At 69.4% G+C, this 56054-nt stretch carries 51 protein-coding genes, 2 tRNA genes and 1 pseudogene (1 of these 54 running past the window's edge); 19 read left to right on the top strand and 35 right to left on the bottom strand.

The window, feature by feature from the left end; all coding sequences use genetic code 11:
* Both GGQ63_RS19115 and GGQ63_RS19110 read left to right on the top strand, forming a co-directional pair.
* Window positions 1–1015, top strand: partial view of an undecaprenyl-phosphate glucose phosphotransferase gene (locus tag GGQ63_RS19115; RefSeq protein ID WP_183858212.1) — the 3' portion only. 479 nt of this gene lie to the left of the window's left edge; 1015 of the gene's 1494 nt are visible here — the last part of the coding sequence; its start codon lies off the left edge, out of view; the stop codon is at window positions 1013–1015.
* Window positions 1012–2268: an O-antigen ligase family protein gene (locus tag GGQ63_RS19110; protein WP_210308589.1), complete on the top strand. Its 1257-nt coding sequence runs from the start codon at window positions 1012–1014 to the stop codon at window positions 2266–2268. Before GGQ63_RS19115 ends, GGQ63_RS19110 begins: the two co-directional genes overlap by 4 nt.
* Here the strand turns inward: GGQ63_RS19110 and GGQ63_RS19105 are convergent.
* Window positions 2232–3035: a glycosyltransferase family 25 protein gene (locus GGQ63_RS19105; RefSeq protein ID WP_183858211.1), complete on the bottom strand. Its 804-nt coding sequence runs from the start codon at window positions 3033–3035 to the stop codon at window positions 2232–2234. The genes GGQ63_RS19110 and GGQ63_RS19105 overlap by 37 nt on opposite strands.
* Before the next feature lie 153 nt (window positions 3036–3188).
* Here GGQ63_RS19105 and GGQ63_RS19100 point away from each other — a divergent pair, with 153 nt between their 5' ends.
* Window positions 3189–3524 carry an FxLYD domain-containing protein gene (locus GGQ63_RS19100; RefSeq protein WP_183858210.1) on the top strand — a complete coding sequence of 112 codons (336 nt, stop codon included), beginning with the start codon at window positions 3189–3191 and terminating at the stop codon, window positions 3522–3524.
* Window positions 3525–3725: 201 nt separating this feature from the next.
* On the opposite strand, the gene GGQ63_RS19095 is transcribed toward GGQ63_RS19100, so the two are convergent.
* The 7 genes and pseudogenes from GGQ63_RS19095 to GGQ63_RS19065 form a co-directional block, all read right to left on the bottom strand.
* Window positions 3726–3802 (bottom strand) — tRNA-Pro (locus GGQ63_RS19095).
* 718 nt (window positions 3803–4520) lie between these two features.
* A pseudogene (locus tag GGQ63_RS22435) lies at window positions 4521–4773 on the bottom strand (MerR family transcriptional regulator); the annotation flags it as partial.
* Window positions 4774–4822: 49 nt separating this feature from the next.
* A complete protein-coding gene (locus GGQ63_RS19085) occupies window positions 4823–5149 on the bottom strand; it encodes an integration host factor subunit alpha (protein ID WP_183858208.1) in 327 nt (108 codons plus the stop codon).
* 138 nt (window positions 5150–5287) lie between these two features.
* Window positions 5288–6265 carry a beta-ketoacyl-ACP synthase 3 gene (locus GGQ63_RS19080; protein WP_183858207.1) on the bottom strand — a complete coding sequence of 326 codons (978 nt, stop codon included), beginning with the start codon at window positions 6263–6265 and terminating at the stop codon, window positions 5288–5290.
* Window positions 6262–7350, bottom strand: coding sequence for a phosphate acyltransferase PlsX (gene plsX, locus GGQ63_RS19075; protein WP_183858206.1), 1089 nt, complete (start codon window positions 7348–7350; stop codon window positions 6262–6264). The genes GGQ63_RS19080 and plsX overlap by 4 nt, the downstream gene beginning before the upstream one ends.
* Before the next feature lie 103 nt (window positions 7351–7453).
* The gene (locus tag GGQ63_RS19070; RefSeq protein WP_183858205.1) at window positions 7454–7993 is read right to left on the bottom strand and encodes a DUF177 domain-containing protein; all 540 of its coding nucleotides are present in this window, start codon (window positions 7991–7993) and stop codon (window positions 7454–7456) included.
* Window positions 7990–8553, bottom strand: coding sequence for a ubiquinol-cytochrome C chaperone family protein (locus GGQ63_RS19065; protein ID WP_183858204.1), 564 nt, complete (start codon window positions 8551–8553; stop codon window positions 7990–7992). The genes GGQ63_RS19070 and GGQ63_RS19065 overlap by 4 nt, the downstream gene beginning before the upstream one ends.
* Before the next feature lie 172 nt (window positions 8554–8725).
* Here GGQ63_RS19065 and GGQ63_RS19060 point away from each other — a divergent pair, with 172 nt between their 5' ends.
* On the top strand, window positions 8726–9238 hold the full coding sequence (locus tag GGQ63_RS19060; RefSeq protein ID WP_343061215.1) for an outer membrane protein assembly factor BamE: 513 nt from the start codon (window positions 8726–8728) through the stop codon (window positions 9236–9238).
* 430 nt (window positions 9239–9668) lie between these two features.
* On the opposite strand, the gene puuE is transcribed toward GGQ63_RS19060, so the two are convergent.
* Window positions 9669–10583, bottom strand: a complete 915-nt coding sequence (gene puuE, locus GGQ63_RS19055; RefSeq protein ID WP_183858203.1) for an allantoinase PuuE — start codon at window positions 10581–10583, stop codon at window positions 9669–9671.
* Window positions 10584–10678: 95 nt separating this feature from the next.
* Window positions 10679–10813 carry a hypothetical protein gene (locus tag GGQ63_RS22270; protein ID WP_281380232.1) on the bottom strand — a complete coding sequence of 45 codons (135 nt, stop codon included), beginning with the start codon at window positions 10811–10813 and terminating at the stop codon, window positions 10679–10681.
* A gap of 161 nt (window positions 10814–10974) precedes the next feature.
* Here GGQ63_RS22270 and GGQ63_RS19050 point away from each other — a divergent pair, with 161 nt between their 5' ends.
* Entirely contained in the window at window positions 10975–11169 is a 195-nt protein-coding gene (locus GGQ63_RS19050; protein ID WP_183858202.1) for a hypothetical protein, read from the top strand.
* Here the strand turns inward: GGQ63_RS19050 and pssA are convergent.
* The 3 genes from pssA to GGQ63_RS19035 all read right to left on the bottom strand — a co-directional run bounded on the left by pssA (window position 11166) and on the right by GGQ63_RS19035 (window position 13145).
* Window positions 11166–12020 carry a CDP-diacylglycerol--serine O-phosphatidyltransferase gene (gene pssA, locus GGQ63_RS19045; RefSeq protein ID WP_183858201.1) on the bottom strand — a complete coding sequence of 285 codons (855 nt, stop codon included), beginning with the start codon at window positions 12018–12020 and terminating at the stop codon, window positions 11166–11168. The genes GGQ63_RS19050 and pssA overlap by 4 nt on opposite strands.
* Window positions 12020–12721 (bottom strand): phosphatidylserine decarboxylase, encoded by a 702-nt coding sequence (locus tag GGQ63_RS19040; RefSeq protein ID WP_183858200.1) that lies wholly within the window; start codon window positions 12719–12721, stop codon window positions 12020–12022. Before GGQ63_RS19040 ends, pssA begins: the two co-directional genes overlap by 1 nt.
* 97 nt (window positions 12722–12818) lie before the next feature.
* Window positions 12819–13145 carry a YnfA family protein gene (locus GGQ63_RS19035; protein ID WP_183858199.1) on the bottom strand — a complete coding sequence of 109 codons (327 nt, stop codon included), beginning with the start codon at window positions 13143–13145 and terminating at the stop codon, window positions 12819–12821.
* A 111-nt stretch (window positions 13146–13256) separates the two neighbouring features.
* On the opposite strand from GGQ63_RS19035, the gene thiL reads away from it, so the two are divergent.
* Both thiL and GGQ63_RS19025 read left to right on the top strand, forming a co-directional pair.
* Entirely contained in the window at window positions 13257–14249 is a 993-nt protein-coding gene (gene thiL, locus GGQ63_RS19030; RefSeq protein WP_183858198.1) for a thiamine-phosphate kinase, read from the top strand.
* A 37-nt stretch (window positions 14250–14286) separates the two neighbouring features.
* A complete protein-coding gene (locus GGQ63_RS19025; RefSeq protein ID WP_343061214.1) occupies window positions 14287–15516 on the top strand; it encodes an MFS transporter in 1230 nt (409 codons plus the stop codon).
* On the opposite strand, the gene GGQ63_RS19020 is transcribed toward GGQ63_RS19025, so the two are convergent.
* Window positions 15505–17850 (bottom strand): tetratricopeptide repeat protein, encoded by a 2346-nt coding sequence (locus GGQ63_RS19020; protein ID WP_183858197.1) that lies wholly within the window; start codon window positions 17848–17850, stop codon window positions 15505–15507. The genes GGQ63_RS19025 and GGQ63_RS19020 overlap by 12 nt on opposite strands.
* 254 nt (window positions 17851–18104) lie before the next feature.
* On the opposite strand from GGQ63_RS19020, the gene GGQ63_RS19015 reads away from it, so the two are divergent.
* From GGQ63_RS19015 to GGQ63_RS19005, 3 genes are all read left to right on the top strand, one after another.
* Window positions 18105–20246 (top strand): sodium-translocating pyrophosphatase, encoded by a 2142-nt coding sequence (locus GGQ63_RS19015; protein ID WP_183858196.1) that lies wholly within the window; start codon window positions 18105–18107, stop codon window positions 20244–20246.
* A gap of 474 nt (window positions 20247–20720) precedes the next feature.
* Window positions 20721–21407, top strand: a complete 687-nt coding sequence (locus GGQ63_RS19010) for a DUF1045 domain-containing protein (RefSeq protein WP_183858195.1) — start codon at window positions 20721–20723, stop codon at window positions 21405–21407.
* Between the two features lie 2 nt (window positions 21408–21409).
* Complete coding sequence (locus GGQ63_RS19005) at window positions 21410–22543, top strand: alpha-D-ribose 1-methylphosphonate 5-triphosphate diphosphatase (RefSeq protein ID WP_425502095.1); 1134 nt, start codon at window positions 21410–21412, stop codon at window positions 22541–22543.
* A 73-nt stretch (window positions 22544–22616) separates the two neighbouring features.
* On the opposite strand, the gene nusB is transcribed toward GGQ63_RS19005, so the two are convergent.
* The 12 genes from nusB to GGQ63_RS18945 form a co-directional block, all read right to left on the bottom strand.
* Window positions 22617–23150, bottom strand: coding sequence for a transcription antitermination factor NusB (gene nusB / locus GGQ63_RS19000; RefSeq protein ID WP_183858193.1), 534 nt, complete (start codon window positions 23148–23150; stop codon window positions 22617–22619).
* Window positions 23147–23605: a 6,7-dimethyl-8-ribityllumazine synthase gene (gene ribH, locus GGQ63_RS18995; RefSeq protein ID WP_183858192.1), complete on the bottom strand. Its 459-nt coding sequence runs from the start codon at window positions 23603–23605 to the stop codon at window positions 23147–23149. The genes nusB and ribH overlap by 4 nt, the downstream gene beginning before the upstream one ends.
* 109 nt (window positions 23606–23714) lie before the next feature.
* On the bottom strand, window positions 23715–24338 hold the full coding sequence (locus tag GGQ63_RS18990) for a riboflavin synthase (protein WP_183858191.1): 624 nt from the start codon (window positions 24336–24338) through the stop codon (window positions 23715–23717).
* 5 nt (window positions 24339–24343) lie between these two features.
* The gene (gene ribD, locus GGQ63_RS18985; protein WP_343061213.1) at window positions 24344–25477 is read right to left on the bottom strand and encodes a bifunctional diaminohydroxyphosphoribosylaminopyrimidine deaminase/5-amino-6-(5-phosphoribosylamino)uracil reductase RibD; all 1134 of its coding nucleotides are present in this window, start codon (window positions 25475–25477) and stop codon (window positions 24344–24346) included.
* A 30-nt stretch (window positions 25478–25507) separates the two neighbouring features.
* On the bottom strand, window positions 25508–26011 hold the full coding sequence (gene nrdR, locus GGQ63_RS18980; protein ID WP_183858190.1) for a transcriptional regulator NrdR: 504 nt from the start codon (window positions 26009–26011) through the stop codon (window positions 25508–25510).
* Between the two features lie 46 nt (window positions 26012–26057).
* The gene (gene glyA / locus GGQ63_RS18975; protein WP_183858189.1) at window positions 26058–27359 is read right to left on the bottom strand and encodes a serine hydroxymethyltransferase; all 1302 of its coding nucleotides are present in this window, start codon (window positions 27357–27359) and stop codon (window positions 26058–26060) included.
* A gap of 213 nt (window positions 27360–27572) precedes the next feature.
* The gene (locus tag GGQ63_RS18970) at window positions 27573–28862 is read right to left on the bottom strand and encodes a L,D-transpeptidase family protein (protein WP_183858311.1); all 1290 of its coding nucleotides are present in this window, start codon (window positions 28860–28862) and stop codon (window positions 27573–27575) included.
* Window positions 28863–29050: 188 nt separating this feature from the next.
* Window positions 29051–32755 carry a glycosyltransferase gene (locus GGQ63_RS18965; RefSeq protein ID WP_183858188.1) on the bottom strand — a complete coding sequence of 1235 codons (3705 nt, stop codon included), beginning with the start codon at window positions 32753–32755 and terminating at the stop codon, window positions 29051–29053.
* A complete protein-coding gene (locus tag GGQ63_RS18960) occupies window positions 32739–33056 on the bottom strand; it encodes a hypothetical protein (protein WP_183858187.1) in 318 nt (105 codons plus the stop codon). Before GGQ63_RS18960 ends, GGQ63_RS18965 begins: the two co-directional genes overlap by 17 nt.
* Window positions 33057–33155: 99 nt before the next feature.
* Window positions 33156–33668 carry a transcriptional regulator LdtR gene (gene ldtR, locus GGQ63_RS18955; RefSeq protein WP_183858186.1) on the bottom strand — a complete coding sequence of 171 codons (513 nt, stop codon included), beginning with the start codon at window positions 33666–33668 and terminating at the stop codon, window positions 33156–33158.
* 138 nt (window positions 33669–33806) lie between these two features.
* Window positions 33807–34235 carry a DUF6163 family protein gene (locus GGQ63_RS18950; protein WP_183858185.1) on the bottom strand — a complete coding sequence of 143 codons (429 nt, stop codon included), beginning with the start codon at window positions 34233–34235 and terminating at the stop codon, window positions 33807–33809.
* Window positions 34232–35278: an enoyl-CoA hydratase/isomerase family protein gene (locus tag GGQ63_RS18945; protein ID WP_183858184.1), complete on the bottom strand. Its 1047-nt coding sequence runs from the start codon at window positions 35276–35278 to the stop codon at window positions 34232–34234. The genes GGQ63_RS18950 and GGQ63_RS18945 overlap by 4 nt, the downstream gene beginning before the upstream one ends.
* 159 nt (window positions 35279–35437) lie before the next feature.
* On the opposite strand from GGQ63_RS18945, the gene GGQ63_RS18940 reads away from it, so the two are divergent.
* The 6 genes from GGQ63_RS18940 to GGQ63_RS18915 all read left to right on the top strand — a co-directional run bounded on the left by GGQ63_RS18940 (window position 35438) and on the right by GGQ63_RS18915 (window position 42054).
* The gene (locus GGQ63_RS18940) at window positions 35438–36733 is read left to right on the top strand and encodes a hemolysin family protein (protein WP_183858183.1); all 1296 of its coding nucleotides are present in this window, start codon (window positions 35438–35440) and stop codon (window positions 36731–36733) included.
* A gap of 128 nt (window positions 36734–36861) precedes the next feature.
* Window positions 36862–37869, top strand: coding sequence for a porphobilinogen synthase (gene hemB, locus GGQ63_RS18935; RefSeq protein WP_183858310.1), 1008 nt, complete (start codon window positions 36862–36864; stop codon window positions 37867–37869).
* 9 nt (window positions 37870–37878) lie between these two features.
* Window positions 37879–39231 (top strand): branched-chain amino acid ABC transporter permease, encoded by a 1353-nt coding sequence (locus GGQ63_RS18930; protein ID WP_183858182.1) that lies wholly within the window; start codon window positions 37879–37881, stop codon window positions 39229–39231.
* Complete coding sequence (locus GGQ63_RS18925; protein WP_343061210.1) at window positions 39212–40474, top strand: threonine ammonia-lyase; 1263 nt, start codon at window positions 39212–39214, stop codon at window positions 40472–40474. Before GGQ63_RS18930 ends, GGQ63_RS18925 begins: the two co-directional genes overlap by 20 nt.
* 117 nt (window positions 40475–40591) lie before the next feature.
* On the top strand, window positions 40592–41095 hold the full coding sequence (locus GGQ63_RS18920) for an RDD family protein (protein WP_183858181.1): 504 nt from the start codon (window positions 40592–40594) through the stop codon (window positions 41093–41095).
* Between the two features lie 173 nt (window positions 41096–41268).
* Window positions 41269–42054, top strand: a complete 786-nt coding sequence (locus GGQ63_RS18915) for an arginyltransferase (protein ID WP_183858180.1) — start codon at window positions 41269–41271, stop codon at window positions 42052–42054.
* Between the two features lie 15 nt (window positions 42055–42069).
* Here the strand turns inward: GGQ63_RS18915 and parC are convergent, their stop codons facing one another.
* The 6 genes from parC to GGQ63_RS18885 form a co-directional block, all read right to left on the bottom strand.
* Window positions 42070–44337 carry a DNA topoisomerase IV subunit A gene (parC, locus tag GGQ63_RS18910; protein ID WP_183858179.1) on the bottom strand — a complete coding sequence of 756 codons (2268 nt, stop codon included), beginning with the start codon at window positions 44335–44337 and terminating at the stop codon, window positions 42070–42072.
* A gap of 57 nt (window positions 44338–44394) precedes the next feature.
* The gene (gene recO / locus GGQ63_RS18905; RefSeq protein ID WP_183858178.1) at window positions 44395–45189 is read right to left on the bottom strand and encodes a DNA repair protein RecO; all 795 of its coding nucleotides are present in this window, start codon (window positions 45187–45189) and stop codon (window positions 44395–44397) included.
* 69 nt (window positions 45190–45258) lie between these two features.
* On the bottom strand, window positions 45259–46362 hold the full coding sequence (locus GGQ63_RS18900; RefSeq protein ID WP_183858177.1) for a porin: 1104 nt from the start codon (window positions 46360–46362) through the stop codon (window positions 45259–45261).
* A gap of 538 nt (window positions 46363–46900) precedes the next feature.
* Window positions 46901–48016, bottom strand: a complete 1116-nt coding sequence (locus tag GGQ63_RS18895) for a porin (RefSeq protein ID WP_183858176.1) — start codon at window positions 48014–48016, stop codon at window positions 46901–46903.
* Between the two features lie 362 nt (window positions 48017–48378).
* Window positions 48379–49503, bottom strand: coding sequence for a porin (locus tag GGQ63_RS18890; RefSeq protein ID WP_183858175.1), 1125 nt, complete (start codon window positions 49501–49503; stop codon window positions 48379–48381).
* 297 nt (window positions 49504–49800) lie between these two features.
* Window positions 49801–50679 carry a sulfotransferase domain-containing protein gene (locus GGQ63_RS18885; RefSeq protein ID WP_183858174.1) on the bottom strand — a complete coding sequence of 293 codons (879 nt, stop codon included), beginning with the start codon at window positions 50677–50679 and terminating at the stop codon, window positions 49801–49803.
* Window positions 50680–50811: 132 nt separating this feature from the next.
* Here GGQ63_RS18885 and GGQ63_RS18880 point away from each other — a divergent pair, with 132 nt between their 5' ends.
* Window positions 50812–52011, top strand: a complete 1200-nt coding sequence (locus tag GGQ63_RS18880) for an Mrp/NBP35 family ATP-binding protein (protein WP_183858173.1) — start codon at window positions 50812–50814, stop codon at window positions 52009–52011.
* Here the strand turns inward: GGQ63_RS18880 and GGQ63_RS18875 are convergent.
* The 3 genes from GGQ63_RS18875 to moaA all read right to left on the bottom strand — a co-directional run bounded on the left by GGQ63_RS18875 (window position 51996) and on the right by moaA (window position 54923).
* On the bottom strand, window positions 51996–52862 hold the full coding sequence (locus GGQ63_RS18875) for a sulfotransferase domain-containing protein (protein WP_183858172.1): 867 nt from the start codon (window positions 52860–52862) through the stop codon (window positions 51996–51998). The two genes, GGQ63_RS18880 and GGQ63_RS18875, sit on opposite strands and share 16 nt — an antisense overlap.
* A 47-nt stretch (window positions 52863–52909) precedes the next feature.
* Window positions 52910–53785, bottom strand: coding sequence for a DMT family transporter (locus tag GGQ63_RS18870; protein WP_183858171.1), 876 nt, complete (start codon window positions 53783–53785; stop codon window positions 52910–52912).
* Between the two features lie 106 nt (window positions 53786–53891).
* Window positions 53892–54923 carry a GTP 3',8-cyclase MoaA gene (gene moaA, locus GGQ63_RS18865; protein WP_183858170.1) on the bottom strand — a complete coding sequence of 344 codons (1032 nt, stop codon included), beginning with the start codon at window positions 54921–54923 and terminating at the stop codon, window positions 53892–53894.
* A 141-nt stretch (window positions 54924–55064) separates the two neighbouring features.
* On the opposite strand from moaA, the gene GGQ63_RS18860 reads away from it, so the two are divergent.
* Both GGQ63_RS18860 and GGQ63_RS18855 read left to right on the top strand, forming a co-directional pair.
* Complete coding sequence (locus GGQ63_RS18860) at window positions 55065–55451, top strand: gamma-butyrobetaine hydroxylase family protein (RefSeq protein WP_183858308.1); 387 nt, start codon at window positions 55065–55067, stop codon at window positions 55449–55451.
* A gap of 233 nt (window positions 55452–55684) precedes the next feature.
* Window positions 55685–55777, top strand: a tRNA-Ser gene (locus GGQ63_RS18855).
* The last annotated feature ends 277 nt before the right edge of the window (window positions 55778–56054 follow it).

Here is a 56054-nt window from a genome sequence, read left to right as displayed (position 1 = left end):
CTGGACACGGAGCGGCCGGCTCGAGCGGCGGGTCGTCATCGTCGGCGGCGGCCAGCGCGCCGCGGACCTGATCGCGGCTCTTTCCGTCTCGCCCGAGGAGGGTCTGCGCATCTGCGGCATCTTCGACGATCGCGGCGGAGAGCGGTCGCCCGACATCGTCGCCGGCCATCCGAAGCTCGGCACCATCGCGGAACTCGTCGCCTTCGCCCGCATCGCCCGGATCGACCTTCTGATCGTCTCGCTGCCGCTCGCGGCGGAGGCGCGGGTGCTCGCGCTGCTGAAGGAGCTGTGGGTTCTGCCGGTCGACATCCGTCTCTCGGCGCTCGGCAACCGGCTGCGCTTCCGGCCGCGCTCCTATTCCTATCTCGGCGCGGTCCCCCTCCTCGACCTGTTCGACCGGCCGATCGCCGGTTTCGGCTGGGTCGCGAAGCGCGCTTTCGATCTCGTCATCGGCGGGCTCGCGCTCGTCCTCTTGTCGCCCGTCATGCTCGCGACGGCCCTCGCCGTCCGGCTCGACAGCCCCGGGCCGGTGCTCTTCCGGCAGAAGCGCTACGGCTTCAACAACGAGGTCATCGAGGTCCTGAAGTTCCGCTCCATGTACCACCACCTCTCGGACCCCGGCGCGAAGGTGGCGGTGCGCCGCGAGGACGACCGCGTGACGCGGGTCGGCCGCTTCATCCGGCGGACCTCGCTCGACGAGCTGCCGCAGCTCGTCAACGTGCTGCGCGGCGAACTCTCGCTCGTCGGACCGCGGCCGCATGCGGTGACGGCGCACACCGAGAACCGGCTGTGGAACGAGGTGGTCGATGGCTATTTCGCCCGCCATCGGGTCAAGCCCGGTATCACCGGCTGGGCGCAGGTGAATGGCTGGCGCGGCGAGGTCGACACCCCGGAGAAGCTGCGCCGGCGGATCGAGGACGATCTCTATTACATCGAGCACTGGTCGGTCCTGTTCGACCTCTACATCCTCGTCTTGACGCCGTTCCGGCTGTTCGGCGCGGAGAACGCCTATTGAGCGCGCTCGCAACCACGCAGCCGCGGCCGGCGCGGGGTGTCTCCGTGCGCCGGATCGCCGACGCGACGCTCGCCGTCCTCGTCTTCCTCTCCGGCTTCGTCATCGTCGAGCCGGCGCCCTATGACCTGGCGCTCTGCGGCGTCATGGCCGTGTGGGCCTTTTGTGGCCTCTCCATCCCGCGGCCGATCCTGCCCCTCGTCCTCCTCCTGATTGTCTATTGCGCGGGCGGCCTCATCTCTTTCACCCAGCTCGACGATTTCCGCGAGCCGCTGATCTACTGGGCGACGACGCTCTTCCTCGCGCTGCAGGCGATCTTCTTCGCCGCGGTCGTGCCGCAGGACCCGGCGCGACGCTTCCTCGTCATCGAGCGGAGTTATGTCGCGGCCGCGCTCGTCGCGGCGCTGCTCGGCGTGCTCGGCTATTTCGGCGCCATCCCCTATTCAGCGCTCTTCACGCTCTATGAGCGCGCGCGGGGGCCGTTTCAGGACCCCAACGTCTTCGGCCCCTTCCTGGTCCTGCCATTGCTGGTCCTCGCCCGCGGCATGCTGACGGGACGCGGCGGCCTCGCTACGCCCGCCCGCGCGCTCGGCGTGCTCGTTCTCGTGAGCGGGATATTCCTCTCCTTCTCGCGCGCCGCCTGGGGCATGACGGCGCTCGCCCTGCCGCTCGCGGCCGCCTTCGCCTTCGCGACGGAGGAGAGCGGCCGCGCGCGCCGGCGGATGATCGTGCTCGTCATCCTCGGCATCGCCACGCTCGGCCTGCTGCTCGCGGTCGCCATCCACGTCCCCGCCGTCGAGCAGCTCCTCGTTCAGCGCGCGGCGCTCGTGCAGGACTATGATGCCGGGCGGCTCGGCCGGTTCGAGCGGCACCTGATCGGGCTCGCCCTGATCCCGGAGCATCCGCTCGGGCTCGGCCCCTTCGTGTTCGGCCACATGTTCGGCGCCGACGAGCACAACATGTGGCTGAAGGGCTTTCTCGTCTATGGCTGGCTCGGCGGCTTCGCGTATCTGGCCCTGGTCGGCCTGACGCTCGCCGTCGCTTTTCCTCTCCTCGTCCGCCGCACGCCCTGGCAGGGCTTCCTGCAATGCGTCGTCGCCGTCTATCTCGGCCACCTGGTGATCCATTTCGTGATCGACAACGACCACTGGCGGCATCTCTTCCTGATCTACGGCCTGATCTGGGCCGCCCATGCCGTCGACCGCCGCGGCCCCGCGCGTCAGCCGCCGAGGAACGGCACGCGCTTCGGCCGGTAGCCGAGCGCATAAGCGGGCAGCGGTCCGACGGCGAACCGCGCCAACTGCTCGACCGGACGGGCGATCTCGCGGGCAAGCTTGCCGAGCCCCTTGCGCTTCTCGAAGCGCGGGGTGCCCCGCGGCACGGAACTCGCGAGATAGGCGGGCGCGGTGTCCCGCATGAACCGGCCCATTTGGACGACGACCGCGGGGTCGAGCTGGTAGGTGACGAGCCGTGGCTTCCGGAACGGCGCGAGCTGGAAGACGATGTTGTCTGTGCTGACCGTCAGCCTCTCGCTGACCGCGAGGAGCAACGCCGCCGCGGCCCGGTCGAGGATATAGCCCGCCGTCCCGAAATGCAGCGAAGCGAGCCGGCGGAGTGCCAACCCGTCGACCCGGGTGACGGCTGACGAGACGATCACCCGGTGGCGGAAGGTCTCGAGCTTCACGAGCCGCGCATCGGCGGGGATCCAGCCGGTCCGGGCGAGCAGGTGCGCCGCGACCGGCGCGATCGTCACGTCGTCTTCGAAGATCGCCGCATAGGGCTCGGAGGTGTCGAGAAAGCGGCGCCAGGCGATACGATGGCTGAGCGTGCAGGCGACTTCCGGATCGGAGAGATGATAAGCGCCGGGTGTCGCCGACCGTGCGGCGGCGAGCACCCCGCCCGGGGTCTCCGCCGCATCGACGGCCGCGACCCGCTCGAAGGTGAGCCCGATCGCCCGGCCGTGCGCCTCCATCCGCGCCCGGCGCTCGGCATGACGATCGAGATTGATGAGATAGCAGATCACGGGCGCTCCCATCGCTGCCGCCCCCCGGCCGCGGCACACATTGGCGCCCGGTCGGCAATCCGGCAAGAGCCGGCGCCCGCGGCGACAGGTGCCGTTCCGGTTGCCCGGCGGGCGTGGTAAACCGCCGGCGTCTTCTTCGGTCGGGATCCCTCCATGCGCGCCGCCCTCACCTTCCTCCTTCTCCTCGCTGCGGCGCCTGCCGCCTTCGCCGCCGGCAAGCCGTTCACCACAGGAATGAGCGAGCTGACGGTCACCGGCACGGCGGCGAGCATCATGTTCGAGGTGACGAATGTCGGAACGGCGCCGGTCCGCGACGTGAAGCTCGAATGCATCTTCTACAACGCGAGCGGCTATTCCGTCGGCACGGCGACGGCCGATGGCGGCGCGATCGCCGCAGGTGCGTCGATCTACAAGAAGCTCGCGACCTCGACCACCTCGGGCGCGGCGAGTGCCGATTGCTCCGTGGCGAGCTTTGCTCCGGCGGAGTGAACGGCAGGGCCAAACGCCGCCGATTCGGCGCTCGGGGCTCGCCCGCCGCCCCCCGAGCGGCGGCGCGGGCGATCGGCTCGGCGGCATCGCCGCGCCTCGACCCTTCGATCGCGCCGGCGGTCGATGTCCGGGCGATAGCACCGCCTCTACGGCGCACAGGGCGAACCGGCGCGCGAGATCAGGCGATGCGGCGGAAGAAAATGGTCGGAGCGGCGGGATTCGAACCCACGACCCCTTGACCCCCAGTCAAGTGCGCTACCAGGCTGCGCTACGCTCCGATCCGAAAGGCCGGTTGAACCGGCGACCGGCCGAGGCCGATCCGGCGCCGTGGGGGCGGCGCCGCGGCGCCTGATTAGCACGCTTCCGCGGCCAATGCGACCCCATCTTGCGGCTTCCGAAGCGATCCCGGGCAGTCCGCAAAGGCGGCCTGTCAGCGCGCCTGATCGAGGATCCGCTTGCATTCCAGCAGATCGAACAGCGTCGTCTGGAGCTTGCGCAGATCGTCGCGGGAGAGCGTCGCAGCCGCTGGAGCCGCGGGATGACGCGACGAATCGCCCTCGGCGGGCTCGGCGCTTCGCGGGCGGATGCCGAGGGGAATCGGATCGTCGTCCTCCGCCGGCGCGTTGCCGCTGCGCCAGGCGGGCGGCGCACTCGGCTCGCCGCGCTGAGGCCGCGCTGCCGTGCCGACGATCGGCGGCGGCCGGAAGGCTTCGGCCGAGCGCTCAGGCTCGGCCGGCGCCGGCGGCAGCTTGAGCACGGTGGGTTCGCGGGGCGGCGGCGGAGCCGGTTCGGGCGCGCGCGGCGCCGCCTGCGGGGCGGGAGGACCGAAGACCGGCTCGCGCCGTTCGGGTCCGGCGCGCCGACGGCCGGACGCCGGAGCGTCCTCCTCGGCGGCCGCGGCCGCGATGTCCTCGTCGCCCTCATCCTCGTAATCCCCGGCATCGTCGAGCGCCGAGGCGGGTACCGGCGTGAAGGCCGCGCCCTGCCCTGCCGCGATCACCTGACGCGCGCCCTGCTCCTTCAGGATGCGCTGCACGCCCTTGATCGTATAGCCCTCGCCATAGAGCAGATGGCGGATGCCCTTCAGCAGTTCGACATCGTCGGGCCGATAGTAGCGGCGGCCACCGCCGCGCTTCATGGGCCGGATCTGCGAGAAGCGGGTTTCCCAGAAGCGGAGCACGTGTTGCGGCAGGTCGAGCTCTTCGGCGACCTCGCTGATCGTGCGGAATGCGTCAGGTCCCTTGGACACGAACGGCCTCGAGCATCCTCATCTGGCGAGCGCCGACGGCCGTCGGCTCTCAGTCATCGTCCTCGTCGCCGCCGTTCGGCACCAGTGAACCGTTGATCCGCTGCTTGAGGACATTGCTCGGCTTGAACACCATCACGCGCCGCGGCGCGATCGGCACTTCCTCACCGGTCTTGGGGTTGCGGCCGATCCGCTCGCCCTTCGCCCGCACGATGAAGGAACCGAAGCTCGACAGCTTGACCGGCTCCCCGCGGACGATGCAGTCGCTGATCTCCTGCAGCACCAGTTCCACGAGTTCGGCGGATTCCGTGCGGGAGAGCCCGACCTTCTGGTACACGGCCTCGCTCAGGTCGGCCCGCGTCACCGTCCTCCCCGACATGGACCGCACCCCGCTCCGTCTTTTGGAAAAGGCCTCTTGTGTCCAAGACCCTATTGCCTCGCCTGCGGACGGTCAACCGTCCGCGACACCCGGCGGAGCCGGAAAGCGACCGCTAAGCGGCCGGATTTTCAGAACTTTCTACCAGCGGACGAGGGCCGAACCCCAGGTGAAGCCGCCACCCATGGCATCGAGCAGGATGAGGTCGCCGCGGGCGATGCGGCCGTCCTTGACCGCCACGTCGAGAGCGAGCGGGATCGAGGCAGCAGAAGTGTTGCCGTGCCGGTCGACCGTCTTGACCACCTTCGCCTCGGCGATGCCGAGCTTCTGCGCGCTGCCGTCGATGATCCGCACATTTGCCTGATGCGGCACGAACCAGTCGATGTCGTCGGACGAATAGCCGGTGACGCGATAGGCATCCTCGACCACGTCGGTGATCATGCCGACCGCGTGGCGGAAGACCTCGCGGCCCTCCATGTGCACCTTGCCGACCCGCTCCGAGGAGGACGGTCCGCCGTCGACATAGAGCTTCTCGCGATGCCGGCCGTCGGAGCGCAGATGCGTCGTCAACACGCCGCGATCCTCGCGCGTGCCGGGTTGTGCCTCGCCGGCGAGCACGACGGCCGCGGCGCCGTCGCCGAACAGCACGCAGGTCGAGCGGTCGTTCCAGTCGAGGAGGCGCGAGAAGGTCTCGGCGCCGATCAACAGCACCCGCCGGGCGACGCCGGCCCGGATCATCGCGTCCGCCGTCGAGAGGCCATAGATAAAGCCGGAGCACACAGCCTGAATGTCGAAGGCGGCGCCGTGCGTCATGCCGAGCTTGCGCTGCACGGTGACGGCGGTGGACGGAAACGTGTCGTCCGGCGTTGTGGTCGCGACGACGATCAGGTCGATGTCGGCAACCGTCCGCCCCGCATCGGCGAGGGCGCGCTCGGCGGCGTGTACGGCAAGATCGGAGGTCAGTTCGCCCTCGGCGGCGATATGGCGCTCGCGGATGCCCGTCCGCTGGACGATCCAGTCGTCCGAGGTGTCCACCTTCTGCGCCAGTTCGGCATTCTTCAGGACACGCTCCGGCAGGTAGCTGCCGAGGCCTTCGACGACCGATCGGATGACGCTCACTTCACACCTGTCATGGACGATTCGGCATCCGCGGAAGGCTCGGCCGCCGCTGCGACGAAGCCGGCGCGGTGATACACGGCGAGGTCCTGCGCGATCTTGGCGAGCAGGCCGTTGCGGACCATCGAATAGCCGACCTCGACGGCATTCGCGAAACCCTCGCCGTCGGTGCCGCCATGGCTCTTGATGACGATGCCGTCGAGGCCGAGGAAGACGCCGCCGTTCGAGCGGCGCGGATCGAGCTTCTCGCGCAACTGCCGGAAGGCGCCGCGGGCGAACAGATAGCCGATCCGGGCGCTGAGGCTGCGCCCCATCGCGGCGCGCAGATAGCTCGAGATCTGCCGAGCGGTGCCCTCGGCCGTCTTCAGCGCGATATTGCCCGTAAAGCCTTCGGTGACGATCACGTCGGCAGTGCCCTTGCCGATGTCGTCGCCCTCCACGAAGCCGATATAGTCGAGCGACGTGAGGCCGGCCTCCTTGAGCAGCCGGCCGGCCGTCTTGATCTCGTCGAGACCCTTCACTTCCTCGACGCCGATGTTGAGAAGGCCGACGGTCGGCCGCTCGATGTCGAGCAGCGCACGCGCCATAGCGCCGCCCATCATGGCGAAGTCGATCAGTTGCTGCGCGTCCGCGCCGATCGTCGCGCCGATGTCGAGCACGACGCTCTCGCCGCGCATGGTCGGCCACAGGCCGGCGATCGCCGGACGCTCGATACCGGCGAGCGTCCGCAGGCAGAATTTCGACATCGCCATCAGCGCGCCGGTGTTGCCCGCCGAGACCGCGACATCCGCCTCGCGCTTCTTCACCGCCTCGATCGCCCGCCACATCGAAGAGACGCGCCGGCCGGAGCGCAGCGCCTGGCTCGGCTTGTCCTCCATGCGCACGGTGACGTCGCAATGGATGAAGGTGGAAGCCGCCGCGACCTTGGGAAAGCGCGCGAGGATCGGCCGGACGACGGGCTCTTCGCCGAAGATCAGGTAGCGAATGTCGGGCCGCCGTTCGAGCGCGATGCCGGCACCCGGCAGCACCATCTCGGCACCGAGATCCCCGCCCATGGCGTCGAGGGCGATCGTGACTGGCTGAGCCATCCCATTCCTGATTCGACGGCGCGCCGGAAGGCCCAGCGACAGAGTTGGTGGAAAATAGCGGTTTCGGCCGCCGACACAACGGGCGGCGATAGGGAATTCGCCGTCAGTCCTGCCCGGACCCGCCCCGCCGCAGGGCCGAGAGGGCCGCGAAGGGCGAATCCTCGGGCGCCTGGCCGGGTGGCTCGTCGTCGAAGACGGCGCCGGGGACGCGCGGATAGGGATCGAGCGCGAGCGACAGATGCTCGGCAACGAGCGCGCCGAGATCGAGCTGGCGACCGTCGAAGGGCTCGGGCGGATCCTCCTCCGAGAGCGTCACCTCGATCTCGACGCCCGGCTCGACCCGCGGCAGCACGCCCTCGGGCATGAAGGTCGCCTCGAAAGGCTCGTCGATCGTCTGGCCGACCGGATCGAGCGTGACGACGCAGGCCTGCACCGCCTCGGCGCGCAGCCGGCCCTCGACCTTCACGCCGACGCTGCGCCAGGGCTTGAGCCGGAGCTCCGCCTCGATTCGCGGCAGGCCGATGATGCCCCATTCCGCGGCGAGGGCGGCACGCTCCTCCTCGGAGGCGACGAGGCGCTCGACATGGCCGAGCGCCGGCAGGGCACCGACATCGAAGCGGCGGCTGAAGGGAGGACGACTCATGCGGTCGCCTCCGCCGCAGCGATCGCGGAGGTCGGCGCGGGAAAATCGAGCGCGCCGGCGGCGATCCGCTCGAAGCTCTGCTTCTCGATCGCCGCGGCGGCCGCCTCGACATAGCGGGCGAGCGGACCGACACCGGTCGCCCCGGCGAAGTCCGGCCAGACATTGCGCGCGAGCGCCGCCATCAGCGCCGTATGATCGCCGGCGGAGAGCGCCGCGTCATACGCATCGACCCGGCCGTAAAAGGATTCGCCCATCTTCTTCAGCTTCTTCGGAACGGAGAGGTCGCCGACGCCGAGTTCGCGCAGCGACCGGTCCATATCCTTCACGAACCGGTCGAAGACGAGCTGGCCGAGCCGGCGGCGCGGCGCCTCCTCGCCCTTCAGGCGGTGGAACAGCAGGAAGGTGTGCAGCACGACCATGTCGAACCGCCCATCGATCGTGTCGGGCACGCCGAAATCGGCATAGAGCGCCGGCTGGCGCGCCTGCGCCACGATGGCGCCGTAAAGCCCGTCTGCTATCGCAGCCTCGCGACGGGCGCGGCCGAACAGCCGGTTGAGCATGACTGACCCTCCGGGGGAGACATGGCGTCGGCGAAGGGGCGTCGCAAGGGGGAAGCCTCGGAGCGGGGGCGCCTTCGCCGGGCCGGAACGTTGCAAGGAGCCCTAGCGCAGGCTAGGGAGGTGCACAAGCGGCGGCCCGCCAAGGCGGACGGAAGCGAAGATGGAGCACGGCGTGAGGACGAGCGTGATGGGCAAGGCAGGGTTTCGGCGCGGCCCGGGGCTCGCCGCCCTTCTGATCGCGGGGGTGGCGCTGTCGGGCTGCTCGTCGATGGGCCTCGACAGCAAGGACGCGCTCGGCGGCATCAGCGAGACCTATCAGAGCGGCTATGTCCCGCCGCCGATGGCGCTCGAACAGATTCCGGTCGGATCGAGCCGCGATCAGGTGCTGATCGCGCTCGGCACGCCGTCGACCACGGCGCAGTACGGCGGCGAGGTGTTCTACTATATCAGCCAGACCCGCCGCCGCGCCGCCCGCTTCATGCGGCCCGAAGTGGTCGACCAGCGCATCATCGCGGTCTATTTCGATCAGAAGCAGACGGTCGAGCGGGTCGCGCATTATGGCCTGCAGGACGGCAAGGTGTTCGACTTCGTCACCCGCACGACCCCGACCGGCGGCTCGGACCTCACCTTCCTGCAGCAGGTGCTGTCCGGCGGCACGACCTTCGGCAACCCGTTCGGCACCTGATCCGCGTCAGCGGCCCCGCACGGTGCGGGACCGCTTTTCGCCTCTGCACGGTCGGTAAAGCGCCGGTCTAGCCCAGGCGACAGGGTTCCATGGCCGAGCACCCGTCACCCCGGCCTCCGTGCCGGGGTCCATCATCGGGGACGCCGGGCGACGACACCGCGCCCTCGCCCTCCACACAGCCGTCGTCCCGGGGAGGCGTAGCCGAGACCCCGGACCCATCGCGCAGGGCGCGGGCCGGGTCCTATTGAAGCGACCCGCGGAGAGGCTTGATGGTCCCCGCTTTCGCCGGGATGACAGATGGGAAGGACCGGACCCAGAATTCCGACCGTCACGATTATGGAGGCCGGCATGACGGGTGGGGAGCCGCATCCGCCATGTCGGACGGCCCCATGGCTGCTCAGGCCTTCGCAATGGGATAGGCCGGGCCGCGTCACCCCATCTTGTGCTCCGCGTGCCAGTGGCGGGCGATGTCGATGCGGCGGGGGATCCAGACGCGCTCCTTCGACAGCACGTAGTCGAGGAACTTCGCGAGGCCGAGCGCACGGTTCGGCCGACCGACGAGGCGGCAGTGGAGGCCGATCGACATCATCCTCGGCGCGCCGGACTTCCCCTCCTCGTAGAGATAGTCGAAGCCGTCCTTCAGATACTGGAAGAAGTGCTCGCCCGTGTTGAAGCCCTGCGGCGTCGCGAAGCGCATGTCGTTGGCGTCGAGCGTATAGGGGATGATCAGGAAGGGGCCGTGCGGACCCTTGATCCAGTAGGGTAGGTCATCGGCGTAGGCGTCGGAGGAGTAGAGGAAACCGCCCTCTTCCGCAGTCAGCGCGATGGTGTTGATCGAAGAACGGCCCGTATACCAGCCGAGCGGCCGTTCACCGGTCACGGCGGTGTGGATGCGGATCGCCTCCACCATGTCGCGGCGCTCCGCTTCGGGCGCATATTCGCGGTAGTCGATCCATTTGAGCCCGTGGCTGGCGATCTCCCAGTCGGCATCGAGCATCGCCGCGACGACATCAGGGTTGCGCTCCATCGCGGTCGCGACGCCATAGACGGTGACGGGCACACGGCGCTCGGTGAACATCCGCCACAGTCGCCAGAACCCGGCGCGGCTGCCATATTCGTAGATCGATTCCATGTTGGCGTGGCGCAGTCCCGGCCAGGGTTGCGCGCCGACGATCTCGGAGAGGAACGCCTCCGACGCCGCATCGCCGTGCAGGATGTTGTTCTCGCCACCTTCCTCGTAGTTCACAACGAACTGCAGCGCGACACGCGCATCGCCCGGCCATTTCGGATCGGGCGCGGTTCGGCCATAGCCGAGCATGTCGCGGGGATAGGCGGAAGCGGTCATCGGCGTTCTCCGGCAGGTCTGCTGGGAACGCAATCGATCAGAGCGGCCGCGCCGGGGTCAAGCGGCTCGTCACCGGCACCGCGCGGCGGGGACGTTCAGTCGCGGACAGGCCGCCGCTCGCGAACGCGCACGGGAATCGGCTGCAGCGCCGGCTGCGGCGCGAACACCTCGCCCACCGCCTCGGCGAGCTTGCGGAACCAGTCGGACAGGGCGGAAAGCGAGCGGACCATGCTTCACCTCGAACCGGGAGGGGACGAGAACTCAAACGCCAATATGGCCATCCTGTTCCCCAATCCAACCCCTTGCGGCTTTACGGGGAGTTAACCTTCCGGCGCAACACTGTTAACGCCGCCTCAACGACGGGGCTGCAATCTTCGGAACGGAGCATGTCATGGCAGTCGGTCAATTGCCGTCGAGCGGGCACGAGATGACGGCGGACGATCCGCGCTTCGCGGCCGCGCTCGATCTCCAGATCGCGCAGATGCGCCGTCTTCTGGAACTGATGGCGCCCGCCTCCGGCGTCGACGCGCTGCGGTCGCTGCGCGAGACGCTGCCCGAGCAGCGCGCCCAGGCGTTCGCCCGCTAATCCCGCCCTTCGGCGGCTTCGCGGGCGCCGGCGCGCGCCAGCACCGCCGCCTCGTGCGCCGCCGAGAGGCGGCGTGCCGTCCGCCAGCCGATCGGCAGGGCGGCGACATAGAGGAGCGCGACGCCGGTCAGCACCTCGAAGGGGTAGCTGAGGAGAAGCGCGGTGAGCACGACCGCGGCGAGAAGAAGCGGCAGCACGAGTTCGCGCGCCACCCGGGCGCCGAGCTTCTTGCCCGAAAAGGTCGGCACCCGGCTGACCATCAGAAGCCCGATCGCCACCGTGTAGACGAGGACGACCGGCGCCGTCCAAGGGCCGTGCGGAACCCCGATCTGCTCGAGATAAACCGGCAGCAAGACGATCAGCGCGCCCGCTGGCGCCGGAACGCCGACGAAGAAATTCGCCTGCCAGGCCGGCTTGTCGGGATTGTCGAGCGCGACATTGAAGCGGGCGAGCCGGAGCGCCGCGCAGATCGCGAAGACGAGCGCCGCGATCCAGCCGAGCGAGCGCGTCTCGTCGAGCGCCCAGACGAAGAGAAGCAGCGCCGGCGCGACGCCGAAATTGACGAAATCGGTGAGCGAATCGAGTTCCGCGCCGAACCGCGAGGTCGAGCGGAGCAAGCGGGCGATGCGCCCGTCTATGCCGTCGAGCACAGCGGCAATGACGATCGCCGTGATGGCGAGCGGAAAGCGGCCCTCGATCGTCATGCGCAGCGCCGTCAGGCCGGCGCAGAGCGCCAGCAGCGTGACGAGATTGGGCAGGATCAGCCGGATCGGGATCTGGCGGAGCTGCTTCACCCGCGGATGGCGGGCCGGCTTCTCGTCCGGATCGAAGGGCGGAAAGAGCGGTTCCATCAATCGACCCGCACGACCGGCTCGGGCACGCCGCCGCCGAACCGGGCGATCACCGTTTCACCCGCGACGGCGGTCTGGCCGATCGCCACCTGCGGCACCGCCCCCTCCGGCAGATAGACGTCGAGCCGCGATCCGAAGCGGATCAGGCCGAAGCGCTCGCCCGGAGCGAGCAGCGCGCCTTCCTGCGTGAAGCAGACGATGCGGCGGGCGACGAGGCCGGCGATCTGGACGACACCGACCGGCCCGCGCTCGGTCTGGAAGACCAGCCCGTTGCGCTCATTGTCCTCGCTCGCCTTGTCGAGATCGGCGTTCACGAACTTGCCCGGGCGGTAGGCGATGCGCATCACCCGGCCGGCCACCGGCGCACGATTCACATGACAGTTGAAGACGTTCATGAACACGGAGACGCGAATGCGCGGCAGCGGCCCGAGTTCCAGCTCGCGCGGCGGCACGGCCGGGCCGACGAAGGAGACCCGGCCGTCGGCCGGGCTGACGACGAGGCCCGGATCGACCGGCGTGACGCGCTTCGGGTCGCGGAAGAAGAAGGTGCACCAGCCGGTCAGGATCAGGCCGACCCAGAACAGCGGCGCCCACAGCCAGCCGATGAACAGCGTGACGAAAACGAAGATCGCGATGAACGGGTAGCCTTCCCGATGGATCGGCACCAGGGAGTCGCGGATCGATTTCAGGACGGATTCCATTCCGGTTCCTTCGGCGGTTCACCCCTCGTTCGCCTTAAGATCACGGAACGGCGGGGATGTGAAGCGTTCGGCGGTCGCAGCCCGTCGATGGCGGGGCTCAGGCGGCGCGCGGCGCGAGGAGAATGAGCGCCGCGCCGCCGAGGCAGAGCGCCGCCCCGGCCAAATCCCAGCGGTCGGGGCGGAGCCCCTCCGCCGCCCAAAGCCAGACGAGCGAAGCGGCGATATAGACCCCGCCATAGGCGGCATAGGCCCGGCCCGCGGCCGCGCTGTCGACCTGGGTGAGCAGGATGGCGAAGAGCGCGAGGGCGGCGAGGCCGGGCGCCAGCCAGAGCGCGGAGGCGCCGTCTCGCAGCCACGCCCAGAACGCGAAACAGCCGCCGATCTCGGCGAAGGCCGCCGCGACATAGACGAATCCGGTCTTCATGCGATCCCTCCCGCCCGGCGATCCTGCACCGGAACGGACGGTCGGGATACCGGCCGGCTATCGGCGGCGGCGGCACCCGCCTATGGTAGCGCGGCGGATTCGGGAGGCGACATGGCGGAAAAAGGAGCGCGGCCGGGTGAATTCGGCCTGATCGAGCGCTGGTTCCGGCCGCTCGCGACCGACGCCGCGGCTTTCGGGCTGATCGACGACGCAGCGGCTCTCACGCCGCCGCCCGGCCACGACCTCGTGCTGACCAAGGACATGGTGGTCGCGGGGGTGCATTTCTTCGCCGACGACCCGCCCGCCGCGATCGCCCGCAAGGCGCTGCGGGTCAACCTCTCCGACCTCGCGGCGAAGGGCGCCCGGCCGCTCGGCTATCTGATGGGTCTCGCTCTGCCGGGCGACTGGACGGCGGATTTCCTCGACGGCTTCGCCGAAGGCCTGGCCGGCGATCAGGCGGCCTTCGGCATCGGCCTCTTCGGCGGCGACACGGTGCGCGCCTCGGGCGGGCTCACCATCTCGATCACGGCGATCGGCGCGGTGCCACAGGGGCGCACCGTGCGACGGCGCGGCGCGCGGCCCGGCGACCTCGTCACCGTCTCCGGCACGATCGGCGACGCCGCGCTCGGCCTTCGGCTGCGGCTCGGCACGCTCGACGGCCGGCCGGCCGGCGAAGCGGCGGCGGATCTGCTCGACCGCTATCTGCACCCGCAGCCGCGCACCGCGCTCGCCGACGCCGTGCGCGACCATGCGACCGCCTCGCTCGACGTCTCGGACGGGCTCGTCGGCGATCTCGGCCATGTCTGCCGCGCCTCCGGCGTCACCGCGCGGATCGAGGCGGCGGCGGTGCCGCTCAGCCCCGCCGCGGCGGCGCTCGCGGCGGCGGATGAGAGCGCGCTCGCCAGCATCCTCACCGGCGGCGATGATTACGAAATCCTCGCCACTATGCCCGAAGCAGATTATCCCGCCTATGCCCGCGCCGCATCGGCGGCCGGCGTCCCCGTGACCGTGATCGGCCGCATCGAGGCCGGCGCGGCGCCGCCCGTCGTGCTCGACCGGTCCGGCCGACCGATCGCCCTCCCCGGTTCGCACGACCATTTCTGAACCCCGCGCCGCGCGCCGCGGCAAGGAGCCTTCGAGCGTGACCGCTCTCGACGCCAACGACCGCCTCGCCCGCCGCAACGCCGCGGTGCTCACCGCCGCGACCGCCTTCAACGGCTCTGTCATGCCGATCGCGATGACGATCGGCGGGCTCGCCGGGCTCTATCTGATGGCCGGCGAAGCCTCGCTCGCCACCGCCCCGGTCACCGCCGCGCAGGTGGGCGCCGCGCTCGGCGCCGTGCCGGCGGCCGCGCTGATGCGTCGGGCGGGCCGGCGCATCGGCTTCATGGCCGGCGCCGCGATCGCCATGATCGGCTGTCTCCTCGCCGCCTTCGGCCTGCTCCAGGGCACCTTCCTGCTGCTCGTCCTCGGCATGACGGGCGCCGGCGCGGCGAACGCCTTCATCGCGCAGTATCGATTCGCCGCCGCCGATGTCGGCAGCCCGGCGCAGCGGACGAAGGCGATCTCCTGGGTGATGGCCGGCGGCGTCGCCTCCGCCGTGATCGGGCCGCAGGCGGTGATCCTGACGCGCGACTGGTTCGCGCCGATCCCGTTCGTGGGCGCCTTCCTCGCGGGCGCCGCGCTCGCCTTCGTCGGCATCTTCGTCGTCGGGCTGCTGCGCGCCCCGGCACCCGTCACGCCGTCCGCCGCAGAGGCTGCAGCCGCCCAGCCGGCGCGGCCGCTCGCAGCGATCGTGCGGCAGCCGGTCTTCGTCGTGTCCGTCGCCTGCGCCGTCGCGTCCTATGCTCTGATGAGCCTCGTCATGACGGCCGCGCCGCTCGCCATGGTCGGCTGCGGCATCGATCAGGACACGGCCGTGCTCGGCATCCAGTGGCACGTGATCGCGATGTTCGCGCCGAGCTTCGTGACGGGCAAGCTGATCCTGCGCTTCGGCAAGCAGGCTGTGGTGGCGGCCGGCCTCGCCCTTCTCGCGGGCTCGGCGCTGGTCTCGCTCGCCGGGCTCAGCGTCGCCCATTTCTGGCTCGGCCTGATCCTGCTCGGCATCGGCTGGAATTTCGGCTTCGTCGGCGCCACCGCGATGCTGACGGAGACCTATCGGCCGAGCGAGAAGAGCCGCGTCCAGGGACTCAACGACCTGATCGTCTTCGGCTCCGTCGCACTCGCCTCGTTCTCCTCCGGCCGGCTGATCGACACGGCCGGCTGGACGACGATCAACATCATCGTTCTGCCGATCGTCGTCGCCTGTTTCGCCGCGCTCCTCTGGGGCTGGACGGCGCTCGGCAGGCGCCCGGGCAGCTCAGCGGGGTGAGAGCGGCGGCAGGCCGAGACCGCCCCAGGCGAAGACGCCGAGATCGAACTGCGCGGCCTCCTCGGCGACCAGCGGCAGTGCAGCGCGAATATCCCCGGCGAGCAGAAGCGCCGCGATCAGACGGCGGCGCGCCCCGCCATTGAGGGGCTCGAGCGACAGCACCGCCGTGAAATCCAGGCGCGCCGTCACGACATCGCCCCGCCGCAGGGCGAGCGCACCCTGGTTGAAATAGGCCTGACTCCATTGCGGCGCGCGCTCGATCGCCCGGCCGTAGTCGGCCATCGCCTCGTCGAAGCGGCCGAGCTTCTCGAGCGTGTAGCCGCGCGCATTGTAGGCATCGGCATCCCCGGCGAACCCGTCCGGCCCTTCGAGCGCCAGCGCCGCATCGAGATCGGCGAGCGCCGCCTCGAAGCGGCCGAGATTGGCATAGCCGCGCCCCCGTGCGGCGCGTGGCACCGGATCGTCGGGCGCCATCGCCACCAGTGCATCGTAATCCTCGACCGCCTCGGCGAACCGGCCCGCTTCCATCCGGAGCCGGGCGCGTATGCCCTGCACATAGCTGTGGTCGGGCGCGAGGTCGACGCCGCGATCGCAATCCTCGAGATCGTAGCGGCCGGTCAGCAGGACACGCAGATTGCACCGGCCGGCATAGGCAAAGCCGTTGTTCGGGTCGGTCTCGATGGCGCGCTCGAATGCGGCCGCGGCGGCATCGAGATAGCCCGCCTGCATGCGCAGCACACCGAGCTGGCCCCAGGCGAAGGACTGCGCCGGATCGATCGCTACGGCGGCCATGCAATCCGCGATCGCGCCGTCGGGATCGCCCGTCAAACCCCTCTTCTCGCAGCGGAAGCCGAGCACCTCCGCGTCGGCGGGATGCGCCGCGAGGAGCGTGTCGTAATCGGCCCGCTCGCCGTCGTAATCGCCGAGAAAGGCGCGCGCCCGCGCCCGGTAGAGCAGCGCGTCGCGATGGCTCGGGTCGATCGCGATCGCCCGGTCGAAATCCCTTCTGGCTTCCTCGAGCCGGCCGCGGTCGGCGAGCAGATAGCCCCGCTCGACATAGAGCGCCGGATCGTCCGGGGCGAGCCGGAGCGCCTGGCCGAAGGCGGCGAGCGCCTCGTCGACATCGCCGCTCCGCGCGGCGAGCAGGGCGCGCCGGCGGAAGCGCAGGGCCGAAGAGGGGTCGAGCCGGATGGCCGCGTCGACGGCGGCGCGAGCCGCCGCGAGATTGCCGCGCCCCTCCTCGATTTCGGCCCGGAAATCGTCATGGGTCGGATCGTCGGGCCGGGCGGCGCGCGCACCGTCGAGCGCGGCGAGCGCCTCCTCGGCGTGCCCGGCCTGCAGATGGATCATCGCCATATTGGAGAAGGCGCCATCGAGCGTCGGGTCGAGTTCGAGCGCCTTGCGGTAGTCGGCGAGCGCCCCTTCGGCGTCGCCCGTCCTCTGCCGGCTGACGCCACGCCCGGCCCAGGCGAGCGCATCGGCCGGATCGAGCGCGACGGAGCGCTCGAGATCGGGGAGCGCCTCGGCGGAGTCGCCCAGCGCGCCCACCGCCGTGCCGCGCAACCGCAGCGCCAGCGCGAAATCGGGACGCAGGCGCAGCGCCTCGTCGGCGCGCCTCCGTGCCTCCTCCCAATCCTCGCGCCACGTCGCGACCGCCGCGATCGCGACGAGCGCATCGGCCCGGTGCGGCCCCTCGACCGCGAGCGCGCGGCGATAGGCGGCATCGGCGCTGCCGAGCATCGCGCGGTCGCGATAGACATCGCCCATGACGAGGCGCGCGATCGGATCGGCGGGATCGCGGCGGAGCACGGCCCGCACCTGGGCGAGCGCCTCCGGCGCGCGGCCCATCATGCGCAGCGTCTCCGCCCGGTTCCGCTCGAGTTCCGCGGTGCCCGGATCGAAGCGGAGCGCGATGTCGAGATCGTCGAGCGCCGCGTCATAGCGGCCGAGGCGGTAGTGGACATTCGCCCGCATCGCATAGGCGAAGCCGCGATCCGGATCGAGCTGCAGGGAACGGTCGTAATCGGCGAGCGCCCGGTCCAAATCCCCGAGCTGTTCATAGGCTCCGGCGCGCATGAGATAGGCGTCGGCATCCCTGGGATCGCGAGCGATCGCTTCATTCGCGTCGGCGAGCGCGGCCGCGGCCGGCGGCGGATCGGGCGGGATCGGGCGTACGCCGGCGGCGAACCCGGCCGACGGCACCTCGATGCAAGGCGTATCGCCACCCGACGGCGCGCAGCGCTGCGGCCCCGGGGCGGCGGCGGCCGTGCCGAGCAGGGACGCCGCGAAAAGGACGATCGCCGCGCCGGCCGAGAGGAAGCCGACCGAGCCCATCCGCGAAGCCCCCCTCCGGCAACCCTGAGACGCCATCGCCGACGATGCTAGCGGATCGCTCATCCCCGGAAAAGCCCGGAAAAACAGCGGGTTCCTGCCGCGTGAACGCGCTTGACCGGGGCTCCGCCCGCTCTCTACCTTCATGACGGGAAAAGCGCATGGAGGAGCAGGCGCTTTTCCCGTTGCACGGGGGTTCGGCCGGTGTCGACGGCGCGAGGCGCCGCCGGCACGTCGGCGAGAGGAGGAATGTCGACGTGATCTATCTCATCATCTTGTGCGGGCTCGCCGCCATCGCCTATGGCGCATGGGCGACGCGGTCCGTTCTGGCGGCCGATGCCGGGTCGGCGCGCATGCAGGAAATCGCCGCGGCGATCCAGCAGGGCGCCAGCGCCTATCTGCGGCGCCAGTACACCACGATCGCCGTCGTCGGCGTCGTCATCTTCATCATCGTCGCCCTCCTTCTGTCGATCACCGTCGCCATCGGCTTCGCGATCGGGGCGATCCTGTCGGGCCTCGCCGGCTTCATCGGCATGAACGTCTCGGTGCGCGCGAATGTGCGCACCGCCCAGGCGGCCTCGAAGAGCCTCGCCGCCGGCCTCGAACTCGCCTTCAAGTCGGGCGCGATCACCGGCATGCTGGTCGCCGGTCTCGCTCTGCTCGGCGTCGCCGTCTACTACCTGATCCTGACCGGCTTCGCCGGCTATGCGCCGTCCGACCGCGTCGTGATCGACGCGCTCGTCGCGCTCGGCTTCGGCGCCTCGCTGATCTCGATCTTCGCCCGTCTCGGCGGCGGCATCTTCACCAAGGGTGCGGATGTCGGCGGGGACCTCGTCGGCAAGGTGGAAGCCGGCATTCCGGAGGACGATCCGCGCAATCCGGCGACGATCGCCGACAATGTCGGCGACAATGTCGGCGACTGCGCCGGCATGGCGGCCGACCTCTTCGAGACCTATGCCGTGACGATCGTCGCGACGATGGTGCTCGCGGCGATCTTCTTCGTCGGCGCACCGAACTTCGCGAGCATCATGCTCTATCCGCTCGGCATCGGCGCGGTCTGCATCCTGACGTCGATCGCCGGCACCTTCTTCGTCAAGCTCGGCCGCACCCAGTCGATCATGGGCGCGCTCTACAAGGGCTTCATCGCCTCGGCGCTGCTCTCGGTCGTCGGCCTCGCCATCGCGACCTCGCTGCTCGTCGGCTGGGGCGAGATCGGCACCGCCGCCGGCATGACGATCACCGGCACCGCGCTGTTCGTCTGCGGCCTCGCCGGCCTCGCCGTCACCGGCCTGATCGTCTGGATCACGGAATACTATACGGGCATCGGCTACCGGCCGGTGCGCTCGATCAGCCAGGCCTCGGTGACGGGGCACGGCACCAATGTCATCCAGGGTCTCGCCGTCTCGCTCGAGGCGACCGCGCTGCCGACGATCGTCATCGTCGCCGGCATCATCGTCACCTATTCGGTCGCCGGCCTGTTCGGCACGGCGATCGCCGTCTCGACCATGCTCGGCCTCGCCGGCATGGTGGTGGCGCTCGACGCCTTCGGTCCGGTCACCGACAATGCCGGCGGCATCGCTGAGATGGCGGGCCTGCCGAAGGAGGTGCGCAAGTCGACCGACGCGCTCGATGCGGTCGGCAACACCACCAAGGCGGTGACGAAGGGCTATGCGATCGGCTCGGCGGGCCTCGGCGCGCTGGTGCTCTTCGCCGCCTATAATTACGACCTGTCGCACTTCATCGAGGAGGCGAACCGCGACGGCTCCACCGCCTACCAGTATTTCCGCGGCGTGGTGCCGGACTTCCAGCTCTCCAACCCCTATGTCGTCGTCGGCCTGCTGCTCGGCGGCCTGATCCCCTACCTCTTCGGCGGCATCACCATGACCGCCGTCGGCCGGGCCGCGGGCTCGATCGTCGAAGAGGTGCGGCGGCAGTTCCGGGCGAAGCCGGGGATCATGGCCGGCACCGACAAGCCCGATTACGGCCGGGCCGTCGACATACTGACGAAGGCGGCGATCAAGGAAATGATCATCCCGTCGCTGCTGCCGGTGCTCGCGCCGATCGTGATCTACTTCGTCGTCTATGCGATCGCCGGCAAGTCGGAGGCCTTCTCGGCCGTCGGCGCCATGCTGCTCGGTGTGATCGTCACCGGGCTCTTCGTCGCCATCTCGATGACCTCGGGCGGCGGCGCCTGGGACAACGCCAAGAAGTCGTTCGAGGACGGCTTCGTCGATTCGGCCGGCGTCCGGCACATGAAGGGCTCCGACGCCCACAAGGCCTCGGTGACCGGCGATACGGTCGGCGACCCGTACAAGGACACGGCGGGCCCCGCGGTGAACCCGGCGATCAAGATCACCAACATCGTCGCGCTCCTGCTGCTCGCCGTGCTGGCGCACTGAAGAGAAGGAATGACGGCTGGGATCGCTTCCCAGCCGTCATTCCCTCGCCGGCCAGGACCGATCCCGCCGAAGGGGCCGGAGCCGTCGAGCGCATCGCTTCCCCCGCTTTTCGTTTCGCGCCGCCCAGGCCGGCCATTCCGCGACGTCCGGGCCTGTTCGGCGACGGGCCGTATGGACCCCGGCACCGAGGCCGGGGTGACGGATGCTCGGGGGGGAAGCGACGCGCTCGGGCGCGGACCGCCTCGTCCGACTTCGAACCATCCTCTCCACCCGTCATGCCGGCCTCCGTGCCGGCATCCCTGATCGTGGCACCGGGCGGGCCGCGCACCGTGTCGGCCGACGCCAACCCGCTTTCATGCGGATGGCTGCCGCCCGCGCCGCCCGGTCACCCCCGGCACCGCCCGATTGTCGCCGTCGCGTCGTGGAAGATCGGCTAGTGTCGTCGCCCGCGATTCCGAGACGATCGAGCGAGCCGTGCGTTACGCCCTCTACACCACCCCCGCCCCCACCGATCCCTTCGCCGAGGCCGCCGCGCGCTGGCTCGGCCGTGATGCCTTCACCGGTGCGCTGTTCGAGCCGCCGGCGGTCGAGGGGCTCGATCCGGCGATCGCGGCGGGACTGCGGGCCGATCCGGTCCGCTACGGCTTCCATGGCACGATGAAGGCGCCGTTCCGGCTCGCCGAGGGTCGCAGCGAGGACGAGCTCGTCGCCGCGCTCGACACCTTCGGGCGAGAGAATGCGCCGGTCACCGTGCCGGAACTCGTCGTCCGCCGGCTCGGCGCCTTCTTCGCCTTCGTGCCGAACGAGCGGGTCGGCGCGCTCGACGCGCTCGCCGACCGGTCGGTGATCGCCTTCGAGGCGTTCCGCGCGCCGCTCGCCGAGGCCGATATCGCCCGGCGCCGCTCCGCCGGCCTCACCCTCGCCGAGGAGGAGAACCTCGTCCGCTGGGGCTATCCTTACGTCTTCGACGCCTTCCGCTATCACATGACGCTGACCGGCCGGGTGCCGCGCGACGCGGCCGAGACGGTCGAGCGGGCGCTCGCCGCCTGGTTCGCCGACCAGATCGGCCGGCCCTTCCGGATCGACCGGCTGGCGCTCTTCGTCGAACCCGAAGCCGGCGGGCCGTTCCGCGTCCGGCATCAGGCACTGCTCGAGGGATGACCATGCGCGAGACCGTCTTCACCAACGCCCGGATCGTCCTCGAGGACGAAGTCGTCGAGGGCTCCGTCTGCATCCGGGACGGCCTCATCGCGGCGATCGATTCCGGCCATGCGCATGGCGAGGATTTCGAGGGCGAGTATCTCGTCCCCGGCTTCGTCGAGTTGCACACCGATCATCTCGAGGGCCATTTCGCGCCGCGGCCGGGCGTTCGCTGGAACGCCATCGCCGCCGTCCAGGCACACGACGCGCAGCTCGCCACCGCCGGCGTCACGACCGTGTTCGATGCGCTGCGGGTCGGCATGGACGAGGACGCGAAGACCACGACGACCGAGATGCGCGGCCTCGCCGATGCGATCCTCGCCGCGCAGCGCGAAGGCCGCTGCCGCGCCGACCATCTGCTCCACCTGCGCTGCGAGGTGTCGGCGCCGGACGTGCTCGACGGTCTCGACCAGTTCCTCGACGACCTGCCCGTCCGGCTCGTCTCGCTGATGGACCATTCGCCCGGCCAGCGCCAGTTCGCGAGCCTCGAATCCTACCGTGCCTTCTACCAGGGCAAGATGGGCATGTCGGACGAGGTCTATGAAGCCTTCGCGGCGCGCCGCATCGCGCAGGCCGAGCGCTATTCGGCGGAGCACCGCGCCCGTATCGTCGCGCTCTGCAGCGAACGGGGCATCGCGCTGGCGAGCCATGACGACGCGACCGAGGATCATGTCGCGGAAGCCGAAAGGGACGGCATCGCGATTGCCGAATTCCCCACCACCCTGCCCGCCGCCGCCGCCTCTCAGGCGGCCGGCATGAAGGTGCTGATGGGGGCGCCGAACCTCGTGCGCGGCGGCTCGCATTCCGGCAATGTCTCGGCCCAGGCGCTCGCCGAGGCGGGGCATCTCGACATCCTGTCGTCCGATTATGTGCCGTTCAGCCTCGTCATCGCCGCCTTCGAGCTGCCGCAGCGCGTGCCCTCGATCGGCCTGCCCGAGGCGATCTCCTATGTCAGCCGCGCGCCGGCCGAGGCCGTCGGGCTGCACGACCGCGGCGCGATCCGGCAGGGCCTGCGGGCGGACCTGCTGCGGGTGCGGGCGGACGAGGGTGTGCCGCTCGTGCGGGCGGTCTGGCGCGAGGGCAAGCGCGTCGCCTGAGGTCGAGCGCGCCGTTCGGCCGGAGACGGCGCCCTCGCCTCCCCCGGCCAAGGCCGGGGCTCGGGTCGGCCTTTCAGGGCCGCTTCTCGGTCTCGGGCCGCTTCTTCGGCCCGTCGAACTCGGCGGGGCGGACCCGGCGAGCGATCGTGTCGAGCACGCCGTTCACCATGCGCGGCTCGTCGCCCGATTCGAAGAAGGCGCGCGCGACATCGACATATTCGCTGATGACGACGCGGGCCGGCACGTCCTTGCGGCCGGCGAGCTCATAGGCGCCGCAGCGCAGGATGGCACGCAGCGTCACGTCGATGCGGGTGAGCGGCCAGTCGGGCGTCAGCGAGGTATGGATCGCCGGATCGAGATCGCGCTGCCGCTCGACCACGCCGCCGACCAGATCACGGAAGAAGGCCGGGTCGGCATCGCGATATTGCGCGCCGTCGAGTTCCTTGCCGAGCCGGAAATTCTCGAACTCGGCGACCACCTCGACGAGCGAGGCGCCGCCGACATCCATCTGGTAGAGCGCCTGGACGGCCGCGAGCCGCGCCACGCCACGCTGATTGGCGGGGCGGACGATACGGGGCTCCGCCGCCGGCTTCTCGGCAGACGTCATTTCGAAAGCCCGAACTTCTCGCGCAGGGCGATCATCGCGAGCGCCGCCTCGGCGGCCGCGCCGCCCTTGTTCTTCTCGGCCACGCGGGCGCGCGCCCAGGCCTGATCATCGTTCTCGACGGTCAGGATGCCGTTGCCGAGCGCGAGCGCCTCGATCACCGCCATGTCCATGACGGCGCGGGCCGATTCGTTGGCGACGATATCGTAATGGCTGGTCTCGCCGCGGATCACGCAACCGAGCAGGACGAAGCCGTCATACTCCGCATCGCCATCCTCCATCGCGGCGAGCGCCATCGAGAGGGCGGCCGGGATTTCGAGCACGCCCGGAACCGAGACGCGGTCGAAGGTGGCGCCGGCGCGTTCGATCGCCGCGGTCGCGCCCTTCACCAGCTCGTCCGAGATGTCCTCGTAGAAGCGTGCGTCGATGACGAGGAGATGCGGTGCCGCGTCGCTCATGGTGATCCGGGGTCTGGGTGAAAACGGAGGCGAGGTGAACCATGCGCCCTCGCGCCTGTAAAGGGAAATTGGCGCCGCACCGATGCGCAGCCGCGGCGCCCGGAAGGGCTCAGGGCTGCGGCGGCGCTTCGGCCCGCGTCTCGGCGAGCCGCGCCACATAGCGCGCCATGGTGTCGATCTCGAGATTGACCCGGTCGCCGGCCCGGCGCCCGCCCCAGGTCGTGACGGCGAGCGTGTGCGGGATCAGGAGGCAGGAGAAGCGGTCGCCCTCCACCGTATTGACGGTGAGAGAGGTGCCGTCGAGCGCCACCGAGCCCTTCTGGGCGATGAAGCGTGCGAGCGCGTGCGGCGCCTCGAAGACGAAGCGCGTCGTCTCGCCGAGGTCCTCGCGCTCGACAATCAACGCCTGGCCGTCGACATGGCCCGAAACGAGATGGCCGCCGAGCTCGTCGCCGAGCTTCAGCGACCGCTCGAGATTGACCCGCGTCTCGAGATCCCAATCGGCGACCGTGGTGAGCGCGAGCGTCTCCGGCGCCGCTTCGACCGCGAAGCGGCAGCCGGTCTCGGTCGGCTCCCGCGACACCACGGTGAGGCAGACGCCGGCACAGGCGATCGAGGCGCCGATGGCGATCGAGTCGGCCTCGTAGACGCTGTCGATCGCGAAGCGGCGGACGTCGTTGCGCCGCTCCACCGTCGCGACACGACCGATATCGGTGACGATTCCCGTGAACATCGGTCTCACACCGCCTTCTCGTAGCGCAGCAGCCGGTCCTCGCCGAGGCGATATTCCTCGACCAGCCGGAAGCGCGGGCTGCGCTCGACGGCCGAAAGCGCCCGACCGGCGAGCGCGCGGACTCCATCGGCGCCGATCACCACCGGCGCGCGGATGAGGATGACCTCGTCGGCGAGGCCCGCCGCGACGAGCGACGAGGCGATCTTCGCGCCGCCTTCGACGAGGATGCGGGTGATCCCCGCCTCGCCGAGCGCGCGGAACACCGCCTCGATATCGGTGCCGCCGGAGCCGCCGCCGACCCTCAGGATGCGCACGCCCGCCGCTTCGAGGGCACTGACCGATTCGGCCGGCGCTTCGGGGCCGACGACAAGCCAGAGCGGGATCTCGCGCGCCGTCGTGACGAGAAGCGAGGAAAGCGGCAGCCGGGCGCGGCTGTCGAGCACGACACGAACCGGCGAGCGCGCCGCGAGGCCGGGCAGCCGGACGTTGAGGCGCGGATTGTCGACGAGCGCCGTGCCGATGCCGACCATGATCGCGTCGCTCTCGGCCCGCATCGCCTGGACACGATCGAAGGCCTCGCGGCCGGAGACGATCAGCCGCTCGCTATTCGCCCGGCCGATCATGCCGTCGGCGGAGACGGCGAGCTTCAGGGTGATGTGCGGCCGGCCGGCGGTGACGCGCAGGATGTGGCCGGCATGGGCGCGGCGCGCCTCCTCCGCGAGCACGCCGGTGACGAGCGGGATGCCGGCGTCGCGGATCATCGCGTGGCCGCGGCCGCCGACGCGCGGATCGGGATCCTCGAGCGCGGTGACGACCCGGCCGACGCCGGCGGCGATCACCGCCTCGGTGCAGGGCGGTGTCACGCCCTGATGGGCGCAGGGCTCGAGCGTCACATAGAGCGTCGCCCCGCGCGCCGCCTCGCCGGCGGCCGCGAGTGCGATCCGCTCGGCGTGCGGCCTGCCGCCCGGCGCCGTCGCGCCGCGGGCGACGATGACCGGCTCGCCCTCCTCGAAGCGGACGACGAGCGCACCGACCGCCGGGTTGGGAAAGGTGTGGCCGAGATGGCGCCGCCCGTAGCGCAATGCCGCCGCCATCAGCCGGCGGTCGGTCTCGGTATGGGCCGAGCGCGCGCCGCTCACGCGCCGGCCGCCTTCATCGGCGATCGCATGTCAGGATTCTCCTTCCGACGGCGGGCGGCCGGGCGCATCCCGCTCCGCGCGCTCCTGAACCGACAGCTCGCCGAGCACGGTCTCGAAATCCTTCGCCTCGCGGAAATTGCGGTAGACGGAGGCGAAGCGGACATAGGCGACGTCGTCGAGGGTCTTCAGCCCTTCCATCACCAGCACGCCGATCTGCTCGGTGGTCACCTCGTTCTCGCCGAGGCTCTCGAGCTGGCGGACGACGCCGTTCACCATCCGCTCGACGCGCTGCGGGTCGACATTGCGCTTGCGCAGCGCGACGGCGACCGAGCGCATCAGCTTGTCGCGGTCGAACGGCACGCGCCGGCCGCTCCGCTTCAGAACGGTGAGCTCGCGCAGCTGCACGCGCTCGAAGGTCGTGAAGCGCCCGCCACAATCGGCGCAGACCCGCCGCCGCCGGATGGAGGTGTTGTCCTCCGACGGCCGGCTGTCCTTCACCTGCGTGTCGTCGCTCCCGCAATAGGGACAGCGCATCAGACGACCCCGAGACCCGCTTCCTGCCCGCGGCTACTCTGCCCGATCACGCATAGATCGGGAAGCGCGCGGTGAGCGCGTGCACACGCTCCTTGACCGAGGCTTCGACGAGCGGCGCCGAACCCTCCTCCGACTGGGCGACCGCCGAGAGCACCTCGGAGATCAGCCGGCCGATCTCCTGGAACTCGGCGATGCCGAAGCCGCGCGTCGTGCCGGCCGGCGTGCCGAGCCTGATGCCGGAGGTGACGAAGGGCTTCTCCGGATCATAGGGAATGCCGTTCTTGTTGCAGGTGAGCCCGGCACGCACGAGCGCCTTCTCGGACACATTGCCCTTCAGCCGCTTCGGCCGCAGGTCGACCAGCATCAGATGGTTGTCGGTGCCGCCGGAGACGATCTCGAAGCCCTCACCCTTCAGCGTTTCCGCGAGCGCGCGGGCATTCTCGACGATGTTCTTCGCGTAGAGCTTGAAGTCCGGCGAAAGCGCCTCGGCGAAGGCGACCGCCTTCGCGGCGATGACGTGCATCAGCGGCCCGCCCTGCAGGCCCGGGAACACCGCCGAATTGATCTTCTTCGCAATGTCCTCGTGATTGGTCAGGATCAGGCCGCCGCGCGGGCCGCGGAGCGACTTGTGCGTCGTCGAGGTGACGACATGGGCGTGCTCGATCGGCGAGGGATGCACGCCGCCGGCGACGAGGCCGGCGAAATGGGCCATGTCGACCATCAGATAGGCGCCGACCGAATCGGCGATCGCCCGGAAGCGCTCGAAATCCCAGACGCGCGAATAGGCCGTGCCGCCGGCGATGATCAGCTTGGGCTTCGTCTCCTCGGCCTGACGGGCGATCGCGTCGTAATCGAGCATCTGGTCTTCGCGGCGCACCCCGTAGGAGACGACGTTGAACCACTTGCCGGACATATTGACCGAGGATCCGTGCGTCAGGTGCCCGCCGGCGGCGAGGTCGAGGCCCATGAAGGTGTCGCCCGGCTGCAGGAGCGCGAGGAACACCGCCTGGTTCATCTGGCTGCCGGAATTCGGCTGGACATTCGCAAAGCCGGCGGAGAACAGCTTCTTCGCCCGCTCGATCGCCAGCGTCTCGACGATGTCGACGAACTCGCAGCCGCCGTAATAGCGCTTACCGGGATAACCCTCGGCATATTTGTTGGTGAGCACCGAGCCCTGCGCCTCGAGCACCGCCTTCGAGACGATGTTCTCCGAGGCGATCAGTTCGATGTCGTCCTGCTGACGGCGGAGCTCCTTGCCGATCGCATCGGCGATCTCGGGATCCGCCTCGGCGAGGCTGCGGGCGAAGAAGTCGTTCATGGCGCTGGGCGCGCGATGCGAGAGCGACATCGGCGGTCCTCCTGGTGCGTCGATCGGCGGTTGCGGCGGTCCGGCAACCGGGCTGCGGATTAGCACAGGGCGCGGGGAAGCGCCAAGGGCGACGGCCGGCCGCGGATGCGGACCGGCCGTCGCCCTTGAAAACATAGGGGCGAGCGTCCTCCCCGGCCAGTGCGGGACGCCCGCTCGCGAAGCGGGGCGAGACGCCGCAGGCCGACTCGCGGCTCAGCGCAGCGCGAGCTGGTCGAGCCCGTCGTGATTGTAGATGTCGTTGCGGAAATGTACCGCGCCGTCCGGCATCGCCCAGGCGGTGATGTAGACCCAATAGAGCGGCACCGGATCGGCGATGTCGGCATCGATGCGCTCGGCGGTGCGGAACACTTCGTCGATCCGCGTGCGGTCCCAGCCCGGCGAATCGCGCAAGAGCCAGGTGATCAGTTGGCGGATGTTCTGCGTCCGCATGCAGCCGGAGGAATCGAAACGCTCCTCGCGGCCGAACAGGTCCTTCGCCGGCGTGTCGTGCATATAGACCTGATAGGGATTGTGGAACGAGATCTTCACCGTTCCGAGCGAGTTGAAGTCGCCCGGATCCTGCCGGAACATATAGTTGACGGCCTCGTCGGAGTGCCAGTTGACGGCCTGCGGCGGAATCTCGTCACCCTTCTGGGTGAAGATGCGGATGTGCTTCTTCGTCAGATAATCCGGCTGCTTCTGCATCAAGGGGATCAGGTCCTTCTTGATGATCGAGGCCGGCACCGTCCAGTAGGGATTGAAATTGATCTGATAGATCTTGCTCGAAAGCACCGGCGACTGGCGGTCGACCTTGCCGACCACGGTGGTGTGGCGCGACACGACGCGGTCGTATTCCACCGCCTCGACCTGCGCGGCCGGAATGTTGGCGCAGACATAGCGGTCGCCGAGCGGCTGCGCCGTCATGCTGCGCAGACGTTCGAGATTGGTGGTGAGCTGGCCGAGCCGGACCGCGGCCGGAATGTTCATGGCGTTGAGGGTCGACGAACCCGCCACACCATCCGCAGCGATGCCATGGCGGGCTTGGAAGCGGCGCACCGCCCCGTCGACGAACGAATCGAAGGCGTCCGACATGCCGATCGACGGGCTCAGATCGCCCGAGATCGTCAGGCGCTCCCGCAGCGCCAGCACGCTCGGATCGCGCATGCCGAGCTGCAGCGTCTTGTCGGCCGGAACGACCGGCCAGCCGCCACGGGCGACGATGTCGTTGTACTGCGCGATCGCCGCATCGACCGCCATCGTCGTCTCGGTCGACAGGATCGGCAGCGTCGTGCGCACGGTCGCGGCGCCGCTCGATGCGGCGTCGAAGCCGTCCGACCATTCGCCGCTATGGATCTGCAGCACCTGCGCAATCGGGTCTTCCTGGGCGAGCGCGCGGCTGCCGAAGAGCGCGCCGGCACCGGCGAACGCCGCCCCGCGCAGCAGCGCGCGACGGCTCAGGGAGAGAGCATTCAGCGAAAGGGTCTTGTCGTCGGAACCGGCCATCGTGCGTTCACGCTCGTCGTCAAGGCGGACGCGGAAGGTCTCGACGCGCCGCGGATCGATGTCGGTCTTCAGGGTCAAACATGGCGCTTTGATGATCCCGCCCCGATCGGGATTGCGGCCGCCGCGTGCCGGCGGACGACCGTGTCCCGCCTGCATCGCCACTGTCGTACCGTAGGGTTGCCGAAGGGTTACCGCGGTGGACCGTCCGCCCATGTGCCGGCCTTCCCGGCGGCGGCCTCGACCGCACGCAGGAACATCGCGGCGCTCTCCGTCCAGTCGAGCGACGCGACCCCGGCAGAGGACGGTGCGCTTCCCGCCGCGATCGCGCCGAGCCAGCGGTCGAGCGCGAGAGCCAGCGATTCGGGCTCGGTGCCTGAGAAATAGGTGGCCGCCTCCCCCGCGACTTCGCGAAAGACCGGCAGGTCGCGCAGGAGAAGCGGACGCCCGGAGCGGGCCGCCTCGACGATCGGCAGACCGAACCCCTCCCCTTCGCTCGCCTGGAGGAGACCCGCCGCCGCCGCGTAGAGGGCATGGAGATCGTCGTCGCCCGGAGCCTCGATCCAGTGCAGCCGGCGCCCGCGCTCGGGATGGCTGTCGAGCCGGGCGAGAAAGTCCTCCATCGCCCAGCCGCGCCGGCCGGCGATGACGAGGTCGCCCGGACGCCCCGCCGCCCAGAGCCGTTCGAAGGCGGCGAGTGCCTGCCGATGCCCCTTCCGCGGCTCGATGGTGCCGACCATGAGCACGCTCGGCACCGCCTCCATGCGCGCAAGGACCGGATCGATCTGGGGCGCCGCCGCGGCGCCCGGCGGCGCCCGATCGAGATCGCTGCCGAGGTGGAACCACTCGATCGCGAAGGCAACGTCCGCGAAGTCGGGCCGTGCCGCCCGCCATGCGGCGACGGCGTCCGCCGTCGCCCGGGATATGCACACCACGCCGTCGAAGGAGGCCGTCCGCTCCACCCAGCCGGGAAACCAAGCCTCGGCGCCGGGAAAGAAATGCGGCAGCTGGACGGGCAGCAGGTCGTAGATCGCGTGAAGCACGCAGGCGCCGCGCCGCCGCGCGGCATGGAGGGCCGCCCAGCACGCCTCCGGACGGTGCGGCACGATGTCGAGCACGACGATCACATCGCCCGGATGAATGTCGACGGGCGTCTCGGCGAGGCCGAGCCTTATCCCGGCAACGGCCTCGGCGAACCGGCTCGCGCGCAGGAAATGGCCGGACTGGTCCATCCAGACCGGTGTCACATCACAGGCGGACACGGTGGCGAAGAGGCCCCCGACCAGCCCGCGGATGACACGCTGGATGCCCGTGCCGGCGTCGCTCGCGACGATCTGGGACACATCGAGGAGCAACTGACGCCGGCGCGGTTCGGGCGGAAAGGTGCGCGCCAGCGCACATGCGAGGTCGGCGGTCGCCCCGGGCGTGGCGGCGAGCGGCGCGAGCGCCGCCGGCAGGTCGAACACCGCGGCGGCCGGTGCGGCATAGGCCGCCTCGATCACCGCCCGGTAGGCGGCGGCACAAGCCTCTGGCGCGTGCACGGCGCCGACGAGCGCACGGCCGGCGGCGCCCAGCGCGCGCCGCCGCTCGGGATCGGCGGCGAGCGCATCGAGCGCAGCGGCGAGCGCGGCCTCGTCGAAGGCGTCCGGCAGCTTCACCGCGACCCGCGGGTCGAGATCGGCCATCGCGCCATGGCCGTTGACGATCGTCGCGATACCGCTGCCGAGACAGTCCAGAAGGGCGGCCGAGCTTTCGCCGCGAGAGCGCGTGCGGAGCTGCACCGCGATGTCGGCCGCTTCGAGATGGCGCCGATAAGCGTCCTCGTCGATCCATCCGGTCAGTCCGACCGAGATGCCCAGGCGGGCCGCGTCCCGCGCCAGTTGCTCGGCCTCAGCCTTGCCGACACCGCCGACGAAAACGAGCCGTCCACGGCCGCTCGCCCCCACGGCCGATCGCACGAAAGCCCGGACGAGACGCGGGCCGAGCTTCAACGGATTGACGATGCCGAAGGCGGCGACGACGATTTCATCGGCTCGGATGCCGAGCGCCGCCTTTGCGGCGCGTCGGCGATCGTCATCGGTCAGCGGCGGCAGGACCCGGGCGAGAGGGACATGCGCGAGGGCCGCCGCAGCCCGCTCCCCATAGGCCAGAGCCGCGTCACGGCGAGCAGCCTCGTTGTGCACGATGATGCCCCGGGCCTGCTGCAGGACCGCAAGGTTGCCTGGAAGCCGGGAGACGCCGTCCGGGTCCTCCGGAACCTCCGGAGCCCGCACCAGCGCCCCGATCCCGTGGCTGGCGACGGCGGTCTCGCGCCAAAACAACCGGGACTCGTGGATGAGGAGATCCGAGAGAAAGAAATCGTGCAGCACCACCGCCCCCGGAATCTCGGCCAGGAGAGGGAACATCCAGCTGTGATGATCGGAGTTGCCGAATTGATAGAGCACCCGGTCGAACCGTCCGGCCTCCGCCTCGAACCAGGCCCGATCGTGCAGCGGCAGGTGCTGGAGCGATGCAGGCAGCGTCACGGGCCGGTCGACGATCAGTTCGATCCGGTAGTGCTCGGCGAGGGCCGGCAGAAACTCGGCGCTCCATCGCGCGATGCCCGACTGGGCCGGCGGCAGAGGCGAGAGATAGGCGAGCGTTGGACGCTCGGAAAGCCGAGGCGGAGCGGCCGGGAGCGGCTCGGCGGCAAGGCCCTCGAGCGCGGCCCACGTCCGGCGGGCGACCTTCGCCCAATCGAAGAGCGCCGACCGCGCGAGGCCGTGCGCCGCGAGAGCATCGGCGAAGGCACGATCGGTGAGCACGCGCTCGAGTGCCGCCGCGATCGCCGCCTCGTCGTTCGGGTCGAACAGGGCGTCGGTCCGGCCGACGACCTCGGGCAGGCTCGTCGCGGCTGAAGCCAGAACCGGCCGGCCGCACGCCATGCCCTCGAGCGCCGGCAGGCCGAACCCCTCCGCCAAGCTGGGAAAGACGACAGCCGCCGCAGCATTGTAAGCGGCGAGAAGATCCGCGTCCGAGACATAGCCCGTCAACACGAGCTCTCCCGCGTTGAGCCCAGCCTTTGCGGCGACCTGCCCGAGGTGCCGACGGCTGCCCTCGCCGAGGGCACAGACGATGGCGAGCGGATGGCGCCGGCGCAGCGTCTGCGGGAGCCGGGCATAGGCCCGCACGAGGGCGTCGAGATTCTTGCGGGGATCGTCGCCGCCGACGCCGAACACGAAGCCGGGCTTCAAGCCCAGCGCGGCGAGGCGCGCATCGCTCGCGGCTGTCGCCGGCACGACACGGAAGCGCGCATCGGCGGCGGTTCCGATCGCCACGACGCGGTCCTCCGCGAGGCCGAGCCGGGTTCGGGCGTCCATCCGCGTCGCTTCGGATATGCCGAGCAGCCGATCGGCTCCAGCGACCTGGCGCAGGCGATCCCGATACCAGGCGGCGACCGCCTCGCCGGCGAGATAGCGCTCCGGCAAGACGAGCGGGATGAGATCATAGAGCACCACCGCGTGACGGAAGCGGCGGGTGGCCGGGAAACTCGCCGTCGCGACATCGTCGATCCACCCCTCGAACGCGCTGCCGGTGAGCACGACATCGGGGGCGAGCGCGGCGATGAAGGCTTCGAGCGTCCGGGCGGCCGCTTCGCGCCGCGCCGCGTTGCGCGGATCGACGGCGGCGATCGGCCCCACGATGTCGAAGGTGCGGATCGCGCTCTGTGGCATGAACCCCCGCAGAAAGCGGTAGGTCCCGTCATCCGCCTCTTCGAGCCGCTCGGACAGAACCACGATCAGTTCATGACCGCCCCTGCCCTCCCAGAGCGAGCGGACGAGGTCCCTCAGATAACGCCCGATGCCGCGGTCTCGATTGGCGCCCTGCGCGCCCTGCAGATCAAGAACGAGCCGCATCGGGAGCCGCTCGCCGCCGCTCCGCCGCCAGCCGGCCGAGGAAATACTGCTCGCGGGGGCTCAGCGGCCTGTTCGCCGGCCCACGCGATACGACCACCGGCACGGCGCGCGGCAGGTCGCGATAGGCCCTGCTCGTCATCCAGCGTCGCAGGTAGAGGCGCGGATGGCCGGCATCGTCGAGCACGAAGCGGCGGAACATGCCGCGCGGCTTGCCATTCGAATGAAAGAGCAGCTTGCGCAGCGGCTTTCTCGGCCGGCCATCGCTTCGCAGAAGCCAACGTTCGAGCAGACCCGCAGGCATACCGCCCCCCGCCGTTCCCCGGTCCACTTCCTTAACCAGGCTTTCGGTTGCGTCAAGGAAACGCTTCGAGCCGGGTGTAGAGGTCGCGGCAGCAGACGCTTACAGCCGGTAGAGGATCTGGTCGGTCCAGAACCGCTCGAGGCGGTGCAGCGAGCGGTTGAGCGTGTCGAAATCGTCCGCGGCGATGCCGCCGACCTGCTCGATCGACTTCAGATGCCGGTCGTAAAGGGCGTGCACCACCGTCGCGATCTCGCGGCCCTTCTCCGTCAGGCTGACGCGGACCGAACGGCGGTCCATGCGCGAGCGCTGGTGATGGATGTAGCCCATCTCCACCAGCTTCTTGAGATTGTAGGAGACGTTCGAGCCGAGATAATAGCCGCGGCTGCGCAACTCGCCGGCCGTGAGGTCCGAATCACCGATGTTGAACAACAGCAGCGCCTGCACGCTGTTGACGTCGGAACGACCCTGCCGGTCGAACTCATCCTTGATCACGTCGAGCAAACGGCGATGCAGCCGCTCGACCAGCGTCAGCGCCTCGATGTACAGCGGCTTCAGCTCACGCGATTCTTGCATCTTAACGTACGGTTCAGAAACTCTTTTCGCGCTGATCATCGTTCGACCTCGTTCACAGGTGCGGCGTTGTTCCCGCTTGGTATGAACGAGATTAGGAGATCGATTTGAAAATCAGCTTAAGCATCACGCTTAACGCGGGCTTACCTCGGATCGAAGGGTTCGATTCGAATCGTATGGTTACGAAATCATGGCCTGCGTGGCCCGCCGGTGCGCCATCACGGCGAGGAAGGCGTAGGCGGCGACGGTGACGACGTGGAAACCGACGGTGAAGAGGCTGAAGCCGTAATACTCGGCGAACGCGGTATGGATCGCGAGTTCGAAGAGCGCGACGCCGGCCCAGACGACCAGGCCCCAGACCACCCGCATCCAAAGACCGACCGCCGCGATCAGCGTACCGACCCCGAGAACCACCGTGGCGAAGCGCCAGTCGGCCGACATGGTCTCGAGGTTCCAGCCGGAATCCGGGTAGACGCCGACGATATAGACCCAGTGACGGAGCCCGAAGACGATGAGCACCAGGGCGAGCAGGCGCAGATAGGTACCGCGCGCCTCCTCATAAGGATTGTCCGGCTCGCTCGGCAGGCGGTTGACCTCGGAATCGATCATGCGAAGACGAGATCCCCTCCGCGCGGCGGCAGGAAATGGCGTTCGACCGCGCGTTCGTCGACCGCCGGGAGTGTCGCAGGGCGCCAGTGCGGCACGCCGTCCCGATCGACCAGCGCGGCGCGGACGCCTTCATAGAAGTCGTGACCGCTCAGGATTTCGTTGACGATGCGGAAATCGAGCCGGATGCAATCGTCGAAATCGAGCGCCGCCGCGGCGCGCACCTGGCGGAGCGCGATCCGCAGACTGGTCGGAGACTTGGTCCGGATCGCCGCGGCCGCCCGGGCCGCAAAGGCCGCGTGGGGAGCGTCCACCTGGTCGAGCCGGGCGAGGATCGTCTCGACACCGCCCGTGCCGAAGACCTCCGCGACGACCGGATCGACCGCGCCGAGCGTCTCGGGCGGCGGGGCCGGCTCGGTGAAATGCGCCAGCACGGCCTCGACATCCGCCTCGCCGGCGAGCGCATCGACGATCGCATCGAACCGGTCCGCCGGGGCGGCATGGGTGGCGATGCCGGTGTGCAGGCAGTCGCCGCGGCCGAGCCGGGCCGCCGCGAGCGCACAATAGACGCCGGTCGAGGCCGGCATGCGCGACAGGAAATGACTGCCGCCGATATCGGGGAAGAAGCCGATCCCCGTCTCGGGCATCGAGAAAACCGCGTCCGCGGCGAAGACGCGATAGCGCCCGTGGATCGAGATGCCGGCGCCGCCGCCCATCACATAGCCATGAACGAGCGCCACGTAAGGCTTCGGAAAGTGCTTCACCGCGGCGTTCAACCGGTATTCGTCGCGGAAGAAATCGATCGCCGGCGGCCCCTGCCGGCCGGCCTCATAGACGGCGCGGATGTCGCCGCCGGCGCAGAACGCCCGGCCGCGGCCGCGCACGACGACCGTCTCCACCTGCGGATCGGCGGCCCATTCCGTCAGCCGGCGAGCGAGCGCGCGAACTATCGCGTGCGACAGCGCGTTGAGCGCCGCCGGGCGATCGAGCGTCACGATCCCGGCAAGACCGCGTCGCTCGAAGTGGATGAAGTCCGTCGCGTCCAACTGCCACTCCGTCGAATCCCGCGCGATCGTATTGCGCGCCGATCGTGGCGGGAAGCGGTCGATGGGCTTCCGCAGCGCGAAAGGCGCCGCTAAACTCGCGCGCCGCCTGCTTCGTGAAGGGGCGGCACCCTGGCCGTCAAGGCCGCACAAGGACCGTCGATGCCCTGGTGGGATCTCCTCGTCGTTGCCGCACTGATCGCGCTCAACGCCTTTTTCGCCCTTTCCGAACTCGCCGTCGTCTCGTCACGTCCAGCGCGCCTGCAGGCCCTCGCGGCCGACGGCAAGAGCGGCGCAGCCGCGGCGCTCCGCCTCACCGAGGACCCGACGAGCTTCCTCTCCTCCGTGCAGGTCGGCATCACGCTGGTCGCCATCCTCTCCGGCGCCTATGGCGAGGCCGCGCTCTCCGATCCCCTCGAGGAATTCCTCCTGTCGATCGCGCCGAGCCTCGGCAGCAGCGCCGACACGCTCGCCTCGGCGATCGTCGTCGTCGGCCTCGCCTACACCTCGCTGATCGGCGGCGAACTGGTGCCGAAACGCCTCGCGCTGTCCAATCCGGAGCGGCTCGCCTGCTTCGTCTCGCGGCCGATGACGTTGATCGCCCGGGTCGGCCTGCCGATCGTCTGGTTCCTGCGGAAATCCACCGAGACGGTGCTGCGCCTGCTCGGCCATCGCGAGGATTCCGAGAGCCGGGTGACCGAGGAAGAAGTGAAGACGCTGATCGCCGAGGGCACCGAGGCGGGCATCTTCCTGCAGGCCGAGCGCGAGATGATCGAGGGCGTGCTGCGGGTCGCCGACCGGTCGGTGCGCACCATTATGGTCGCCCGACCCGACGTGGTCTGGCTCGATGTCGACGACGTGCCGGAGGAGATCCACCGGACGATCATCGACGCCGGCCATTCCCGCTACCCGGTGAGCCGGGGCGAGATCGACGCCGTGCTCGGCATCGTGCACGCGAAGGACCTGCTCGACCAGCTCCATCGCACCGGAAAGGTCGATCTCCAATCGGCGCTGCGCGAGCCGCTCTATGTCGACGAGCGCATGCCGGTCCTTAAGCTGCTCGAGCGCTTTCGCGGCTCGTCGGTGCACATGGCGATCGTGCTCGACGAATACGGCTCCTTCCAGGGCATCGTCACGCCGCTCGACATCCTCTCGGCGATCGCCGGCGACATGCCGGAGCGCGAGGGCGACGAGACCCCCGAGGCGGTGCAGCGCGCCGACGGCTCCTGGCTGATCGAGGGCAGCGCGCATATCGACGTCGTCGAACGCACGCTGAGCCTCAAGAACCTCAACGAGGACGAGGATTTCACGACGCTCGCCGGCTTCGTGCTGTCGAAGCTCGGCCACATTCCGGTGCCGGGCGAGCATTTCGCGCACGAGGGCTGGGTCTTCGAGGTGGTCGATCTCGACGGCCGACGGATCGACAAGGTGCTCGTGCATCGCGGACACGCCGCCTGAGGCCGGGACGGGATGGCGCCTTGTGCCCGGGCGGCGCTTTGCTAGTGTCCGGGCGACACGAAAACGGAAGCGAGACGATGCTCGAGACGCCGAAGAAGCGCGGCCCCTTCGACCGGGCGGCGATCGACATGGAGGCGATCGACATGGAGGCGATCCTCGGCGGCCGCCGCATGCGCCGCAACCGCCGGGCCGACTGGTCGCGCCGACTGGTCGCCGAGAACAGGCTGTCGATCGACGATCTGATCTGGCCGATCTTCCTGATCGAGGGCGAACGCCAGCGCGTGCCGGTCGCATCCATGCCCGACGTCTTCCGCTTCTCGGTCGACGAGGCGGTGCGTGAGGTCGAGAAGGCCGCCGCCTACGGCATCCCCGCCGTGGCGCTGTTCCCCTACACCGATCCGGCGCTGCGCGATCCGGAAGGCTCGGAATCGCTCAATCCGGACAATCTCGTCTGCCGCGCCGCGCGGGCGATCAAGGCGGCCGTGCCGCAGATCGGTATCGTCTGCGACGTCGCGCTCGATCCCTATACCAGCCACGGCCATGACGGGCTGATGGAGGGAGAGCGGATCCTGAACGACGAGACGGTCGCGCAGCTGGTCGGCCAGGCGCTCGTCCAGGCCGAGGCCGGCGCCGACGTCATCGCGCCGTCCGACATGATGGACGGCCGCATCGGCGCGATCCGTGCGGCGCTCGACCGCAGCGGCTTTGGGGACGTCCAGATCATGGCCTATGCGGCGAAATACGCCTCCGCCTTCTATGGCCCATTCCGCGACGCGATCGGCACGTCGAAGACGCTCGTCGGCGACAAGCGCACCTATCAGATGGACCCGGCCAATTCCGACGAGGCGCTGCGCGAGGTCGAACTCGACCTCGCCGAGGGCGCCGACATGGTGATGGTCAAGCCGGGCATGCCCTATCTCGACATCGTGCGGCGCGTGAAGGACCGCTTCGCCGTGCCGACCTTCGCCTATCAGGTGTCGGGCGAATACGCGATGATCCGCGGCGCGGCCGAACGCGGCTGGATCGACGGCGAGCGGGCGATGCTCGAAAGCCTCGTCGCCTTCAAGCGCGCCGGCGCCGATGGCGTACTCACCTATTTCGCCCCGGCGGTCGCCGCCCTCCTCTCGGGCCGCTGATCGGCCGCGATGGGAGCACGGGCCGGCCTTCTCACCGCCGCGCTCCTCCTCCTTCTCGGGCTTGCCGGCTGCTCGGCTGTCGACTTCCAGCAGGCCCGCATCTGCGTCGCGGTGGCGACGGCGGTGGCGCCCGAAGACACGCGGGTTTCGATCGTCTCGGTGACGGCAGGCAGCGGCCGTAACGTCGTCGCCGTCACCTATTCCGCCGGCAACGGCCGTGCACCGACGGCCGTGCTGTGCGGCTTCGAGGGTGGACCGCTCGACGCGGGGCGCAAGGACCTCGTGGCGGTCAGGACCGCCGACGGCGACCTGTCGCCGCCCTCGCTCCTTTTCCTGCGCCGGTTCCTGATCGAGGCGCCCGGCGCCGTCGACCGGGCGATCGCGGAGACAGACTGGCGGGCACCGCCCCTCCTGCCGCTCGAGACCGGCCCCGGAAGCGGCTATGTCCTTCAACAGGCGTTCAACGCGCTCGCGCTCGCCGCGCTCTATGGGCCGCTCGCGCTCGCCTATTCCCTCATCTACGGGCTCACCGGCCGGATCAACATGGCGTTCGGCGAGATCGCCATGATCGGCGGCTTCGGCGCGGTGTTCGGCATCGTGACAGCGAGCGGGCTCGGCGTATCGGGCCTCGCCGCGGTCGCGCTCGCCGTCGTCGTCGCCGCCTCGCTCGCGACGCTCTGGGGCCATGCGATCGGCCAGACGGTGTTTCTGCCGCTCGCGAATGCCCCGACGCGCCCCTTCATCGTCGCCACGGTCGGCCTGTCGCTCGCCCTCTCCGAGTTCTTCCGCCTTGCGCAGGGGGCGGGCGAGGTCTGGCTGCAGCCCATTCTCGAACGGCCGATCGCGCTGACCGGCGGCGTCTTCGCGGTGCAGGTGACGCCGCTGCGCCTCCTGATCGTCGCCGTCGCGGTGATCGGGCTGCCGGTCTTCCTTCTGCTGTGGCGGCGCTCGGCTTTCGGCCGCGCCTGGCGCGCGGTCGCCGACGATCCGCTGATGGCGCGGCTGTGCGGCACCGACCCGCTCGTTGTGACGGGCCAGACCTTCATGCTCGCCTCGGCGCTCGCCGCAGTCGGCGGCGCATCGATGGCGCTCAACTATGGCGGCACGAGCTCTTCGATGGGCCTGCTGATCGGCCTGAAGGCGCTGATCGCCTGCCTCGTCGGGGGCGGCACGCCGCTCGGCGCGGCGCTCGGCGGCGTCGTGCTCGCCGCGCTCGAGATCGGCTGGGCCGCCCTCTTCGATGGTGCCTACCGCGACATGGCCGTGCTCGCTATCATCACCCTCCTGCTCGTCCTGAAGCCCGCCGGGCTCGCCGGCCGGGCGCCCGCGCTCGAGGAAGGCCGTGTCGTCCGTCTCTCCTGAGATCCCGTCCGACGAGCCCCGCCTGCCGGGCCTCGCCGACATCGAGGCTGCGGCTGAAGCGATCGCCGGCAAGGTGCTCGCCACCCCCTTTCTCCCCGCGCCGCGCCTGTCGCGGCTGACCGGTGCGGAGATCTGGGTGAAATACGAGAACCTGCAGGCGACCTCCTCCTTCAAGGAGCGCGGTGCGCTCGTGAAGCTGCTGTCGCTCGACGCCGGCGAGCGCCCCCGCGGCGTGATCGCCATGTCGGCCGGCAATCACGCCCAGGCCGTCGCCTATCACGCGCAGCGGCTCGGCATCCCGGCGACGATCGTCATGCCGCGGCCGACCCCCTTCGTGAAGGTCGAGGCGACGGCGGGCTTCGGCGCCCGCGTCGTGCTCGAGGGCGAGACCCTGTCGGAAGCCCAGGCGCTCGCCTTCGAGATCGCCGATCGCGAGGGCCTCGTCTTCGTCCATCCCTATGACGATTTCGACGTCGTGCGCGGCCAGGGCACGATCGGCCTCGAAATGATCGCCGCCGGCCCTGCCCTCGACGCCGTCATCGTGCCGGTCGGAGGCGGCGGGCTGATCGGCGGCATGGCGATCGCCTTCGACGCTCTGTCGCCATCGACCGAGGTGATCGGCGTCGAGACGGAGCTCTATCCCTCGCTCAAGGCGGCGCTCGCCGGCGCCGAGGCGGCCTGCGGCGGCCAGTCGCTCGCCGAGGGCATCGCGGTCAAGAATGTCGGCCGGCTCACCCTTTCGATCGCCCGCCGCTTCGTCGATGCGGTCGTCACCGTGTCGGAAACGGCGATCGAGCAGGCCGTCAACGCCTATCTGACGCTGCAGAAGACGATGGCGGAAGGCGCGGGCGCCGCCGGCCTCGCCGCGGTGCTCGCGGAGCCTGAGCGCTTCCGCGGCCGCCGGGTCGGACTGGTGCTCTGCGGCGGCAATATCGACCCGCGGCTCGCCGCCTCGATCATGGTGCGGGAGCTCGCCCGCGCCGGCAAGATCGCGGCGATCCGGATCGCCATTCCCGACCGGCCGGGCGTGCTCGGCGACATCGCGGTGACGATCGGCACGGCGGGGGGCAACATCATCGAGGTGATGCACCACCGGACATTGCTGAGCGTACCGGCGAAGGGGGCCAGCGTCGACGTGACGGTCGAGACGCACGGGCCGGATCACACGGACCGCATCATCGCCGCCGTCGAGGCGCGCGGCTACACGGTCGAGCGCCTCGGCATGCTCGAACTCGGCCATTGAGGTGCGGCTCCGGCGGGTCACGTCGGGCGATCGACATCGCTGTCGCTTGCGACCGGGGCGCGACAGCACCATCTCTCCCCTGTCGCCCTCTCGTTCGGGAGCAGCGGGGAGCCGCCAATGAGCATGAGCAACGCCACCTATCCCGGCGACGGGATCCTCTACGACCCCTATCGCGAGCCCGCCCTGTTCGACGGCGTGCTGACGAAGCGGGTGCTCGCCTTCTTCATCGACGCCTTCCTGATCCTCGCGCTTCTCGTCGCGGTGGTCGGCTTCATCCTGATCATGGGCATTCCGACGCTGGGTCTCGCCTGGCTCCTCTTTCCCGCCCTGCCGCTCTTCCCGATCGTCGCCCTCCTTTACGTCGCCTTCACGCTCGGCGGACCGCGCGCCTCGACGCCGGGCATGCGCGTCGTCGGCCTCACCATCCGCGGTGCGATGGGCGAGCGGATCGGCCCGCTGATCGCCGCGGTGCACGCGCTCCTCTTCTGGTTTTCGGTCTCGATCCTGACGCCGCTCGTCCTGATCGTCGGGCTCCTGTCGAACCGCAAGCGTCTGCTGCACGACCTCCTGCTCGGCACCGTCGTGATGAATGCGACGCCGCTCGAGCAGACCCGGCGCTGACCGCGGACCGCAACCGTCACGCTTCACACCCCGTCGCGCGGCGGCCCGCTCCGGCCGCGCGATCGGGGCCTCGGCCTTCTCGGACCGCCTTCCCGCCGCGCCTTTCTCTTGGAGCCGGGCAAAGGCGGCGCTATCATCGGTCGCGTTCGGACGCGCGGCCGTTACGGATCTCGATGACCCACCATTCGACCGACACGCCCCAGTTCTTCCTGACGGCGCCGTCGCCCTGCCCTTATCTTCCCGGCCGCATGGAACGGAAGGTCTTCACCCATCTCGTCGGGCCGAGGGCCTCGACGCTCAACGACGTGCTGACCCAGGGCGGTTTCCGACGCAGCCAGAACATCGCCTATCGGCCGGCCTGCGAGACCTGCAAAGCCTGCATCTCGGTGCGCGTCCCCGTCGACCGGCTGATCATGACGCGGAGCCTGCGCCGGGTCTTGGCGCGCAATCGCGACCTGATCGGCGCGCCGGTGCCGGCGGCACCCAGTTCAGAACAATATTCGGTGTTCCGCGCCTATCTCGACAGCCGACATTCGGAAGGCGGAATGGCGGACATGACCGCGCTCGACTACGCGATGATGGTCGAGGACACGCAAGTCGAGACGATGCTGGTCGAATATCGCTTCCATGGCCCGGACAGCGCGATTACCGGCCGCGGCCAGGGCCCCCTCATCGCCGCCGCGCTCACCGACCGGCTCTCGGACGGTCTGTCGATGGTCTATTCCTTTTACGACCCTGATCATGATGCCCGCTCGCTCGGCACCTTCATGATCCTCGACCACATGCGCCGGGCACGGAAGCTCGGCCTCCCTTACGTCTATCTCGGCTACTGGGTCGAGGGGTCGCGCAAGATGGGCTACAAGGCCCGCTTCCAGCCGCAGGAGCATCTCGGCGCCCGTGGCTGGCGGCCGATCGAGCCGGCCGCCCCGCTCGCCGAGGAACACTACGCCTTCATCTGACCCATCGGCCGGGTGTCAGCCGATCGCCGGTCCGCCGAAGAGATTGCTGCGCGGGAAGCCGGGCGGTGGCATTCGACCCGCCTGGCCGCGATCGCCCGTCCAGTCGCGCAGTTCCTCAACCGTCCGCACGAAGCTGCGGCCGGAACTGTCGATCCAGGAAAGCCCGGTCGCCTTCGCGAAGACGCGCACATCGGACAGCCCGCCATCCTTGAAGCGCTGCAGGCGCACGCCCTTGCCGCGCGTCATCTCCGGGATCTGTTCCACCGGGAAGACGAGGAACTTCCGGTTCTCGCCGATCGTCGCGACCATGTCGCCGACCGCCTCCACGCAGAGCTTTGCCTCCTCGCCCGGTTCGACCACCAGCACCTGCTTGCCCTTGCGGGTGTTGGCGACGACCTCCTTCTCGGGAACGATGAAGCCGCGGCCCGTCGTCGAGGCGACGAGCAGCATACGCTCGGGCTTGTGCACGAAGGCCGTGACGACGTCCTGGTCGCTCTCCATGTCGACCATCAGCCGCAGCGGCTCGCCATGGCCGCGGCCGCCGGGCAGCTTGTCGGCGCCGAGCGTATAGAAGCGGCCGCCGGTCGAGAAGACGATCAGCCTGTCGGTGGTCTCGGCGTGCAGCGCGAGCTTCAACCCGTCATCGGCCTTGAAGGCGAGGCCCGACATATCGGTCACATGGCCCTTCAGCGCCCGGATCCAGCCCTTCTCCGAGACGATGACGGTGATCGGCTCGCGCTCGACCATCGCGTGGTGCATGTCGCGGTCGGCGTGATCGGGCGCTTCGGCAAAGCTCGTGCGGCGCTTGCCGAGCGGGGTGTCCGGCCCGAAGGTCTTGCGCACCTCGCCGATCTGCGAGGCGACCGCCTTCCACTGCTTCGCGGCCGACCCGAGCAGCGCCTCGATCTCGCCGCGCTCCTCGGTGAGCGCCGCATGTTCGCCCCGGATCTCGATCTCCTCGAGCTTGCGCAGCGAACGGAGCCGCATGTTGAGGATCGATTCGGCCTGCAGGTCGGTGAGACCGAAGCGGGCGATGAGGGCCGGCTTCGGCTCGTCCTCCTCGCGGATGATGCGGATCACCTCGTCGAGATTGAGATAGGCGACGAGATAGCCCTCGAGCACTTCCAGCCGATGCCGGATCTGGGCGAGCCGGAACTCGGAGCGTCGGACGAGCACCTCGCGCCGGTGGTCGAGCCACTCGCGCAGCACCTCGGGCAGGCTCATCACCCGCGGCACGACGCCCTTCGAGAGCACGTTCATGTTGAGCGGGATGCGGCTTTCGAGCTCGGTGAGCTTGAAGAGCGATTCCATCATCAGCGCCGCGTCGACCGTGCGGGCGCGCGGCTCGATGACGATGCGCACATCCTCCGCCGATTCGTCGCGGAGATCCCCGACGAGCGGAAGCTTGCGGTTGACGAGCAGATCGGCCGCCTTCTCGATCAAGCGCGACTTCTGCACCTGATAGGGCACCTCGGTGACGACGACGACCCAGGTGCCGCGGCCCTGGTCCTCGACATGCCAGCGGGCGCGGACGCGGAAGCCGCCCCGGCCGGTGCGGTAAGCCTCGGCGATCGCCGCGCGACTCTCGACGATGATGCCGCCTGTCGGAAAGTCCGGTCCCTCGACATAGCCGAGCAGATCCTCGACGGAGGCGTCCGGCTTCTCGATCAGCAGAAGTGCGGCGTCGCAGAGTTCGGCCGCGTTGTGCGGCGGGATCGAGGTCGCCATGCCGACGGCGATACCCGACGAGCCATTGGCGAGCAGGTTCGGAAAATTGCCCGGCAGGACGACGGGCTCCTTGTCCTCGCCGTCATAGGTGTCGCGGAAATCGACTGCATTCTCGTCGATGCCGTCGAGGAGGAGCGCCGCGACCTCGGTCAGCCGCGCCTCGGTGTAGCGCATCGCCGCCGGGTTATCGCCGTCGATATTGCCGAAATTGCCCTGCCCGTCGACGAGCGGATAGCGGACCGCGAAGTCCTGCGCGAGCCGCACGAGCGCATCATAGACCGACTGGTCGCCGTGCGGGTGGAACTTGCCGATGACATCGCCGACCACGCGGGCCGACTTCTTGAATCCGGAGCCCGGATCGAGCCGGAGCTGGCGCATCGCGTGCAGCAGCCGGCGGTGCACCGGCTTCAACCCGTCGCGCACGTCGGGCAGCGCCCGGTGCATGATGGTCGACAGCGCATAGGCGAGATAGCGCTCCTCGAGCGCGTCGCGCAGATTGATCGGCTCGATGCCGGCGCCTTCCGGCTTCGTGGTCTTGTCCGTCGTCTTGGCCATGGCTATCGGGTAGCCGGCCGCGCGGGCCGAGGCAAGGGAAGCGATGCGACACGCGGCTCACCGCTCGGCCCGCTCGACGAGGGCGAGGAGTTGGACCCGCGCCGCCGGCACGGCGAGGCCGCGGGAGAGGAAGACGTGCCGGTCGAGAAAATGTCCGGTGAGCCGCAGCGCGTCGCGCCCGTCCGCGGGGCTCGGATCCGCCCCGTCCTGCCGGCCGAGCAGCGCCGGCGGCAGGCGGAGCAGCCGGTCGGCATAAGGCGCACCCGGTCCGGCGGCGACAGCCCGGCCGCTCTTCGGCGAGACGAAGGCGAGATCGTCCCGCGCGCCCGACAGGGCACAGGCGGAGAGATCGAGGCCGAAGCCGAGCGCCTCGAGAAGGCCGAGTTCCATGCGGGCGACGAGGAGAGCCGTCGCCGGCGCGCCGAGGAAGCTGTTGCCGCCGGCGGACGGGGGCGCGGCCATGCCCGCCGAATCGCGCGCGATTCCCGCGAGCACGTCGAGCACCGCCTCGAACGCGGCATGGATCTCGGGATGAGGATCGCGCTCCGGGAGCAGGCGCGCGAGCGTCGCGAGGGCCTGCAGCGCGAAGAGCGCGGACGGTTCGGCGATCAGCCGCGCCGCCCGCTCGGTCACCGGCTCGACCTGGAAATGGCCGAGCTGCTCGTCGAGCCGGGCCCGCCAGGTCGCGCGCAGCGAATTGCCCGGCTGCAGGGCTGCCGCGAGCCGGCGCGACCGACCGCCCCGCACCAGCCCGAGATGGCGGCCGTGCCGCGCGGTCAACAGATCGAGGACGAGGTGCCCCTCGCCCTGCCGCCGCGTGCCGAGCACGACGCCCTGATCGGTCCATTCCATGGCCGATCCTAACACGAAGAAAGGCCCGGCGGAGCGCTCCGCCGGGCCCCGAAGTCGCGATTGCGCCGCTTACGGGAAGTCGCGCTGAATACGCGCGAGGCCGAAGAAGCCGTCCTTGTCGTCGCTGGACGGGCTGTCGAACTCGACCTTCTCGTAACCGACTTCGCCGAGCAGGGTGAGGTTGTTCACCGGCTTGTAGGCGGTGTCGAAGGTCACGCGCCACGCCTCGAGCGAATCGCCCCGATCGTCGTCGCTATAATCGACATAGGATCCGGTGATCGCCGAATCGAGGTTCGGCTGCCAGTAGTGGACGAAGGAGGCGAGCACGTTCCAGCCATTGCCGTTGCCGTTGCCGGCGGCGCCGACATTGGTCGCGCCGATGAAGGACGGCGCGGTATCGGAATAGGCGACCGAGGCCTTGAACTTGTCGCCCGCCGCCAGCTGGTCGAGACCGAGTTCGACACCGGCGATGACGGCATAGCCCTCGTCGCCATTATAGCCGCTCGACGTCACCGCGCCGGCGATCTTCGCCGAGATCGGACCCTGCGAATAGGTCAGGGCCGCGACGAGATCGGGGAAGTCCTCTTCCTCGCCGGTGAGCGTGAGCGAGGCGTTCTCCTCGGTGCGGTCCTGCGGGTCTTCGACCGACAGGATGATGCCGAAGCCGTTGAGCGCATAGGTGAGCGCGATGTGGTCGGTGGTCTCGTCCGAGCGGATGCCGCCGTCATCGTCATAGCCGCCACCGAAATCGAAGGTGGAGGTGAACTTGCCGGCCTGGACCGGGCCGAGCTGGACCCAGCCGCTGTCGAGATAGGCGCTGTCGCTGTCGGCCGTGTTCGAGCCGTAGGACTCGATGCGGTAGTCCATGAAGGCCGTCAGCGGGCCGTACTCGGTCATCGAGGAGGCGGTCACCTGCAGCGACGAACGGGTGCGGAACTGATAGTCGTTGCCGCTGTTCGAATCGACATCGTCACCGAACTTGACGCCGAAGCGGACCCAGCCGCCGATCTTGATGCAGGTGTCGGTGCCCGGGGCATACCAGTAGCCGGCGCCGAAGGCGTCGCAGACCTTCACATAGTCGACGGGCTCGGCAACGGTGAGATCGGCGGCATGTGCGCCGCCCGCGGCCATCAGGGCCGCCGCGGAGCCGAGCAGAAGCGTCTTGAAATTCATGTCCAGTTTCTCCTGAGGGTTGCGCCAGAAGAAAGGTTCCGTCTGCCCTCGGTCGGCCCGGCGGCCCCGCACACTGCGGTGCGAGAACCATCGGCACGCCTCGAACGGCGGCCCCCCTCTCCCCATTTCGCGTTCACCCTGTCGCCCTCACGCCTCTCGGCCCCCATAGCCCAGAGCGGCAAGCAAACGAGCGGGACGAGCACTCATCTCGTTCCCAAGACTGATAATAAGAGAAGCTGGATAAATAGCTGTAGCGGCGCGGCCACACCGCGGCCTTTCGTAAGGAAGACGTATTGTATCGCTTCCTGACTGCGCGCGGCCCGCGAACCCTGGAAACCGGCGGAAACGCACGATTGCACAGCCCTCCGCCACTCAAGGCGAAGGCTGCTCTCACACGGTCTCCGGTCAACGGGTGGCGCCGGATCGCGGCAATTCGGTGGCATGGCCGAGCGCGAGCGATGCGCGGTTTGCCGCATTCCGAAACGAAAAAACCCGGCGGATCGCTCCGCCGGGTTCTTTGTAACCGAGAGGTCTCGGATTACGGGAAGTCGCGCTGGATGCGGACCAGGCCGAAGAAGGAGTCCTTGTCGGCGCCGACGGTGCTGAAGTCCGCCTCGCCATAACCCACTTCGCCCAGCAGGGTGAGGTTGGTGACCGGCTTGTAGGCCGTGTCGAAGGCAATCTTCCAAGCCTCGACATCGGCGTTCGCACCGTCACCGTTCCACTCGACGTAGGACGCCGTGATCGACGAGTTCAGGTTCGGCTGCCAGTAGTGGACGAACGAACCGAGGACGTTCCAGCCGTCACCCGTATCATGCCCATTGACCGCGGCAGCACCAAAGCCCAGCGCCGGACCCACATTGACGGCGCCCACAAACGACGGCGCACTATCCGCATAACCCGCGACGAACTTGAACTTGTCGCCCGCCGAGAAGCTGTCGAGCGCGAGCTCGAAGCCGGCCTGAACCGCGAAGCCCTGCCCATCATCCTCGGCGCCATCGGTGAAGGCACCCGACAGCTTGCCCGAGAAGATGCCCTGCGAGTAGGTCAGCGCCGCGATGAGATCCGGGAAATCTTCCGAATCAGACGCGGGAGAGCCCGGACCTTCTTCGGTGCGGTCCTGCGGGTCTTCGACCGACAGGATGATGCCGAAGCCGTTCAGCGCGTAGGTCAGGGCGATGTGGTCGGTGGTCTCGTCCGAACGGTAGCCGCCGTCATCCGTGTAGCCGCCGCCGAAATCATAGGCGGAGGTGAACTTGCCGGCCTGAACCATGCCGATCTGCAGCCAGCCGCTGTCGAGATAGGCCGAGCCGTCTTGCGAGTTGTTCGAGTCGGCGCGATAGTCCATGAACGCCGTCAGCGGGCCGTATTCGGTCATCGACGAGGCGGTCACCTGCAGCGACGAGCGGGTGCGGAACTGATAGTCATTCGGGAGATCGGAATCGATATCTTCCCCGAAGTTAACATCGAAGCGGACGAAGCCGCCGATCTTGATGCAGGTGTCGGTGCCCGGGGCGTACCAGTAGCCGGCGCCAAAGGCATCGCAGACCTTCACATAGTCGACCGGCTCGGCGACGGTGAGATCGGCAGCGTGAGCGCCACCGGCAGCCATCAGGGCCGCAGCGGAGCCGAGCAGAAGGGTCTTGAAGTTCATATCCTGACCTCCAGAAGGTTGAGCCAGGAGAAAGGTTCTTTCTTCCCCCGCCCTTTCCGAACCGGCTCACTTTCGTGAACCGCCCCTGTCCGGAGGGCTAAGCTGAAGTCCGTCCCCATCCCCGTTTCGTTCCGTCCACCTGAGATGGCCCCCACCCCTGGGTAGCCCGGCAAACGAACCGGAAGCACGATCGCGATTCCGTGAGGACATAATAGCCACAGCCGCTCACGGCGCTATGACAGAAATGCAACAGAGCGGAGCGATGCGACGCGGGCGTAAGGGGAAGGCCACCAAGCCGGCGCACAAACGAAAAAACCCGGCGGATCGCTCCGCCGGGTTCCTTGCAACCGAGAGATCCCGGATTACGGGAAGTCGCGCTGGATGCGGATCAGGCCGAAGAAGCCGTCCGTATCGCCGGCCGCGTCCTGGTTGATCTCCTGATAGCCGACCTCGCCGAGCAGGGTCAGGTTGTTGACCGGCTTGTAGGCCGTGTCGAACGCCACCTTCCAGGCTTCGACGTCGAACGCATCAGCGACCGCGCTGTCATACTCGACATACGAACCGGTGATCGAGGAGTTCAGGTTCGGAGCCCAGAAGTGGATGTAGGACGCCAGAACGTTCCAGCTCTCACCCGACCAGTTGCCGCCGACAACGCCGGTGTTCACCGCACCGGTGAAGGACGGAGCACCATCCGCATAGGCAGCGAGGATCTTGAACTTGTCGCCCGCCGAGAAGCTGTCCATCGCGATCTCAAGACCGGCCTGAACGGCCCAGCCCTGATCACCGTCATAGGCGCCATCGGTGTAGGCGGCGGAGAGCTTGCCACTGAAGATGCCGGACGAATAGGTCAGAGCGGCGACCAGATCCGGGAAGTCCTCTTCCGAACCCGACATGTTCACGAACGAATACGGCGGAAACGGCAGCGAGACGACCGTGTTCTCCTCGGTGCGATCCTGCGGGTCTTCGACCGACAGGATGATGCCGAAGCCGTTCATCGCATAGGTGAGCGCGACGTGGTCGGTGGTCTCGTCCGAGCGGAAGCCGCCATCATCCGTGTAGCCGCCGCCGAAATCGAAGGCGGAGGTGAACTTACCGGCCTGGATCGGACCGAGCTGGACCCAGCCGCTGTCGAGATAGGTCGAGCCATCCTGCGAACCGTACGAGTCGGCGCGGTAGTCGATGAACGCCGTCAGCGGACCGTATTCGGTCATCGACGAAGCGGTGACCTGCAGCGAGGAGCGGGTACGGAACTGATAGTCGTTGCCGATGTTCGAATCGACATCGTCACCGAAGTTCACGCTGAAGCGAACGAAGCCGCCGATCTTGATGCAGGTGTCGGTGCCCGGGGCATACCAGTAGCCCGCGCCGAACGCGTCGCAGACCTTCACGTAGTCGACCGGCTCGGCGACCGTGAGATCCGCAGCCTGGGCGCCGCCGGCGACCATCAGGGCCGCCGCAGAGCCGAGGAGAAGGGTCTTGATGTTCATGTTCCTGATCTCCAGAGGGTGTGAGTCAGGAGAAAGGCTCGTCTTTCTTCAGCCCGGTGAAACGGCCCCCCATAGGCCCCCTCATTCACCGCGCCTGCGAAGTCTGTTCCTGTCCCCGGTTCGATCCGCCCGCCGTCCGTCATCCCCCATCGGCATGACTCCGGCGAACCGAGAGGAACCACCTCAGTGATTCCGTCCATGTCAGAATAGACGATCCCCCCTTCCGCGCTATGACAGAAATGCAACAGGAAGCGGCCCTCGCATCGCCCCGCTCGCGCCACGATCGGCGGCGGCCGCTCACAGACCTTCGAGATAGCCGAAGGTCCGCATCAGCGGCCCGTGCGCCGCGACGATCCGCTCGACCTGCGCGGCGGTGAGCTTCTCCCGCCATTGGCCCGACCGCCCGACCCGGAAGAACCGGTCGTCGGCCTTGGCGGCGCGATAGCGGAAGCCCTGCTCCCGTTCCTGCGTGCTCAGCCGGTCGAATCCGGAATAGGCGATCGCCTTGTCGAGCATTTCCGACGGCGGCAGCAGGCCGACATGCCGCGCCATCGCGCCGAAGCTCTCGGCGGGGCGCTCCCTGAGATCCTCGTACCGCAGCACGAGAAGCTCGGGCGGACGCTCACGCGTCCAGCTCTCGACATTGTTGCTCCAGGAACCCAGGATTTCGTGCACCGCGCCGGTGTCGGAGAGCGCCTCGGTCTGGTTGTGCAGAGAGAAGTCCATCTTCGCCATCTTGCCGATCGCATTGTCGATCGAGACCCCTGTGTGCGAGGCGAGCGAGATCGCGACGTCGAGCGGATTGCGCACCAGATAGATGGCGCCGGCCGTCGCGGTCGCGTTGATGGTCGGCAGGTCGTAGATGCGGGCGATCGGCAGATGCGTCTTCACGAAGGCGAGGCCGCGGGTCCGCGCGGCGAGCATCGCCTGCACGCGCGGCCGGGCCGCCGCGACCGCGCGGAAATCGCCCGCCGCCCCGAACGGCCCCATGACCTTTCGATAGTGCTTCGCGTAGCATTCCCAGGTCGAATAGCGCTCGAGATCGTCGATGCTCGCCGGCCCATTGTCGCGGCCCTGCAGCAGTTCGAAGAGATTGTGGAGGAAGATGCGCGTCCAGGTGTTGCCGGAGCGCGGATAGGATGCGAGCCAGACGATGCCGCGGGGCTTGACGGTCAAGGGCCTTTGCTCCTTCGAGAAGCCGTGTTTCGGTATGACACTCCTCGCCGAAACAGGAGAGCGACCGCAAGCCGGTTTCGCCGGCCCCTCGCTCTCGCCCGCCGATCCACCGCCCGAACGACGAGAATCGCCATGCCGCAGCCGAGCCCCGAAACCATTCTCGCCCGCCTCCGCTCGGTCGCCGGGCCGGACGGGCGGTCGGACATCGTCTCGCTCGGCATGGTCTCGGACGTCATCGTGCGCGACGGCCGGGTGATGTTTTCGCTCACCGTCGATGCGGCACGCGCCCATGCGCTCGAGGCGTTCCGAAGAAGCGTCGAGGACGCGGTGAAGTCGGTCGAGGGCGTCACCGGGGCGCTCGTCGTGCTGACCGCCGAGCGGCGCGGCAATCCGATGGGCGAGGTGCCGCCGGCGCGGCCCACGCCGCCCGCCGCCTCGCCCGCGGTGCGCCCCGCCCCGCCCCGCGCCGCCCCGGCCCAGCCGGCCGAGCGGCCGGCCGCCGGCGCGCCGCGGCCGGGCATTCCGGGCGTCGGCCGGATCATCGCGGTCGCCTCCGGCAAGGGCGGCGTCGGCAAGTCGACCACGGCGGCGAATCTCGCGCTCGCCTTGCAGGCGGAGGGCCTCTCCGTCGGCCTGCTCGATGCCGACGTCTACGGCCCCTCCGTGCCGCGCCTGCTCGGCCTCTCCGGCAGGCCGGAGACGACCGACGGGCGAATCATGATCCCGATGCGGGCCCATGGCCTCAAGGCGATGTCGATCGGCTTCCTCGTCGAGGAGAACACGGCGATGATCTGGCGCGGCCCGATGGTGATGTCGGCGCTGACCCAGATGCTGCGCGAGGTCGATTGGGCGCCGCTCGATATCCTCGTCGTCGACATGCCGCCCGGTACCGGCGACGCGCAGCTCACCATGGCGCAGCAGGTGCCGCTCGCCGGCGCCGTCGTCGTCTCGACGCCGCAGGACCTGTCGCTGATCGACGCGCGCCGCGCCCTCGCCATGTTCCGCCGGGTGGACGTGCCGGTGCTCGGCATCGTCGAGAACATGAGCTATTTCATCGCCCCGGATACCGGCCGCCGCTACGACATCTTCGGCCATGGCGGGGCGCGCGAGGAGGCGGAGCGGCTCGGCCTCGCCTTTCTCGGCGAGGTGCCGCTCGAAATGGCGATTCGCGAGACCTCCGATGCCGGCCGCCCGGTGGTCGCGACCGATCCGGACGGCCCGCACGCCGCCGCCTACCGGGCGATCGCGAAGAATGTGCTCGCCGCGCTCTCCGGCGCCCGGCCGAAGCCGGCGCCGCGAATCGTCTTCGAAGAGGCTCAGCCGGGCAGATAGCCGAAGCGCCTCATCGTCCTTTCGTGCGCGCCGACGATCCGGTCGACGGTCCGCGCATCGAGCGCCTCGCGCCAGGCCTCCTTGCGGCCGGAGCGGAAGAAGGCCGACGAGGCGGCGGGGCTGCCGTGAACGAAGCCCTTCGCCCGCTCCTGCGCCTGCAGGCCCGGCAGGGCGGAATAGCCGACCGCCCTCTCGATCTGCGCCGCGCTCGCGCCGATCTTCATGTGGCGGACGATCGCGCCGAAGCCGGCGATCGGATCATCGAGCAGGTCCTCGTAGCGCAGCGTCAGACGGATCGGCGCCTCGCCCTCGGTCCAGCTCGCGACATTGTCGCTCCAGGTGCCCATCGGCTCGAACACGCGGTGCTCCTCGCGCGGATGGGCGCCGAGCACGGCCTTCGGATCATTCATGAAATCGATCGTCGCATCGATCGGCCGGCCGATATGGGCGGCGAGCGAAACGGCGACGTCGAGCGGATTGCGAACGATGTAGATCGCCCCCGCGGTGGCGGCGAGATTGATCGTCGAATGGCCCTGCAGCGTCATCACCGCGAGATGGGTCTTCAGGATGACCGGCCGCGGCGAGCGGCGCGAGACGTCCGCATGGACGCGCGGCCGCGCGCGCGTCACGGCGACCCAGTCGTTGACGCCGTCGGGAAGAAAGCCGCCGAAAAAGGTCTGGCTCGCCTCCCAGGCCGAATAGCGGCGCAGGTCGTTGATGTCGGCGCCGCCCTTGTCCTCGCCCCGCATCAGGTCGAGCAGATTGTGCAGGAAGATCCGCACCCAGGTGTTGCCCGAGCGCGGATAGGAGGCGAGCCAGACGATCTTTCGCGTCGGTCCGAGTTCGATCATGGCGTCATCCTCCGCGCTCTCGACAGGCCGGCCGGCACCGCGCGCCCTCACCCGGAACGCGCCCGCCGACGCTCGCGATGGACGGTGTAGATGCCGGTCGCGACGACGATCGCCGAGCCGGCGAGGGTCGGCAGGTCCGGCACGTCGCCGAAGACCAGATAGCCGACCACGATCGCGTAGAGAATCACGACGTAACGGAAGGGCGCGACGACCGCCATCTCGCCGACCCGCATCGCGATGATCACCGTCGCGTAGCCGCCGAGAAGGAGCAGCGAGGCGACGAAGAGGAGCGCCAGTTCGTGCGGACCCGGGACCACCCAGTCCTCGGCGACGGCGAGCGTCGCCCCCGAAAGGAGCACCCCCACCGAAGCCGCGGCGACGACGAGCACGGTTGGCACCGCCGGCGAAAGGCCGCGCGTGACGAGATCGCGCACCGTTATGAAGAGCATGGAGGCGAGCGCGAGCAGCGCATAGGCGTCGAAGCCCGCGGCGCCCGGCCGGATGATGACCATCACGCCGACGAAGCCGATGCCGATCGCCGTCCAGCGGCGCCAGCCGACCGCCTCGCCCAGGAACAGCGCCGCGGCGGCGGTCGTCATCAAGGGCACGACCTGGTTGATCGCCGTGACATTGGCGAGCGGCATCTTGAAGAGGGCGACGAGATAGAGAAGCGTCGCGCCGATCTCGCCGAGCGTCCGCCAGGCGACGAGCCGGTCGAACAGGAGGCCGATCTGGCGATGCGCGCCGGTCGCCACCACGACGCCGGCGATCACGACGAGCGCGATGCTGCCGCGCATCACGATGATCTGGCCGGTCGGCAGCGTCGCGCTGACGAGCTTGATCAGTGCGTCGTTGACGAGGAACAGGAGGTTGCACAGCATCATCATGGCGATGCCGCGCAGATTGTCGGAGGATCGGGACATCGGGATCGAGAAAGTGCGGCGGGCGCGGCCGCCGCGAAGGCCGGGCGCCGGCATCACACCGGAGCGGCGCGCACTCTGCCCGGCGGGCCGGCGCGAAGCAACCGCCTCAGCCGCCGGTGACGCTCATGTGGCGGGACACCGCCGGCCGGTTGTGCGTCCGGTCGATGATGAAATCATGGCCCTTGGGCTTGCGGGCGATCGCCCGCTCGATCGCGGCGTGGAGCGCCTCGTCGCCCTCGGAGGCGCGCAGCGGCGCCCGCAGATCGGCCGCATCCTCCTGGCCGAGGCACATATAGAGGGTGCCCGTGCAGGTGACGCGGACCCGGTTGCAGCTCTCGCAGAAATTATGGGTGAGCGGCGTGATGAAGCCGAGCCGGCCGCCGGTCTCGGCGACGCGGACATAGCGGGCCGGCCCCCCGGTGCGGTGGCTGCTCTCCTCGAGCGTGAAGCGGCGGGCGAGATCGGCGCGCACCGCCGAGAGCGGCAGATATTGTTCGGTGCGGTCGCCCTCGATCTCGCCGAGCGGCATGGTCTCGATCAGCGTCAGGTCCATGCCGCGGCCGTGCGCGAAACGGATCATCGCGTCGAACTCGTCCTCGTTGACGCCCTTCAGCGCCACGGCGTTGAGCTTGACGTGGATGCCGGCCGCGAGCGCCGCGTCGATGCCGGCGAGCACGCGCGGCAGCTCGCCCCAGCGGGTGATGGCGCGGAACTTGTCCGGATCGAGCGTGTCGACCGACACATTGATCCGGCGCACGCCCGCCGCCGCGAGCTCCGGCGCGAAGCGGGCGAGCTGCGAGCCGTTGGTCGTCAGCGTCAGCTCCTCGAGCGCACCGCTCTCGATGTGGCGGCCGAGCGAGCGGATCAGACTCATGACGTTGCGCCGGACGAGCGGCTCGCCGCCGGTCAGCCGCAGCTTGCGCACGCCGCGCGCGACGAAGGCGGAGCACAGCCGGTCGAGCTCCTCGAGCGAGAGGAGGTCGCGCTTCGGCAGGAAGGTCATGTCTTCCGCCATGCAGTAGACGCAGCGGAAATCACAGCGGTCGGTGACCGAGACACGCAGATAGGTGATCGACCGCCCGAACGGGTCGACAAGCGCCGGAGCGGCGCCGTTCGGATCGGGCAGGGCGTCGAGCATGGCGATCGACCTTTCCAGCGGGACGGATCGCTTCTATCTAATCGATCGCGGCGCCCTCTCAAAGACCGAAGGCGCATTCGACAGGGAGATTCCGCCGTGACACGCCCCGAGAGCCCTCCCCGCCCCGGCACGGCCGGCGCCCTGCCGAAGCACGCGCCGCTCGCCGGCCCCGAGCCGTGGCCGACCGAGCTGCGCGTCTCGGCCGACCGCAGGACGCTCACCGTCCGGTTCGAGGACGGCAGCGCGCACGCGCTCGCCGCGGAGTATCTGCGCGTCGAGAGCCCCTCGGCCGAGGTGCAAGGGCACAATCCCTCGGAAAAGCGCACCGTGCCGGGAAAGCGCGAGGTCACCATCCGGGCGGTCGACCCGGTCGGCAATTACGCCGTGCGGATCACCTTTTCGGACGGCCACGACACCGGCCTCTTCACCTGGTCCTATCTCGCCCGCCTCGGCCGCGACCACGCGACGCTGTGGCCGGCCTATCTCGCCGCCCTCGCCGCGAAGGGTCTTTCGCGCGACCGCGCCTGACACCCGTGAGACCCTCCCGGTCGCCCGACGGTCGCGGCCGCGCGGCCCGGGCGGCCGAGGATGGTCGCGTACCGGTGTGGGCGGCACGGCCTCTGCCGCCCCGATCGAGCCGGGCCGGTCCCCTCCGCGCCCTCGGCGCCGCCCTCTACGGCTCGAAACGGCCTCCACGTGCCCGTGGACGCCGTGGCAAAAACCCTTGCGGAGCGCCGGTCCAGCCATTAAGCGGAGGGCACGGAGAGGTGGCCGAGTGGTCGAAGGCGCTCCCCTGCTAAGGGAGTAGGCGGCTTAAACCCGCCTCGTGGGTTCGAATCCCATCCTCTCCGCCATAGTTCTATATATTTCAATGAGTTATTGCCGGCTTTGGGGCGCCGCCATAACCGATGCCATCCCGGAACGTGATCCGAAAAGGGGCTGACCACCCACCTGCATCCGTGTGACGTTGATGCGGGTAGAGGGGACCGCGTCGCGGGCGACCCGCCGGCGCGCTCCGAGGCGATCCGGCGCATCCTCCGCGCTTGGTTGACCGAGCGCGGCTATCTCCGCCGGGAGCCGGCCGAGGGCATTCCGCCGGACCGGCTGACCTCCGAGAACGACGGCTGAGAC

It is taken from the genome of Prosthecomicrobium pneumaticum (assembly GCF_014199915.1).
In the GTDB taxonomy this organism is placed as follows: domain Bacteria; phylum Pseudomonadota; class Alphaproteobacteria; order Rhizobiales; family Kaistiaceae; genus Prosthecomicrobium; species Prosthecomicrobium pneumaticum.
Note: the sequence above shows the minus strand (reverse complement) of the source record. Positions and strands in the feature narration are given on the sequence as shown.

Excerpts from the sequence above, each read along its gene's own strand:
- GGQ63_RS19100 (WP_183858210.1), top strand. The coding sequence starts at position 3,189 with ATGCGCGCCGCCCTCACCTTCCTCCTTCTCCTCGCTGCGGCGCCTGCC.
- GGQ63_RS19085 (WP_183858208.1), bottom strand. The coding sequence starts at position 5,149 with ATGTCGGGGAGGACGGTGACGCGGGCCGACCTGAGCGAGGCCGTGTAC.
- plsX (WP_183858206.1), bottom strand. The coding sequence starts at position 7,350 with ATGGCTCAGCCAGTCACGATCGCCCTCGACGCCATGGGCGGGGATCTC.
- GGQ63_RS19070 (WP_183858205.1), bottom strand. The coding sequence starts at position 7,993 with ATGAGTCGTCCTCCCTTCAGCCGCCGCTTCGATGTCGGTGCCCTGCCG.
- GGQ63_RS19065 (WP_183858204.1), bottom strand. The coding sequence starts at position 8,553 with ATGCTCAACCGGCTGTTCGGCCGCGCCCGTCGCGAGGCTGCGATAGCA.
- puuE (WP_183858203.1), bottom strand. The coding sequence starts at position 10,583 with ATGACCGCTTCCGCCTATCCCCGCGACATGCTCGGCTATGGCCGAACC.
- GGQ63_RS22270 (WP_281380232.1), bottom strand. The coding sequence starts at position 10,813 with ATGGTCCGCTCGCTTTCCGCCCTGTCCGACTGGTTCCGCAAGCTCGCC.
- GGQ63_RS19050 (WP_183858202.1), top strand. The coding sequence starts at position 10,975 with ATGGCAGTCGGTCAATTGCCGTCGAGCGGGCACGAGATGACGGCGGAC.
- pssA (WP_183858201.1), bottom strand. The coding sequence starts at position 12,020 with ATGGAACCGCTCTTTCCGCCCTTCGATCCGGACGAGAAGCCGGCCCGC.
- GGQ63_RS19040 (WP_183858200.1), bottom strand. The coding sequence starts at position 12,721 with ATGGAATCCGTCCTGAAATCGATCCGCGACTCCCTGGTGCCGATCCAT.
- GGQ63_RS19035 (WP_183858199.1), bottom strand. The coding sequence starts at position 13,145 with ATGAAGACCGGATTCGTCTATGTCGCGGCGGCCTTCGCCGAGATCGGC.
- thiL (WP_183858198.1), top strand. The coding sequence starts at position 13,257 with ATGGCGGAAAAAGGAGCGCGGCCGGGTGAATTCGGCCTGATCGAGCGC.
- GGQ63_RS19020 (WP_183858197.1), bottom strand. The coding sequence starts at position 17,850 with ATGGGCTCGGTCGGCTTCCTCTCGGCCGGCGCGGCGATCGTCCTTTTC.
- GGQ63_RS19005 (WP_425502095.1), top strand. The coding sequence starts at position 21,410 with ATGCGCGAGACCGTCTTCACCAACGCCCGGATCGTCCTCGAGGACGAA.
- nusB (WP_183858193.1), bottom strand. The coding sequence starts at position 23,150 with ATGACGTCTGCCGAGAAGCCGGCGGCGGAGCCCCGTATCGTCCGCCCC.
- ribH (WP_183858192.1), bottom strand. The coding sequence starts at position 23,605 with ATGAGCGACGCGGCACCGCATCTCCTCGTCATCGACGCACGCTTCTAC.
- GGQ63_RS18990 (WP_183858191.1), bottom strand. The coding sequence starts at position 24,338 with ATGTTCACGGGAATCGTCACCGATATCGGTCGTGTCGCGACGGTGGAG.
- nrdR (WP_183858190.1), bottom strand. The coding sequence starts at position 26,011 with ATGCGCTGTCCCTATTGCGGGAGCGACGACACGCAGGTGAAGGACAGC.
- glyA (WP_183858189.1), bottom strand. The coding sequence starts at position 27,359 with ATGTCGCTCTCGCATCGCGCGCCCAGCGCCATGAACGACTTCTTCGCC.
- GGQ63_RS18970 (WP_183858311.1), bottom strand. The coding sequence starts at position 28,862 with ATGGCCGGTTCCGACGACAAGACCCTTTCGCTGAATGCTCTCTCCCTG.
- GGQ63_RS18965 (WP_183858188.1), bottom strand. The coding sequence starts at position 32,755 with ATGCGGCTCGTTCTTGATCTGCAGGGCGCGCAGGGCGCCAATCGAGAC.
- GGQ63_RS18960 (WP_183858187.1), bottom strand. The coding sequence starts at position 33,056 with ATGCCTGCGGGTCTGCTCGAACGTTGGCTTCTGCGAAGCGATGGCCGG.
- ldtR (WP_183858186.1), bottom strand. The coding sequence starts at position 33,668 with ATGATCAGCGCGAAAAGAGTTTCTGAACCGTACGTTAAGATGCAAGAA.
- GGQ63_RS18950 (WP_183858185.1), bottom strand. The coding sequence starts at position 34,235 with ATGATCGATTCCGAGGTCAACCGCCTGCCGAGCGAGCCGGACAATCCT.
- GGQ63_RS18940 (WP_183858183.1), top strand. The coding sequence starts at position 35,438 with ATGCCCTGGTGGGATCTCCTCGTCGTTGCCGCACTGATCGCGCTCAAC.
- hemB (WP_183858310.1), top strand. The coding sequence starts at position 36,862 with ATGGAGGCGATCGACATGGAGGCGATCCTCGGCGGCCGCCGCATGCGC.
- GGQ63_RS18930 (WP_183858182.1), top strand. The coding sequence starts at position 37,879 with ATGGGAGCACGGGCCGGCCTTCTCACCGCCGCGCTCCTCCTCCTTCTC.
- GGQ63_RS18920 (WP_183858181.1), top strand. The coding sequence starts at position 40,592 with ATGAGCATGAGCAACGCCACCTATCCCGGCGACGGGATCCTCTACGAC.
- GGQ63_RS18915 (WP_183858180.1), top strand. The coding sequence starts at position 41,269 with ATGACCCACCATTCGACCGACACGCCCCAGTTCTTCCTGACGGCGCCG.
- parC (WP_183858179.1), bottom strand. The coding sequence starts at position 44,337 with ATGGCCAAGACGACGGACAAGACCACGAAGCCGGAAGGCGCCGGCATC.
- recO (WP_183858178.1), bottom strand. The coding sequence starts at position 45,189 with ATGGAATGGACCGATCAGGGCGTCGTGCTCGGCACGCGGCGGCAGGGC.
- GGQ63_RS18900 (WP_183858177.1), bottom strand. The coding sequence starts at position 46,362 with ATGAATTTCAAGACGCTTCTGCTCGGCTCCGCGGCGGCCCTGATGGCC.
- GGQ63_RS18895 (WP_183858176.1), bottom strand. The coding sequence starts at position 48,016 with ATGAACTTCAAGACCCTTCTGCTCGGCTCCGCTGCGGCCCTGATGGCT.
- GGQ63_RS18890 (WP_183858175.1), bottom strand. The coding sequence starts at position 49,503 with ATGAACATCAAGACCCTTCTCCTCGGCTCTGCGGCGGCCCTGATGGTC.
- GGQ63_RS18880 (WP_183858173.1), top strand. The coding sequence starts at position 50,812 with ATGCCGCAGCCGAGCCCCGAAACCATTCTCGCCCGCCTCCGCTCGGTC.
- GGQ63_RS18875 (WP_183858172.1), bottom strand. The coding sequence starts at position 52,862 with ATGATCGAACTCGGACCGACGCGAAAGATCGTCTGGCTCGCCTCCTAT.
- GGQ63_RS18870 (WP_183858171.1), bottom strand. The coding sequence starts at position 53,785 with ATGTCCCGATCCTCCGACAATCTGCGCGGCATCGCCATGATGATGCTG.
- moaA (WP_183858170.1), bottom strand. The coding sequence starts at position 54,923 with ATGCTCGACGCCCTGCCCGATCCGAACGGCGCCGCTCCGGCGCTTGTC.